The sequence below is a fragment of the Sandarakinorhabdus glacialis genome, from assembly GCF_014643455.1.
Lineage (GTDB): Bacteria > Pseudomonadota > Alphaproteobacteria > Sphingomonadales > Sphingomonadaceae > Sandarakinorhabdus > Sandarakinorhabdus glacialis.
In genome coordinates this window covers 1-55,599 of sequence record NZ_BMJM01000005.1, presented here as the reverse complement: position 1 = coordinate 55,599, position 55,599 = coordinate 1, and the positions used below count along the sequence as shown (strand labels likewise).

The 55,599-nt window shown below is 66.1% G+C and carries 57 protein-coding genes (1 of these 57 only partly in view); 24 read left to right on the top strand and 33 right to left on the bottom strand.

Translation table 11 applies throughout. The annotated features are described in order from the left end of the window. The 3 genes in view from IEW98_RS08385 to IEW98_RS08375 are tightly spaced (at most 3 nt apart) and all read right to left on the bottom strand, a layout consistent with a single transcriptional unit that may run on beyond the window. On the bottom strand, positions 1 to 518 hold the 5' portion of the coding sequence (locus IEW98_RS08385) for an LptA/OstA family protein (protein WP_188762494.1). Its footprint begins 25 nt before the window's first position; only the first 518 of its 543 coding nucleotides appear in the window; it begins with the start codon at positions 516 to 518; the stop codon falls past the left edge of the window. Further along, positions 515 to 1,153, bottom strand: a complete 639-nt coding sequence (gene lptC / locus IEW98_RS08380) for an LPS export ABC transporter periplasmic protein LptC (protein ID WP_188762493.1) — start codon at positions 1,151 to 1,153, stop codon at positions 515 to 517. Before lptC ends, IEW98_RS08385 begins: the two co-directional genes overlap by 4 nt. A gap of 3 nt (positions 1,154 to 1,156) precedes the next feature. Continuing rightward, a complete protein-coding gene (locus IEW98_RS08375) occupies positions 1,157 to 1,771 on the bottom strand; it encodes a ribonuclease D (RefSeq protein WP_188762492.1) in 615 nt (204 codons plus the stop codon). A 179-nt stretch (positions 1,772 to 1,950) separates the two neighbouring features. On the opposite strand from IEW98_RS08375, the gene IEW98_RS08370 reads away from it, so the two are divergent. Further along, the gene (locus IEW98_RS08370) at positions 1,951 to 2,217 is read left to right on the top strand and encodes a hypothetical protein (protein ID WP_188762491.1); all 267 of its coding nucleotides are present in this window, start codon (positions 1,951 to 1,953) and stop codon (positions 2,215 to 2,217) included. Between the two features lie 67 nt (positions 2,218 to 2,284). Here IEW98_RS08370 and radC read toward each other — a convergent pair whose 3' ends face one another. The 5 genes from radC to map all read right to left on the bottom strand — a co-directional run bounded on the left by radC (position 2,285) and on the right by map (position 4,461). Beyond that, positions 2,285 to 2,965: a RadC family protein gene (radC, locus tag IEW98_RS08365; protein WP_188762490.1), complete on the bottom strand. Its 681-nt coding sequence runs from the start codon at positions 2,963 to 2,965 to the stop codon at positions 2,285 to 2,287. Between the two features lie 31 nt (positions 2,966 to 2,996). After that, entirely contained in the window at positions 2,997 to 3,278 is a 282-nt protein-coding gene (locus IEW98_RS08360) for a BrnA antitoxin family protein (RefSeq protein ID WP_188762489.1), read from the bottom strand. Further along, on the bottom strand, positions 3,229 to 3,342 hold the full coding sequence (locus IEW98_RS16405) for a BrnT family toxin (protein ID WP_243450662.1): 114 nt from the start codon (positions 3,340 to 3,342) through the stop codon (positions 3,229 to 3,231). Before IEW98_RS16405 ends, IEW98_RS08360 begins: the two co-directional genes overlap by 50 nt. A gap of 42 nt (positions 3,343 to 3,384) precedes the next feature. Further along, positions 3,385 to 3,510 (bottom strand): BrnT family toxin, encoded by a 126-nt coding sequence (locus IEW98_RS16400; RefSeq protein WP_243450642.1) that lies wholly within the window; start codon positions 3,508 to 3,510, stop codon positions 3,385 to 3,387. 123 nt (positions 3,511 to 3,633) lie between these two features. Then, positions 3,634 to 4,461, bottom strand: coding sequence for a type I methionyl aminopeptidase (map, locus tag IEW98_RS08350; RefSeq protein WP_243450661.1), 828 nt, complete (start codon positions 4,459 to 4,461; stop codon positions 3,634 to 3,636). Between the two features lie 78 nt (positions 4,462 to 4,539). On the opposite strand from map, the gene IEW98_RS08345 reads away from it, so the two are divergent. The 9 genes from IEW98_RS08345 (at position 4,540) to IEW98_RS08305 (ending at position 12,519) form a co-directional block, all read left to right on the top strand. Further along, positions 4,540 to 5,292, top strand: coding sequence for a competence/damage-inducible protein A (locus tag IEW98_RS08345; protein WP_188762487.1), 753 nt, complete (start codon positions 4,540 to 4,542; stop codon positions 5,290 to 5,292). A 58-nt stretch (positions 5,293 to 5,350) separates the two neighbouring features. Then, positions 5,351 to 5,677 carry a hypothetical protein gene (locus tag IEW98_RS08340; protein WP_188762486.1) on the top strand — a complete coding sequence of 109 codons (327 nt, stop codon included), beginning with the start codon at positions 5,351 to 5,353 and terminating at the stop codon, positions 5,675 to 5,677. Beyond that, a complete protein-coding gene (gene pyrF / locus IEW98_RS08335; protein WP_188762485.1) occupies positions 5,674 to 6,357 on the top strand; it encodes an orotidine-5'-phosphate decarboxylase in 684 nt (227 codons plus the stop codon). Before IEW98_RS08340 ends, pyrF begins: the two co-directional genes overlap by 4 nt. A 108-nt stretch (positions 6,358 to 6,465) precedes the next feature. Continuing rightward, complete coding sequence (locus IEW98_RS08330) at positions 6,466 to 7,104, top strand: phosphoribosylanthranilate isomerase (RefSeq protein WP_188762484.1); 639 nt, start codon at positions 6,466 to 6,468, stop codon at positions 7,102 to 7,104. Next, positions 7,101 to 8,318 carry a tryptophan synthase subunit beta gene (gene trpB, locus IEW98_RS08325; RefSeq protein ID WP_188762483.1) on the top strand — a complete coding sequence of 406 codons (1,218 nt, stop codon included), beginning with the start codon at positions 7,101 to 7,103 and terminating at the stop codon, positions 8,316 to 8,318. Before IEW98_RS08330 ends, trpB begins: the two co-directional genes overlap by 4 nt. After that, positions 8,315 to 9,148, top strand: a complete 834-nt coding sequence (gene trpA, locus IEW98_RS08320) for a tryptophan synthase subunit alpha (protein ID WP_243450641.1) — start codon at positions 8,315 to 8,317, stop codon at positions 9,146 to 9,148. Before trpB ends, trpA begins: the two co-directional genes overlap by 4 nt. Further along, the gene (gene accD / locus IEW98_RS08315) at positions 9,145 to 10,008 is read left to right on the top strand and encodes an acetyl-CoA carboxylase, carboxyltransferase subunit beta (RefSeq protein WP_188762481.1); all 864 of its coding nucleotides are present in this window, start codon (positions 9,145 to 9,147) and stop codon (positions 10,006 to 10,008) included. Before trpA ends, accD begins: the two co-directional genes overlap by 4 nt. Positions 10,009 to 10,051: 43 nt before the next feature. Then, positions 10,052 to 11,395 carry a bifunctional folylpolyglutamate synthase/dihydrofolate synthase gene (locus IEW98_RS08310; protein WP_188762694.1) on the top strand — a complete coding sequence of 448 codons (1,344 nt, stop codon included), beginning with the start codon at positions 10,052 to 10,054 and terminating at the stop codon, positions 11,393 to 11,395. 53 nt (positions 11,396 to 11,448) lie between these two features. Further along, entirely contained in the window at positions 11,449 to 12,519 is a 1,071-nt protein-coding gene (locus tag IEW98_RS08305) for a lysozyme inhibitor LprI family protein (protein WP_188762480.1), read from the top strand. Positions 12,520 to 12,531: 12 nt separating this feature from the next. On the opposite strand, the gene IEW98_RS08300 is transcribed toward IEW98_RS08305, so the two are convergent. The 5 genes from IEW98_RS08300 to IEW98_RS08280 all read right to left on the bottom strand — a co-directional run bounded on the left by IEW98_RS08300 (position 12,532) and on the right by IEW98_RS08280 (position 16,853). Beyond that, the gene (locus IEW98_RS08300; RefSeq protein ID WP_188762479.1) at positions 12,532 to 13,179 is read right to left on the bottom strand and encodes a DsbA family oxidoreductase; all 648 of its coding nucleotides are present in this window, start codon (positions 13,177 to 13,179) and stop codon (positions 12,532 to 12,534) included. 76 nt (positions 13,180 to 13,255) lie between these two features. After that, the gene (gene olsB / locus IEW98_RS08295) at positions 13,256 to 14,098 is read right to left on the bottom strand and encodes a l-ornithine N(alpha)-acyltransferase (protein ID WP_188762478.1); all 843 of its coding nucleotides are present in this window, start codon (positions 14,096 to 14,098) and stop codon (positions 13,256 to 13,258) included. An 84-nt stretch (positions 14,099 to 14,182) separates the two neighbouring features. Then, positions 14,183 to 15,511 carry an AmpG family muropeptide MFS transporter gene (locus IEW98_RS08290; RefSeq protein ID WP_188762477.1) on the bottom strand — a complete coding sequence of 443 codons (1,329 nt, stop codon included), beginning with the start codon at positions 15,509 to 15,511 and terminating at the stop codon, positions 14,183 to 14,185. A gap of 62 nt (positions 15,512 to 15,573) precedes the next feature. Then, positions 15,574 to 15,810, bottom strand: coding sequence for a hypothetical protein (locus IEW98_RS08285; protein ID WP_188762476.1), 237 nt, complete (start codon positions 15,808 to 15,810; stop codon positions 15,574 to 15,576). Between the two features lie 35 nt (positions 15,811 to 15,845). Further along, positions 15,846 to 16,853 carry a sensor histidine kinase gene (locus tag IEW98_RS08280; RefSeq protein ID WP_188762475.1) on the bottom strand — a complete coding sequence of 336 codons (1,008 nt, stop codon included), beginning with the start codon at positions 16,851 to 16,853 and terminating at the stop codon, positions 15,846 to 15,848. Between the two features lie 228 nt (positions 16,854 to 17,081). Here IEW98_RS08280 and IEW98_RS08275 point away from each other — a divergent pair, with 228 nt between their 5' ends. From IEW98_RS08275 to IEW98_RS08255, 5 genes are all read left to right on the top strand, one after another. Continuing rightward, positions 17,082 to 18,224, top strand: coding sequence for an aromatic ring-hydroxylating oxygenase subunit alpha (locus IEW98_RS08275; RefSeq protein ID WP_243450639.1), 1,143 nt, complete (start codon positions 17,082 to 17,084; stop codon positions 18,222 to 18,224). A 130-nt stretch (positions 18,225 to 18,354) separates the two neighbouring features. After that, on the top strand, positions 18,355 to 19,191 hold the full coding sequence (locus IEW98_RS08270; protein WP_188762474.1) for a transglutaminase-like domain-containing protein: 837 nt from the start codon (positions 18,355 to 18,357) through the stop codon (positions 19,189 to 19,191). Between the two features lie 41 nt (positions 19,192 to 19,232). Next, entirely contained in the window at positions 19,233 to 20,435 is a 1,203-nt protein-coding gene (locus IEW98_RS08265) for a toxic anion resistance protein (protein ID WP_188762692.1), read from the top strand. A gap of 2 nt (positions 20,436 to 20,437) precedes the next feature. Continuing rightward, a complete protein-coding gene (locus IEW98_RS08260) occupies positions 20,438 to 21,154 on the top strand; it encodes a hypothetical protein (RefSeq protein ID WP_188762473.1) in 717 nt (238 codons plus the stop codon). Positions 21,155 to 21,216: 62 nt separating this feature from the next. Then, positions 21,217 to 21,726 (top strand): YciE/YciF ferroxidase family protein, encoded by a 510-nt coding sequence (locus IEW98_RS08255; protein ID WP_188762472.1) that lies wholly within the window; start codon positions 21,217 to 21,219, stop codon positions 21,724 to 21,726. Here IEW98_RS08255 and dapE read toward each other — a convergent pair whose 3' ends face one another. The 9 genes from dapE to IEW98_RS08210 form a co-directional block, all read right to left on the bottom strand. Beyond that, positions 21,727 to 22,866, bottom strand: coding sequence for a succinyl-diaminopimelate desuccinylase (gene dapE, locus IEW98_RS08250; protein ID WP_188762471.1), 1,140 nt, complete (start codon positions 22,864 to 22,866; stop codon positions 21,727 to 21,729). Next, positions 22,866 to 24,503 carry a M28 family metallopeptidase gene (locus tag IEW98_RS08245; RefSeq protein ID WP_188762470.1) on the bottom strand — a complete coding sequence of 546 codons (1,638 nt, stop codon included), beginning with the start codon at positions 24,501 to 24,503 and terminating at the stop codon, positions 22,866 to 22,868. The genes dapE and IEW98_RS08245 overlap by 1 nt, the downstream gene beginning before the upstream one ends. A 51-nt stretch (positions 24,504 to 24,554) precedes the next feature. Then, positions 24,555 to 25,226: a glutathione S-transferase family protein gene (locus IEW98_RS08240; protein ID WP_188762469.1), complete on the bottom strand. Its 672-nt coding sequence runs from the start codon at positions 25,224 to 25,226 to the stop codon at positions 24,555 to 24,557. Between the two features lie 25 nt (positions 25,227 to 25,251). Next, positions 25,252 to 25,947, bottom strand: coding sequence for a ribosome biogenesis GTP-binding protein YihA/YsxC (gene yihA / locus IEW98_RS08235; protein WP_188762468.1), 696 nt, complete (start codon positions 25,945 to 25,947; stop codon positions 25,252 to 25,254). Further along, positions 25,944 to 27,734 (bottom strand): membrane protein insertase YidC, encoded by a 1,791-nt coding sequence (gene yidC / locus IEW98_RS08230; protein WP_279380359.1) that lies wholly within the window; start codon positions 27,732 to 27,734, stop codon positions 25,944 to 25,946. The genes yihA and yidC overlap by 4 nt, the downstream gene beginning before the upstream one ends. A gap of 55 nt (positions 27,735 to 27,789) precedes the next feature. Continuing rightward, positions 27,790 to 28,008 carry a membrane protein insertion efficiency factor YidD gene (gene yidD, locus IEW98_RS08225; protein ID WP_188762467.1) on the bottom strand — a complete coding sequence of 73 codons (219 nt, stop codon included), beginning with the start codon at positions 28,006 to 28,008 and terminating at the stop codon, positions 27,790 to 27,792. Further along, entirely contained in the window at positions 28,005 to 28,334 is a 330-nt protein-coding gene (gene rnpA, locus IEW98_RS08220) for a ribonuclease P protein component (RefSeq protein ID WP_243450638.1), read from the bottom strand. Before rnpA ends, yidD begins: the two co-directional genes overlap by 4 nt. An 11-nt stretch (positions 28,335 to 28,345) precedes the next feature. Next, a complete protein-coding gene (gene rpmH, locus IEW98_RS08215; RefSeq protein ID WP_188762466.1) occupies positions 28,346 to 28,480 on the bottom strand; it encodes a 50S ribosomal protein L34 in 135 nt (44 codons plus the stop codon). 106 nt (positions 28,481 to 28,586) lie between these two features. After that, positions 28,587 to 29,651, bottom strand: a complete 1,065-nt coding sequence (locus IEW98_RS08210) for a L,D-transpeptidase family protein (RefSeq protein WP_188762465.1) — start codon at positions 29,649 to 29,651, stop codon at positions 28,587 to 28,589. A gap of 95 nt (positions 29,652 to 29,746) precedes the next feature. Between IEW98_RS08210 and IEW98_RS08205 the strand changes: the two genes are divergently transcribed. The 3 genes from IEW98_RS08205 to IEW98_RS08195 all read left to right on the top strand — a co-directional run bounded on the left by IEW98_RS08205 (position 29,747) and on the right by IEW98_RS08195 (position 32,794). Next, complete coding sequence (locus tag IEW98_RS08205; protein ID WP_188762464.1) at positions 29,747 to 30,586, top strand: M15 family metallopeptidase domain-containing protein; 840 nt, start codon at positions 29,747 to 29,749, stop codon at positions 30,584 to 30,586. Then, the gene (gene argJ / locus IEW98_RS08200; protein WP_188762463.1) at positions 30,583 to 31,806 is read left to right on the top strand and encodes a bifunctional glutamate N-acetyltransferase/amino-acid acetyltransferase ArgJ; all 1,224 of its coding nucleotides are present in this window, start codon (positions 30,583 to 30,585) and stop codon (positions 31,804 to 31,806) included. The genes IEW98_RS08205 and argJ overlap by 4 nt, the downstream gene beginning before the upstream one ends. 76 nt (positions 31,807 to 31,882) lie before the next feature. Continuing rightward, on the top strand, positions 31,883 to 32,794 hold the full coding sequence (locus tag IEW98_RS08195) for a glutathione S-transferase family protein (RefSeq protein WP_188762462.1): 912 nt from the start codon (positions 31,883 to 31,885) through the stop codon (positions 32,792 to 32,794). Positions 32,795 to 32,921: 127 nt separating this feature from the next. Here the strand turns inward: IEW98_RS08195 and trxA are convergent, their stop codons facing one another. Genes trxA through ahcY form a run of 9 tightly spaced genes read right to left on the bottom strand, consistent with a single transcriptional unit; the run spans position 32,922 to position 44,035 of the window. Continuing rightward, positions 32,922 to 33,242, bottom strand: coding sequence for a thioredoxin (gene trxA, locus IEW98_RS08190; protein WP_188762461.1), 321 nt, complete (start codon positions 33,240 to 33,242; stop codon positions 32,922 to 32,924). 16 nt (positions 33,243 to 33,258) lie between these two features. Then, complete coding sequence (gene addA / locus IEW98_RS08185; protein ID WP_188762460.1) at positions 33,259 to 36,702, bottom strand: double-strand break repair helicase AddA; 3,444 nt, start codon at positions 36,700 to 36,702, stop codon at positions 33,259 to 33,261. Beyond that, complete coding sequence (addB, locus tag IEW98_RS08180; protein WP_188762459.1) at positions 36,699 to 39,710, bottom strand: double-strand break repair protein AddB; 3,012 nt, start codon at positions 39,708 to 39,710, stop codon at positions 36,699 to 36,701. Before addB ends, addA begins: the two co-directional genes overlap by 4 nt. A gap of 15 nt (positions 39,711 to 39,725) precedes the next feature. Next, the gene (locus IEW98_RS08175; protein ID WP_188762458.1) at positions 39,726 to 40,478 is read right to left on the bottom strand and encodes a nucleotidyltransferase family protein; all 753 of its coding nucleotides are present in this window, start codon (positions 40,476 to 40,478) and stop codon (positions 39,726 to 39,728) included. Then, positions 40,475 to 41,449 (bottom strand): aminoglycoside phosphotransferase family protein, encoded by a 975-nt coding sequence (locus tag IEW98_RS08170; protein ID WP_188762457.1) that lies wholly within the window; start codon positions 41,447 to 41,449, stop codon positions 40,475 to 40,477. The genes IEW98_RS08175 and IEW98_RS08170 overlap by 4 nt, the downstream gene beginning before the upstream one ends. Continuing rightward, the gene (gene tsaE, locus IEW98_RS08165) at positions 41,446 to 41,892 is read right to left on the bottom strand and encodes a tRNA (adenosine(37)-N6)-threonylcarbamoyltransferase complex ATPase subunit type 1 TsaE (protein WP_188762456.1); all 447 of its coding nucleotides are present in this window, start codon (positions 41,890 to 41,892) and stop codon (positions 41,446 to 41,448) included. The genes IEW98_RS08170 and tsaE overlap by 4 nt, the downstream gene beginning before the upstream one ends. Then, positions 41,889 to 42,302 carry a type II toxin-antitoxin system VapC family toxin gene (locus IEW98_RS08160; RefSeq protein WP_279380358.1) on the bottom strand — a complete coding sequence of 138 codons (414 nt, stop codon included), beginning with the start codon at positions 42,300 to 42,302 and terminating at the stop codon, positions 41,889 to 41,891. The genes tsaE and IEW98_RS08160 overlap by 4 nt, the downstream gene beginning before the upstream one ends. After that, positions 42,299 to 42,577: a hypothetical protein gene (locus IEW98_RS08155; RefSeq protein WP_188762689.1), complete on the bottom strand. Its 279-nt coding sequence runs from the start codon at positions 42,575 to 42,577 to the stop codon at positions 42,299 to 42,301. Before IEW98_RS08155 ends, IEW98_RS08160 begins: the two co-directional genes overlap by 4 nt. A gap of 48 nt (positions 42,578 to 42,625) precedes the next feature. Next, a complete protein-coding gene (gene ahcY, locus IEW98_RS08150; RefSeq protein WP_371870763.1) occupies positions 42,626 to 44,035 on the bottom strand; it encodes an adenosylhomocysteinase in 1,410 nt (469 codons plus the stop codon). Between the two features lie 330 nt (positions 44,036 to 44,365). Here ahcY and IEW98_RS08145 point away from each other — a divergent pair, with 330 nt between their 5' ends. From IEW98_RS08145 to IEW98_RS08135, 3 genes are all read left to right on the top strand, one after another. Beyond that, positions 44,366 to 45,052 (top strand): mechanosensitive ion channel family protein, encoded by a 687-nt coding sequence (locus tag IEW98_RS08145; protein WP_207792534.1) that lies wholly within the window; start codon positions 44,366 to 44,368, stop codon positions 45,050 to 45,052. A 208-nt stretch (positions 45,053 to 45,260) separates the two neighbouring features. Further along, positions 45,261 to 47,324 (top strand): prolyl oligopeptidase family serine peptidase, encoded by a 2,064-nt coding sequence (locus IEW98_RS08140; RefSeq protein WP_188762687.1) that lies wholly within the window; start codon positions 45,261 to 45,263, stop codon positions 47,322 to 47,324. A gap of 8 nt (positions 47,325 to 47,332) precedes the next feature. After that, the gene (locus IEW98_RS08135) at positions 47,333 to 49,450 is read left to right on the top strand and encodes a prolyl oligopeptidase family serine peptidase (protein ID WP_188762454.1); all 2,118 of its coding nucleotides are present in this window, start codon (positions 47,333 to 47,335) and stop codon (positions 49,448 to 49,450) included. An 84-nt stretch (positions 49,451 to 49,534) separates the two neighbouring features. On the opposite strand, the gene IEW98_RS08130 is transcribed toward IEW98_RS08135, so the two are convergent. Next, positions 49,535 to 50,299: an inositol monophosphatase family protein gene (locus IEW98_RS08130; RefSeq protein WP_371870762.1), complete on the bottom strand. Its 765-nt coding sequence runs from the start codon at positions 50,297 to 50,299 to the stop codon at positions 49,535 to 49,537. A 199-nt stretch (positions 50,300 to 50,498) separates the two neighbouring features. Between IEW98_RS08130 and IEW98_RS08125 the strand changes: the two genes are divergently transcribed. Continuing rightward, positions 50,499 to 51,248: a DUF72 domain-containing protein gene (locus tag IEW98_RS08125; protein ID WP_188762452.1), complete on the top strand. Its 750-nt coding sequence runs from the start codon at positions 50,499 to 50,501 to the stop codon at positions 51,246 to 51,248. Between the two features lie 63 nt (positions 51,249 to 51,311). Then, positions 51,312 to 53,543: a transferrin receptor-like dimerization domain-containing protein gene (locus tag IEW98_RS08120; protein WP_188762451.1), complete on the top strand. Its 2,232-nt coding sequence runs from the start codon at positions 51,312 to 51,314 to the stop codon at positions 53,541 to 53,543. A gap of 451 nt (positions 53,544 to 53,994) precedes the next feature. Here the strand turns inward: IEW98_RS08120 and IEW98_RS08115 are convergent, their stop codons facing one another. Next, positions 53,995 to 54,171 (bottom strand): hypothetical protein, encoded by a 177-nt coding sequence (locus IEW98_RS08115; RefSeq protein WP_188762450.1) that lies wholly within the window; start codon positions 54,169 to 54,171, stop codon positions 53,995 to 53,997. Positions 54,172 to 54,700: 529 nt separating this feature from the next. Between IEW98_RS08115 and IEW98_RS08110 the strand changes: the two genes are divergently transcribed. After that, the gene (locus tag IEW98_RS08110) at positions 54,701 to 55,534 is read left to right on the top strand and encodes a hypothetical protein (protein WP_188762449.1); all 834 of its coding nucleotides are present in this window, start codon (positions 54,701 to 54,703) and stop codon (positions 55,532 to 55,534) included. The last annotated feature ends 65 nt before the right edge of the window (positions 55,535 to 55,599 follow it).

Here is a 55,599-nt window from a genome sequence, read left to right as displayed (position 1 = left end):
GGGACGATGAAGCGGCCGGAGACGCGGCCGGGGGTCGTGCCCGGCGTGGCTGCGGTGCCGCCGCCGCGACCGTCGAAACTGGTCTGGCCGGTGACGAGGTTGAGCACGAGGCGTTCGCCCTTCAATCGGTTGCCGCCGCGATCGAGCGCGACATTGCCGACCATGGTAATGATCTTCGCATTGACGTCGTAGATGCCGGTGTTGGCGGTGGCGCGCTCGCTGGGGCTGACCATCTTGACGTTGCCGCGGGCGTCGAGGCGTTTCATGGCGAGGTCGTTGCCGGCGGAGCGCGTGTAGAGCACCCGGACGGTGTCGGCGTTGAGGGTCATCTGGCCCTGGCGGATGACGACAGCGCCAGAGAACACTGCCTGATTGTCGGCATCGAGGATCTCGATTCGCGATGCATCGACGTCGATGGGGGCGCTGGTGTCGAGGCCCTTCAGCGCCGACGTCTGCGCCAGCAGGGGGGTTGCCGACGCGGTGAACAGCAGCGCTGCGATCAGGGGAGCGGACTTCATCGTGCCGCTCTGCCCGCGCGCCCGTAAATCCGCAAGTGGGCGCCGCCGCCCAGGACGACCTTGCGGCCCTGGATGTCGGCGCTGAGATTGCCGGCGCTGAACGATCCGATCGGCAGCGTGCCGGTGACGGGGGCGGCGGTGGCGACGCGGCGGGTGTTGAGATCGACGTTGACGGTCGCCGAATCGAGGCTGAAGCCCGAAGCCGATTCGACGGCAACCGGCCCGGCGATCTGCAGCTTCTGGGTGTCCATGAAATAGCGGCCCGAGGGCGCGGTGACGGTGGCGGGGCCGTCGGACATCGACAGTTTTGCGGTCAGGGTTTTCAGTTCGACGATCGGCACGGCGCTGCTGCGTTGAACGGCGCCGGCGGCGCTGATGACGAAGGCCTCGCCGCGACCGGTCTCACCGCGATATTGGGCCTGGTCGATACGCAGCCGCTCGCTGGCGACGCCGACCTTGTCCTTGGCGAGCAGAAAGCTGAATTCCTGAACCTTGGTCAGCGGCAGGATGACGATGACCGCGAGCAGCGCCAGCGCCAGAACGGGGAGCAGCCATTTGAGCACGCCGAACAGGACGTCGCGGCTGCTGCCGGGCAGCGCGGCACGCTGCCGCCGGGTCAGGACATCGGTGGTCACGGATTACATATGCGCGAAAATATCGGTCTCGTCCCAGCCGGCGAGATCGAGATCGGCGCGGGTCGGCAGGAAATCGAAGCAGGCGCGCGCCATTTCGGTGCGGCCCTCGCGCGCCAGGCGTTCGGCCAGCACGGCATGGGCACGGTGGAGATAGCGCACGTCGGACGCGGCATATTCCTTTTGCGCATCGGTCAGCTCGGCGGCGCCCCAGTCCGAGGACTGCTGGGCCTTGGAGATATCGACGCCGACGGTTTCGCGCAGCACGTCCTTGAGGCCGTGGCGATCGGTGTAGGTGCGGACCAGCTTGGAGGCGATCTTGGTGCAGAATACCGGCGTCGCATCGATGCCGAGGTAGCGCTTGATGACGGCGAGATCGAAGCGGGCGTAGTGGAACAGCTTGACCCGCGACGGGTCGGCGAGGACGGCGGTGAGCACCGGCGCGTCGTACTGGCCTTTGGTGAAACGGACGAGGTGCTCGTCGCCATTGCCGTCGGCAAGCTGCAGCAGGCACAGCCGGTCGCGGTGCGGGTGGAGGCCCATGGTTTCGCTGTCGACCGCAATGGGGCCGGGGGCGAAGACGTCGCGCGGCAGGTCGCCTTCGTGAAGATAGATGGTCATGCGCGGGGCGTAGCAGTCGGATGGCCCGGTGTCATCAGCCTGTCCTGCCGGCGTCACACCCTGTCCCGGATTAACCTGCTGTTGAGAGCATTCTTCAAGTTACGCTGTAATACAGGATCATCTGGTGCCCAGCGCCGGAAAGATAATATGCGTGTTGCAGGTTTATTCGGGAGAAAAACATGAATATCATCATGACAATTGCTGCCGCTGCGTTGTTGGCGACAGGAGCGGGCGCGCAGGTCTCCGGGCCGGCAGCGCCGGCGACCGAATCCATGCAGCCGGCACCGCCGATGGATTCGACGACCCCGGTGGATGCGGCCCCTGCCGGTGCGGCGATCGAGACGCTTGTCCAGCACGATGGCAAATGGTGGAACGGCGACCGCAAGGCCACCAAGGCTGAAATCTCCGAGTATAAAAAGGCGAAGAAGGCCGGTTCGCCAGGCTAGGGATTACTGTTTTATATCGGCAGGGCGGCTCCGAAAGGGGCCGCTTTTGCTTTGTCGACTGTTTTATCTAGATCAGGCCTTGCGCGCGCATCGAGACATGGCCGCCGCGGCCGATGATGACATGGTCGTGGACCGACAGTCCGAGATGGCGGCCCGCCTCGATGACGGCCTTGGTCATGACGATGTCGTCGCGGGATGGGGCGGGGTCGCCGCTGGGGTGGTTGTGAACGAGGACCAGACCGGACGCGGCGAGTTCGAGGGCGCGCTTGACGATCTCGCGCGGATAGACCGGCGCTGCGTTGACGGTGCCCTGCCCCATCACTTCGTCGCGGATCATGACGTTGCGATTGTTGAGGAAAATGACGCGGAATTCCTCGGTGACACGGTGTGCCATGGCGGCGTGGAGATAGTCGGTGAGCGCCTGCCAGCCGGATAGTACCGGACGATCGAGGGCCGCGGTTTTGAGTGATCGCAGCGAGACCGCCGCGACGAACTTGATTGCGGCGATGGCACCGTCACCGAGGCCGTCGACACGCTTGAGCTCGAGCGGGGTGGCGGCGAGCAGCACCGGCAGGCTGCCGAATTCGGCGAGGAGTTGCTTGGCCAGCGGCTTGGTGTCGCGGCGCGGGATGGCGAGGCCGAGGAGATATTCGAGGAGTTCGTAGTCGTGGAAAGCGTCGCCGCCGCCTTGTAAGAGACGCGCGCGCAGGCGTTCGCGGTGGCCGCGGCTGCTGAGTTCGTCGGTCATTCCCACGCTTGCGTATTGCGGGCGGGGACGATCAGGCGCCGACTTCCTTGCGAAGCAGGTCGTTGACGCGGCTCTGCCAACCCGGACCCTGCGCGCGCAAACGTTCGAGCACGACGCGATCCAACCGGAGGCTGACAAGTTGCTTGGGGTCGTCGGATTTAGGGCGGCCGCGCTTTGCGAATGTATCGGTTGCCTCGCGCAGAACCGTGTCACCGCGGCTGATCCTGCCGGTTTCAAAGAAATGTTCGTCAAGTTCGGGCGCATCATCCGGATCGATCCAGGGCGTCTCGGTATCGGGCTTCTTCCTCGGCATTGGCCTTCCTCATCGAAATAATGCGCCGGCTTCCCGGTCGCAGCGTCCAGACAACAACAACCACGAGATCGCCGACGGTGCCGATGGACAGCAATCGCGGCTCGCCCTAGTCAAAGCGGTCGTCAACGTGATCGACATTGAAACCGGCGAAGACTTTTGCAGCGTCGGCAAAATCAAGATTGCGCTTCCGCCACGTGACCTCGCGCTTATTTTCGTCCCAACTCAGCTCCATGCTCGCCGTTCCTGCAATGACGCGTTGACGCCAATACAAGGCTCAGCAAGCAAACTAGGTCCAGGACTTTTTATAGCTACAGAATATAGCGTGGTCAATATTTTTTGCAGCTGCAGATAATTGTCAGGCGTAGGGCGGTGCCTTCAGTCCGGTTGGCGAGGCGGTGAAGATTTCGGCACCGGTTTCGGTAATGCCGATGCTGTGTTCGAATTGCGCCGAGAGCGAGCGGTCGCGGGTCACGGCGGTCCAGCCGTCTTCGAGCAGCTTCACCTCGGGGCGGCCGAGGTTGATCATCGGCTCGATGGTGAAGAACATGCCAGGGCGGAGGAGGACGCCCTTGCCGGGTTTGCCCAGGTGGACGACGTTGGGGGCGTCGTGGAAAACACGCCCCAGGCCGTGACCGCAGAAATCGCGGACGACCGACATGCGGTGCTTTTCGGCGTGGCTCTGGATGGCGTGGCCGACGTCGCCCAGCGTATTGCCGGGCCTGGCCATCTCGATGCCGCGTTCGAGGCATTCATAGGTGACTTCGACGAGTTTGCGGGCCTTTAGCGATACGTCGCCGACGAGATACATGCGGCTGGTGTCGCCGTGCCAGCCGTCCACGACAACCGTCACATCGATATTGACGATATCGCCGTCCTTGAGCTTCCGCGCCGAGGGGATGCCATGGCAGACGACGTGATTGACGCTGATGCACAGGCTGTGGCTGTAGCCGCGATAGAAGATCGTCGCCGAATCGGCCCCGGCGGCGCGGACGAAATCATAAGCGAGCTTGTCGAGATCGAGGGTCACGGCATCGGGGACGACATGGTGCGTCAGCATGTCGAGCACCTGCGCGGCAAGGAGCCCGGCCTTTCGCATGCCTTCGAACGCCGCCGGCGTATGGAGCCGGATGGGACCTTCCGACTGGTCGGAGACGATTTCATAGTCGAGCGCGGTGACGGTCATTGCGATAAGATAAGCGCTGGGGGCATTCAAGTCCATGTTGCCCTTCCCGCACTGCCCGCACTGGTCTAGTCCAGCGTGATGAGCACAGATCGCATCTATACCGCCGCGCTTCTCGTCATCGGCGACGAGATCCTGTCGGGGCGAACCCAGGACGCCAACATCGCCTATCTCGCCAAATGGCTGGGGGTGCAGGGCATCCGGTTGAAGGAAGTGCGCGTCGTTGCCGACGAGATGGACGCGATCGGCGAGGCGGTGAATGCGCTGCGAGTGCAGAACGACTATCTGTTCACCACCGGCGGCATCGGGCCGACGCACGACGACATCACCGTCGACGCGATCGCGGCGGCGCTGGGCGTACCGGTCATCGTCCATCCCGATGCGCGCGCCATCCTGTCGGGCTATTACGGCGACAAATTGACCGATGCGCGGTTGCGGATGGCGCGGACGCCGGAAGGCGCCAGCCTGATCGAGAACCCGCGGACCAAGGCGCCGGGCATCCGCGTCGGCAACATCTTCATCATGGCGGGGGTGCCGATCATCACCCAGGGCATGCTGGCGGCGCTCGATGGCAAACTGCCGGGCGGCGCGCCGGTGCTGTCGCGCACGGTGGCGGCCTGGACACAGGAGAGCGCCGCGGCAGCGACGCTGGCGGCGGTGGAAAAGGCCCATGACGGGGTGCAGATCGGCAGCTATCCGTTCTGGCGCGAGGGCAAGACCGGCGCCAATTTCGTCATCCGCGCAGTCGACGAGGCATTGCTGGCCACCGTCGCCGCGGCATTGATGGCGGGGTTGCAGGAGGCCGGCATCGATCCGGTCGACGGCGAACTGTAGCGCGGCGGCAGTTGAATGTGTTAACCCAACGGCCGAAACAGCGATCGGCGGAGCAATCATGACAATCCTGCGCTGGATATTGGTGACCGCCTCGCTGGTCGCGTTCCTGCTACTGGCGGTGGCGAACTGGACGCCGGTGCCGTTCCGCCTGCCCGATGGCGTGATCGTCAGCATCCATCTGCCGATGTTGCTGGCGGCAGCATTTGCGGCGGGGTGGTTGCCGACCTGGCTGTTCCACCTGGGGGCCAAGGCGAACTGGAAGCGCAAGCTGGCGAAGTATGAGCGGGTGGGGGATTTTGTAGCCCCGCCGGGATTGCCGCCGCTATCACCCTCAGGCTTACCGTCGCAGGCACAGCCTGGCATCGTGCCGCCCGCCGGCGCATGACGGCGAACCCGGTTTTCGTGGCGCTCGACACGCCGGCGCTGGATGATGCGCGCGCCTTGCTGATGCAATTGGCGCCGCATGTTGGCGGGGTGAAGCTGGGGCTCGAGTTTTTCTGTGCCAATGGGCCGGCGGGGGTTGCAGCGATCGCGGCGCTGGGGATTCCGGTGTTTCTCGACCTGAAATTGCACGATATTCCCAATACGGTGGCGGGGGCGCTGCATTCGCTGGCGGGGTTGGCGCCGGCGATCGTCACCGTTCATGCGGCGGGTGGCCATGCGATGCTGGCGGCAGCGCGGGCGGCGGCTCCGGCGGCGACGAAAGTCGTTGCGGTGACGGTGCTGACCAGCCTCGATGATGAGGATTTGCTTGCGGCGGGGGTTGGCGGCGGTGCAGCGACGCAGGTGACGCGGCTGGCCGGGGTGGTACGCGGGGCGGGGCTCGACGGGGTTGTCGCCAGTCCGCATGAGACGGCGGCGCTGCGGGCGGCTTGGCCGGGCGGATTGCTGGTGATTCCGGGCGTGCGGCCGGCGGGGAGCGATGTCGGCGACCAGAAGCGCGTCATGACGCCGCGCGATGCGCTGGCGGCTGGGGCTTCGGTGCTGGTGATCGGGCGACCGATTACCGGGGCGAGTGATCCGGTTGCGGCGGCTGCGGCGATTGCGCGGGAACTCGCGGCGTGAAAATCGCGCGGGAAGTCGCATAGTGGTGGCTCGATACGGTAAGGGCCCCCTCACCCCGGGCCGCGGAGGCGCGTCTCTCGCCCTCTCCCGCGAGGGGAGAGGGGAGCGGTGACGACGGATTTCAAGGTTTGTGGGCTGTCGACGCCGGAGACTGTCGATGCGGCGATCAAGGCGGGGGCGCGCTACCTCGGGTTCGTGTTTTTCCCGCGGTCGCCGCGGCATTTGACGCCTGAGCGAGCGGCCGGGCTGATTGCGGCGGTGCCGGCGGGGATCGGCAAGGTCGCGGTGCTGGTCGATGCCGATGATGCGTTGATCGACGCGGTGCTGGCGGCGGGTATCGACACTTTGCAGCTGCATGGCCACGAGACGATCGACCGGGTCGGCGGCGTGCGGGCGCGGACCGGGCGGCCGGTGTGGCGGGCCAGCGGAGTCGCGACGCGTGCCGATATCGCGCAGGCGATTGCCTCTGCGGGACCGGTCGATCGATTGCTCCTCGATGCAAAGGCGCCCCGGGAGGCGGTATTGCCGGGCGGAAACGGCGTGGCATTCGACTGGCAACTGATGCTAGGCGTTTCCCCGCCGATGCCCTGGGGGCTTTCCGGCGGGTTGGATGCCGGCAATGTCGGCGCGGCGCTGGCGGCCCTGAAGCCGGCGTTCGTCGATGTTTCATCGGGTGTAGAGGATGCTCCGGGCGTGAAATCTGTTTCGAAGATCATGGCCTTTGCCAACGCGGTGCGCGGCGCATGAACGTGCACGCACCAAGCCTGCGCAGCGGCCCTGATGCCGACGGGCATTTCGGGGCGTTCGGCGGGCGCTATGTCGCCGAGACGCTGATGCCGCTGATCCTCGACCTCGAGAAAGCCTATCGCGCGGCGCAGGTCGACCCGGCGTTCAAGGCCGAATTCGATTATCTGATGACGCATTATGTCGGCCGCCCGAGCCCGATGTATTTCGCCGAGAGCCTGACGGATCATCTGGGCGGCGCAAAAATCTATCTGAAGCGCGACGAGCTCAATCATACCGGCGCGCACAAGATCAACAATTGCATCGGCCAGATTTTGCTCGCCAAGCGCATGGGCAAGACGCGGATCATCGCCGAGACGGGTGCCGGGCAGCACGGGGTCGCCACGGCGACCGTCGCGGCGCGGTTCGGGCTGCCGTGCGTCATCTATATGGGCGCGCGTGACATCGAGCGGCAGGCGCCGAACGTGTTCCGGATGAAGCTGCTCGGCGCCGAGGTGCGCGCGGTCGAATCGGGATCGCGGACATTGAAGGACGCGATGAACGACGCGCTGCGCGACTGGGTGACGAATGTGGACGACACGTTCTACATCATCGGTACTGCCGCCGGGCCGCACCCGTATCCCGAGCTGGTCCGTGATTTCCAGAGCGTCATCGGCCACGAGGCGCGCGAGCAGATCCAGGCCGCCGAGGGGCGCCTGCCCGATATGCTGGTCGCGGCGATCGGCGGCGGATCGAACGCCATCGGGCTGTTCCATCCGTTCCTCGACGATGCGTCGGTGCGGATCATCGGCGTCGAGGCGTCGGGACATGGCATCGACAGCGGCGCGCACGCGGCCTCACTGGCGGGCGGGCGCGCCGGGGTGCTCCACGGCAACAAGACGATGCTGTTGCAGGACGAAGATGGCCAGATTGCCGAGGCACACAGCATCTCGGCGGGGCTGGATTACCCGGGGATCGGGCCGGAACATGCGTGGCTGCATTCGATCGGCCGGGTCGAGTACCAGTCGGCGACCGACGCCGAGGCGCTGGAGGCGTTCAAGCTGTTGTGCAGCACCGAGGGCATTATCCCGGCACTCGAACCGGCGCATGCGCTGGCGGCGGTGATGCGAATTGCGCCGACGCTGGCAAAGGACCAGGTCATCGTGATGAATCTATGCGGGCGCGGCGACAAGGACATTTTCACGGTGGCGGACGCGCTTGGGGTGACGTTGAAGTGAGTGACCGTCTTTCCGCGCGGTTTGCTGCCTGTGCTGCCGAGGGGCGCGCGGCGCTGGTGACGTTCGTGACTGCCGGCGATCCGGACATGACGACGTCGGCGGAGATCCTGCGCGCGCTGACCGCCGCCGGGGCCGATATCGTCGAGCTTGGCATGCCGTTTACCGATCCGATGGCGGATGGCGCGTCGATCCAGCTCGGCAATATCCGCAGCCTGGGGTCGGGCACCAAGCTGCGCCATGTGCTGGCGATGGTCGCCGAATTCCGCAAGACCGACGATGCGACGCCGATCATCCTGATGGGTTATTTCAATCCGATCCTGGCTTATGGCTGCGCGCGCTTTGCCGTCGATGCCAAGGCTGCCGGGCTCGATGGCACGATCGTCGTCGATTTGCCGCCGGAGGAAGCGGCCGAGCTGGTTCCCGATCTGACGGCGCATGGCCTCCACCTGATCCGGTTGGCGACCCCGACGACAAGCGCGGCGCGGCTGCCGCGGGTTCTCGACGGTGCGTCGGGGTTCCTCTATTATGTCGCGGTGGCCGGCGTCACCGGTGCCAATGCGGCAACGCCGACCGATGTTGCCGACGCCGTCGCCCGGTTGAAGCGTTCGACCGACCTGCCGATCGCGGTCGGGTTCGGGGTGCGCACGCCCGAGCAGGCGGCCGCGATCGCAGCGACCGCCGATGCCGTCGTCGTCGGTTCGGCGATCGTCGATGTCATCGGGTCGGCGGCCGCCGAGCGCGCCAATGACATTCCGGCGCGCGTCGGTACGCTCGTCGCCGGGCTTGCCGCCGCGGTGCGCGGTGCCAGACAAAAGGACAAAGCGGCATGAGCTGGCTGACTCGCACCCGCCAACAATTGACCGGATTCATGTCGCGGCGCGAGACGCCCGACAATTTGTGGACCAAGTGCCGCAATTGCGGCGCGATGGTCTATACCAAGGAATTCGAGGAGAACCTGTCGGTCTGCCCGCGCTGCGACCATCACGAGCGCATTGGCCCGAAGGTGCGATTTGCCCAGGTCTTCGACGGCGACTATGCGCCCGTTGCCGTCGACAAGGTCGCCGAGGACCCGATCAAGTTCCGCGACCAGAAACGCTATGTCGATCGGCTGCGGGCGGCAAAGGTCGCGACCGGCGAGCCCGAGGCAATGACTGTCGGCGACGGCAGCATCGGCGGCGTTCGCGCCATCGTCGCCGTCCAGAATTTTGCCTTCATGGGCGGATCGATGGGCATGGGCGTCGGCGAGGCGTTCCTGGCCGGTGCACGCGCCGCCGTCGCGGCGGAGGTGCCGTTCGTCATTTTCACCGCAGCGGGCGGCGCGCGGATGCAGGAGGGCATCCTCAGCCTGATGCAGATGCCGCGCACCACCGTTGGCATCGCCGAACTGAAGGAGGCGCGGCTGCCCTATGTCGTCGTGCTGACCGATCCCACCACCGGCGGGGTCACCGCCAGCTATGCGATGCTCGGCGATATCCAGATCGCCGAGCCCAAGGCGCTGATCGGCTTTGCCGGGCAGCGGGTGATCGAGCAGACGATCCGGGAAAAGCTGCCCGAGGGCTTCCAGCGCGCCGAATATCTGCTGGCGCACGGCATGCTCGACATGGTCGTCCACCGGTCCGAGCTGAAGGACACGCTGGCCAGGCTGCTGGCCATGCTGACCGCGCGCCGCATCGCCGAACCGGCCCGATGACGACCGGCGTGATGACGACGCATTTTTCGTGACGACCGGAGCCATGATGGAACGCGCGCGCTCGACCAACGCGGTGCTCGATGCGCTGCTGCAGGCCGCCTATGCGCTGCATCCCGCCGAGATCGACCTGTCGCTGGGGCGGCTCGAGCGGCTGTTGTCGCGGCTGGGCAATCCGCACGAGAAGATGCCGCCGGTGTTCCATGTCGCGGGGACCAACGGCAAGGGCTCGACAGTGGCGTTCCTGCGGGCATGTCTCGAGGCGTCCGGGCGGCGCGTGCATGTCTATACCTCGCCGCATTTGATCAGGTTCAACGAGCGCATCCGCATTGCCGGCAAGATCGTCGAGGACGAGGCGCTGGCCGAATTGCTGCGCGAGATACTGAAGCGCAACGCCGGCCAGCCGATCACGTTCTTCGAGCTGACGACGGCGCTGGCGTTCCTGGCCTTTGCCCGCGAGCCCGCCGACGCCTGTGTCATAGAGGTCGGGCTGGGCGGGCGCATGGACGCCACCAACGTCATCGCCAGGCCGCTGGTGACCGGTATTGCGCAACTGGGCCTCGATCATCAGCAATGGCTGGGCGACACTATCCTCGACATCGCCCGTGAAAAGGCCGGCATCGCCAAGAAGGGCGTGCCGATGGTCATCGCGCGCTATCCCAAGGCGATCACTGCGCGCATCGGCGAAGTCGCGGGCGTGGCGGGCGCGTTGCTGCGGATTCGCGGCGACGACTGGGACGCCGCCGTTTACGAAGGCGCGCTGCACTACCGCGATACGGCGGGCCGCGTTGCCTTGCCGCTGCCGCGCCTGGCGGGGGCGCACCAGTACGACAATGCGGCGCTCGCGGTGGCCATGCTGCGCGCCCAGACGCTGTTGCCGATGCCCGACGGGGCGCTGCGTGCCGGCATGGGCTGGGCCGAATGGCCGGCGCGGTTGCAGCGTCTCGATGCGGGCGCCTTGCTGGCGCGGTTGCCGGCCGGCAGCGAGCTTTGGATCGACGGCGGTCATAATCCCGCCGCCGCGCGCGCCATCGCCGATCATTTCCGCACTGCCAGCGCCGGGGTCGGGGCGATCGCCGACCGGCCGTTTTACCTCGTGCTCGGCATGTTGTCGGTCAAGGATGCCGCCGGCTTCGTCAAGCCGTTCACCGGGCGCGCCACCGCCATCTACGCAGTCCCGATCGAAGGCCATGCCAGCCACGCACCCGAAGACCTGGCCCGGATTGCCCGCGAAGCCGGGTTGCCCGGGCAGGCCAGCGCCGACGTCGCCAGCGCATTGGCCGAGATCGCGCGTTCGGCCGACCGCGCCCGGCCGCCGATCGTGCTGGTCGCCGGTTCGCTCTACCTTGCTGGGGCGGCGCTCGCCGCAAACGGGCAGAACGCCGGCTGAGGCGTTCGCAACCGACAGGCTATGTTCACGTTTCGGGGCAGAGAGGGAAGCTCATGCCCGATAACGAGGATTGGCGCCGGCAGCGCGCCGAAGAACTTGGCCTGATCGATACGGGACCGTGGCTCGGCAAGCGCGAGCGCGTGGTGCCGGCCGGGGTCAAATCGCCGCCGGCTGCGGGGGAGCCGCCAAAGCCGTTGCCCGAGACCCTGCGCAGCCCGCCGAAAGCGGTGCCCGAGCCGCCGAAAGCGGTGCCCGAGCCGCCGAAGGCGGTGCCTGCATCGCCAAAAGCGGTGCCCGAACCACCCAAGGCCACACTTGCGCCGCCCCCGATACCCGAGCCTGTGGCGAGGCTGCCGGTGACGCCGCCGCCGGTGGCGCGCCCGCCTGCTACGGTCATGCCGCCCGCGGTGTCGGCTGCAACTGCGCCGATCTTGCCGCCGCGTAGCGTGTCACCGTCGCCGGCTCGCCTGGCAGTGCTCCGGCCGGGAGCGATCGTCCTGAAACCGTGGATGGGGCTGGTTGCCGGTGTTGCCTTGCTCACCGCGGCCGGGCTGGGCTGGCAGCTGCGCGAGGTCGCGGCACCCGAGATTTTCACGGCTCCACCACCGATCGCAGCGCCGCCGATCGATATGCGGGCCCGGAATGCACCGGCGCCGGTGTCGCCGCTTCCAATTACCGAGGACACGCGCGCTGTCGCCGCCGGGACGGCCGCCTCGGCAATGGCGATCCCCGAGCCGATGGCAGCCAAATCCTCGGCCGCACCGGCGCTCGCTGCGCCCGGCATGTCCTTGTCGGCCGCACCGGTGCCACCGCCCCTCCCGGCGCCGGCATTGCAGGAACCCGGTTCCCCCGCCCGGCCGGTACCGACGAGCACGCCAGGCCCCAGCTTCAGCTGCGAGCGCGTCGTAACCGATATCAGCCGGATGATCTGCGCCGACCCCGACCTTGCGGCGCTCGACCGCGTGATGGCCAGCCGTTACCGCGCGCGGGTCGGCCGGGTCGATGTCGAGACCGAGCGCCGGCTCGACCAGGACCAGTCGGACTTCCGTAACGCGCGCAGCCAGTGCGCGGACGCGCAATGCGTCGAATGGCTATACCGGCAGCGCATCGGCGAACTCGAATAGCCATTTCGGCGTTCAGCTTTCGGCAGCGATGCTGCGGATGGCCTTTTCAAATGCCGCGACCGGCTGGCCACCGCTGATCAGGTATTTTCCATCGATTATGACCGCTGGCACTGCGGTGATGCCCTGTTCGCGCCAGAAGCGTTCGTCGCGCCGGACATCGTCGATATAGGCGCCGCTGGTCAGGATCTCGCGCGCTGCATCGCCGCCCAACCCGGCCGCGACAGCCGCATCGACGAGGACTTCGCGGTCGCCGAGGTCGCGGCCCTCGGTGAAGTGCGCCGTGAACAGCGCCATCTTCAGCGCGTGCTGGCGGTCGTGCTCGCCGGCCCAATGCAGCAGGCGGTGACAGTCGAACGTGTTCCAGATGCGGCTGTCGGGTCCGGTCTGCATGGCAAAGCCAAGGCCCTCCGCGGTCGTCCGGATAAGGTCGCGCGTGCCCTTTGAGCGCTCCGGGTCGGTGCCGTATTTCTGGGCGATATGCTCGCCGATGTTCTGCCCCTCGCGCGGCATGTCGGGATTGAGCTCGAACGGCTGAAAATGGATCTCGGGGGTCACCACGTCGCTGGCGTTGGCGAGTGCGGTTTCGAGCGATTTCAGCCCGATGATGCACCACGGGCAGACGACGTCGGAAACGAAATCGATGCGCATCGGCTTGGTCATGGCTTGGCTCCTGTCGGCGCGATTTACGCCTTGGAGACCGCCGGGTGCAAGACTGGCCTTTCGGCCAGCGTCGCGGCTAGACGGCGTCGCCCGTACCGAAACGCGCGGCATAGCGGCTGGTGATGCGGTCGACGGGCATGACCACGAACACGTCGACGGTATTGAATTGCCGGTCGACGAAGCCGCCGTCGCCGATCATCGCGCCGACGCGAAGGTAGCCCTTGATCAGCGGCGGCAACGCGCGGGCGGCGGCGCGGGTGTCGATCGAGGCGGCGGGCAGGCGATCCATCGGGACGTGGTTTTCAGGGAGCGCCCGGGCGCGCAGTTCGGGCGGTGCGAGGTGGTGGTGATAGAGGTACGAAAGCTCGGCGGTATGGAGCACCGGGTCGGCGCCGTGGAGCGAGGCGCAGCCGAACATATGGCCGATGCCGTGGAGGTCGAGGTACGAGGCGATGCCGCGCCACAACAGCGTGATCGTCGCGTTGTTGCGCCACGCCGGGGCGACGCAGCTGCGGCCGAGCTCGAGCAATTTGCCGCCGAACGGGGACTGGGCGATCAGCGACGACAGGTCGTACTCGCTGGCGGAGTAGAAGCCGCGATGCGCCGCGGCGACGTCCTGGCGGAGCAGGCGATAGGTGCCGACGACATGCGGGCGGCCACCCGGGCCGTGGTCGATGACGAGCAGATGGTCGCAGATCGCGTCGTAATCGTCGATGTCGCGGCGCTCGCGCTGCATGGCGGCAGTCGGCCTGGCGCCCATCTCGTCGTAGAATATCTGGTAGCGCAGCGCCTGTGCCGCGGCGATTTCCTCGTCCGACACCGCCAGGCGCACATCGAGTTGGCCGGTGCGGTGGATGAAGGGCGCCTGCGACAGCAGATGCGGCGCGATGGCGGTCGGGAGGCTGAGGGCAAGACCCATGAACATCGACTCCGGGGGCAGCGCCGGGAAGCGCGCTGCGGCGGCTGTAGCCTGTGAATGTTACAATGAGGGTATGGTTGCGTGTCAGGCCGGATCAGGCTCGTCCGGCCGATCGGGGATGGTGTCGTCCACAAGCCCGGCGCGCATCATGTAGAGGAACAGGAATATGCCCGGCAACGCCAGCACTGTCGTCAGCAGGTAATAATTCACATAGCCCATGCCCTCGATCAGCGCGCCGGCGGTGGTGCCGCCGAGGAAACGCCCGGTGATCGAGGCGGCGGCCGACAGCAGGGCGAACTGCGTTGCGGTGAAGCGCAGGTCGCAGAGCGCCGACAGATAGGCGACGACCGCGACGCCGCCGATGCCGCTGGTGAAGTTTTCAAAGCCGATCGCCGCCGCCATGCCGGCGTTGGAATGGCCCATTGCCGCCAGCACGGCGAAGCTGAGGTTCGACACCGCCATCAGGACGAGGCTGATCAGCACCGCCTTTTTCATGCCGAAGCGCGCATAGACGATTCCGCCGACAAAGACGCCGACGAGATAGGCGATAAGCCCGAGTTGCACGTCGTAGAAGGCGATCTCCGACTTGGTGAAGCCGAGGTCGTTGAACAGCAGCCGGAAGGTCAGATTGGCCATCGTGTCGCCGACCTTGTGGAGCAGGATGAACGCCAGGGTCAGCACGGCGCCGCTGCGGCGCATGAAATCGGCGAGGGGCGCGACCACGGCGTCCTGGACCCCGGCCCAGCCGCGCAAGATCGGCCCGGTGATGGCCGGGCGCAGCGGTTCGCCGAGCGCGAAACCGGCGATGATCGCCGGCAGCGCGAACAGCGTCGCGGCGACATAGGCAAAGCTCCAGCCGCGGCTTTCGGCGAGCAGCAGCACGGCTGCGCCAGCGGCGCTCGCGCCGATGCGCCAGCCATATTGCGACATGCCCGAACCGGCGCCGAGCTGGTTGCGGGTCAGGCTCTCGATGCGGAACGCGTCGATGACGATGTCGTAGGTGGCGCCGAAAAACGCCACGGCGAGCGTTGCCGCAACCACCGGGCCAAGGCCGGCCGCGGGATCGCTGAGCCCAAGCCACGACACCGACGCCATCACGCAGATGCCAATGACCAGCAGCCAGGCCTTTCGCTGGCCGATGAGGTCGGCGAGGAATGGCAGGCGGACGCGGTCGATCAGCGGCGCCCAAAGGAATTTGATGTTGTAGAGGAGGAAGGCCAGCGTGAAGGCAGTCACCGCCTTCTTGTCGATGCCGGCTTCGGCCAGTCGCGTCGTCAGCGTCGATGCGATCATCGCGAACGGAAAGCCCGACGAGATGCCGAGGCCGAGGGCACCGAGCGGCCCAGCCTCGGTATAGGGCCGGATACCGGCGGGAACATAGGCGCGCCAGCCGGCGGCAGTCTGGGATGTCATCGGCGCACTCTAGCCGCGATTGCGCCGAGCGCGAGCCCCATTCAGCGCCCGCGAATCACAAATCAACGCTGGCGTGCGGCGGGGTTACCGGGCGCATTGACGATGACCGGCGCCAGGCAGGAATCGACTGTCCGGAAAACAGTCAGATATGTGCTGGCGGCGGGCTGTCTATCGAGGCGGTGCGGTTCGACAGCAGCACGCGCGTCGGCCGGGTGGACATGTTGGCGGGGATCGCAGCGAGCCGGAAGCAGCGGCGACGGTGCAGCGGCAATCGTGGCGGCGATCAACAACGACAACATGGCGGGCCTTTCGTGCAGGCTCGCATCATAGCGCCTTACGTCGGCAAATGCACCCGGGTTACGGCGCCGCCCTCGCTCGCCATGCTGATGTGGCCACCCATCTGCGCCGCGAGTCCGTCGACGATCCGCATGCCGAGGCCGCGGCTGGCGCCCGGATCATGCCCGGCCGGCAGGCCGATGCCATCGTCGCGTATGACCAGCACGCGGTCGCCCTCGGGGGCGGGTTCGACGGTCACCGTGATGGTTCCGCGGGCACCATCCGGAAACGCGTGCTTGAGCGAATTGGTGACGACCTCGGCGACGAGCAGCGACAGCGGCACCAGGCGTTCGAGGCCGAGCTGCATGTCGGGCACTTCGACCTTGCAGGTGATCCGGGTGTTGCCGGTGGCTTGCAGCAGTTCCTCGCAGACCGTCTGCAGATGCACCGCCAACGCCTTGCCGACGGCGGTCGGATCGTACAGCCGACGGTGGATGCGCCCCATCGTGTCGATACGGGTCACTGCTTCGTCGAACGCTTGCGCCGCCGATTCGGGCTCACGCGCGACGCGGCGCTTCTGCAGGCGCAAAAGTCCCGCGATGAAGGCCATGTTGTTCGCAACGCGGTGCTGGAGTTCGGCGAACAAATTGCGCTGCTGGTCGTACAGCCGCGCCGTCAGCTGGCGCTCCGCATCGAGGCGGTCGAGCGCCTGCTGCATGGCATGGATCAGGATGATGTCGACCGCCGAGACGGCAACGAAAAACAGCAATGGCGTGATGGTACCGGGCGCCAGCGCAAAGCTGTCGAGCCGCGGAATCAGGAAATACCACGCCGCCAGCAGCGACAGGAAGGCGCACAGCGATCCCGGCCGCGCGCCGGCGAAAAAGCTGGTGACGATGATCGCGGGGAAGAACGTCAGGAATGGAAACCCCGGCGGGAACACGCCGTCCAGCGACAGCCGGACCACGAGCGCCGCAGTGGCACTGCCGATCGCCAGCCCATAGGCCGATACCGGGTGCTCGCGCAGCCTGCCGGCAACCGAAAGCCGATGACCCGATTCCGCCATTCAGCGGCCCGACATGCCGGGCGCCGGACACCGGAGCGATACAATATTCATGCCCTGCCCGCCCCCGATGACCGGGCCAACGCCCAAAACCTGTTCTGCCTGTGTGACATGGGTCCTGTCCATATCATGAATTTCGCCGAAACATGGGACATGATGACGCCGTCTAGCGTTCCTGCCAGCTTTCAGCCATGTCGAAACGCGCGTAACGTGCTGAGCATGGACCTGCATATGCCCTTTCGGCGCCCGACACCCGGCCAGCTCGCCCTCGCCGAGGCGATCCCGGCGGCGGCTGGCAAGACGGTCCCGGCGAAGACCTCGACGATCGCGGCCGACGTCTATACCAGCCCGGCGCGGTATGAGCGCGAGCGCGAGCGGCTGTTCGATGCCTACCCCGTCATCCTTGGCCCGTCGGCGCTGCTGCCCGGGCCCAATACCAGCGTTACCCATGATGGCTTCGGCGTGCCGCTGTTGATCACCCGCGACGGAAAGGGCGTGTTGCGCGTCTTTCTCAACGTCTGCCGGCACCGCGGCACCCGGCTGGTCGAAGGCTGCACCGTCGCGCATGGCCCGGCACTGGTCTGCCCCTATCACGCCTGGACCTATGCGATGGATGGCCGGCTGAAGGGGCTGCCCCGTCCGGAGACGTTTCCCGGCCTCGACAAGTCGAACCGCGGTCTTGTCGAGATGCCGAGTGTCGAGGCGGGCGGGCTGATCTGGGCCGGGCTCGACCGGATGCGCAGCTATGATTTCAGCCTGGCTGCGGGACCGCTGGCGGCAGATTTCGACGCGCTCGATTTTGGCGGGCAGCATCTTTATGCCCGCGCGCTGCACGACGTCCCGGCGAACTGGAAGCTGATCATGGATGCTTTCAACGAAAGCTATCATGTCGTCCGCCTCCACGCCGCGACCATCGCGCCGTTCTTCCAGGACGGGGTTTCGACCGGCGACACCATCGGGCCGCATGCACGCTCCGCCGTGGGGCGGCTGGCGGCGCTCGAGGCGACCGATTTCGGCGACATGGTGCAGCTGCGCCGCGCCGTTACCTTTGCCTATCAGCTGGTGCCCGCCGTCATCGTCGTGGCGTCGCCCGACTACATCAACATCATGACGCTGATGCCGCAATCGGTGAACCGGACTTTGGTAGAGGACTTCATGCTGATCCCCACCGCGCCGGCGACCGAAAAGGCCGAGGCGCACTGGGCAAAAAGCTGGAGATTGCTCGACCAGGGGGTGTTCGGCGGCGAGGACTTCCGCGCCGCCGGGCTTGGCCAGCAGGGGCTCGAATCGGGGGCGGTCGACCATGTCCTGCTTGGCGGTCTCGAACAGGGCGTGAAGCGCTTTCACGACACCGTCGACGCGCTGATCGCCTGACGCGCGCGCCGGCCGGCCCGACGCTAATAATTCACTGCGCGAATCAGCCGGCGCGTGCGAAACGCGCGTCCGGCTCGCGCGTTCGCGTCGGCCTCCCGATTTCCGTCTTTGCCCCGCCAGGAGTCCGTCGTTGCGCGTTCAGGTCCAGTCTCGCCTTGCCTATAATTTTGCCGAACCCACCGAAACCATTGCGGTGGTCCTGGCTGCACACGCCTCGGGACAGACGATCGAAAGCGAAAAACTGGCCTACTCCAACGGCGTGCGGCTGTCGGAATCGGTCGATCCGGTCAGCGGCGGGCGCTTGCTGCGCGGCCGGCTCGATGGGCCGTTCTGGATCGAATATTCGGCCATCGTCCGCCTCGCACCGCGGCTCGAGCTGCCCGCCGCGCTCCAGGTCGCGCCGTGGTCGCAGCTGCCGGTCGGGGTCCTGCCGTATCTGCTGCCCAGCCGCTATTGCCCGGTCGACCAGTTCCTGCGCTTTGCCCAGCGCCAGTTCGGCCACATTGCGCCGGGCGGCGCGCGGGTTCTCGCCATCCTCGACTGGCTCCACGAGAACCTCGATTATTGCCACGGCGTCTCGACCGGAACGACCAGCGCGTCGGAAACCTTCATCGACCGCGCCGGCGTCTGCCGCGATTTCACGCATCTTGGCATCACGCTCTGCCGCGCCGCAGGGGTCCCGGCGCGCGCCGTGTCGGCCTATGCGCTGCACCTCGACCCGCCAGACTTTCATGCGGTTTTCGAGGTTTTCCTCGATGGCGGCTGGTGGCTGGTCGATCCGACGCGATTGGCGCCGATCGGCGGCATGGTCCGCATCGCGCACGGCCGCGACGCCGCCGACATCGCCTTCCTGACGACGGCCGGCCCCGTCCGCCAGACCGACATGCGCGTCACGGTGACGGAAATCGCGCCACCAAGCCTTGTCAAACCGTCCTACAATACTGACACAGTGGAGGAAGCCGCGTAGCTCTGCTATCAAGGCGACCAGACGTGACGGAAGGGATAAAGATGGCCAAGGTCGAGGCAACGGAAACCGCAATCAAGCTCGAGGCGCCGGTAGCGATCAGCGCGATTGCTCCGGCACAGGCCGCCGGGCTGGTGCCATTGAAGACTGAACAGGTGACCGAGCTCGAAGCGCGCGTCGACACCTTCATCGCCGACCTGGTCGCCAAGGACGCCGCCAGCCCCGAGTTCGGCAAGGAAGTCGAAAAGCTGGCCAATCTGGGCGCCACCGAGATCGCCAGCGCCGCCGGCCAGTCGAACCGTTTCCTCGATCGCCCGGTGCGCGCGATGGACAAGGAAACCGGCATCGGCGCCGACCTGACCCAATTGCGCGCCACCATCGAGGATCTCGACCCGAGCCGGCGCGGCGACCTGACGACCAAGAAAAAGCTGTTCGGGCTGATCCCGTTCGGCGGCGACAAGCTGCGCGGCTATTTTGACAGCTATAAATCGGCGCAGTCGCACATCTCGGCGATCCTGGGCCGGTTGAAGGACGGCAAGGACGAACTCCTCCACGACAACGCCGCCATCGATCAGGAACGCGCCAATCTGTGGACGGCGATGGGCAAGCTCGAGCAGATGGTCCACGTCTCGAAGACGCTCGACAAGCGGCTCGAGGAAAAGGCCATCGAGCTCGACTACACCGATCCCGCCAAGGCCAAGGCGATCCGCGAGACGGCGCTATTCTATGTCCGCCAGCGTTCGACCGACTTGCTGACCCAGCTGGCGGTATCGGTGCAGGGCTACCTGGCGCTCGATCTCGTCAAGAAGAACAACGTCGAACTGGTCAAGGGCGTCGACCGTGCCTCGACGACGACTGTGGCTGCGCTGCGGACCGCTGTGACCGTGGCACAGGCGCTGACCAACCAGCGGCTGGTGCTCGAATCGATCGGCGCGCTCAACACCACGACGGCGAACATGATCGATTCGACCGGGAACCTGCTCAAGACGCAGACCGCCGCCATCCACGAGCAGGCCGCCAGCAGCACGATCCCGATCGAGACGCTGCAGCGCGCCTTCCAGAACGTCTATCAGACGATGGACGCGATCGATGCGTTCAAACTGAAGGCGCTCGATTCGATGAAGACGACGGTCGACACACTGTCGACCGAAGTTGAAAAGAGCCGCGGCTATATCGCGCGCGCCGAGGGGGCCAGCCAGGCCCGGCTCGACAACAAGGGCGCGTCGCCGTTCGAGGCGCTGAACTGATCATGGCCGATCCGGGCACCGTCATCGACCGCAACGAGGAACGCCTGCAGCGGCTGGCGATGGGCGAGGCCGCCCAGCGCGCCCGCTCGCGGCGGCGGCAGCGGACAACGGCGAAGTTCGGCAAGCGCGTCGCTCGTGCTGGCATGACCGGTGCCGCGATCATCCTGGCGCTGATCCTGTGGGGGCTGATCATCGGCCCGGTCGGCACGACGGTCCTCGTGCTTGCCGTGCTGTTCGGGCTGTTTGCGACAATGGCGGCAGCAATCTCGGTGCGCGACGAGCCCGAGCCGCGCAACCTGGGTGAAGCGGCGCCTGCCGCCCTGCCCGCTGCGACCGATGCCTGGCTCGACCGCCGGCGCCGCGAACTGCCACGCCTCGCTGCGCCGCAGGTCGATGCGATCTCGGCCAAGCTGGCGACGCTCGAGACGCAACTGGCCGCGGCGTCGCCCGCCGATCCGGTGGCACAGGACCTGCAACGCCTGCTCGGCAAGCATCTGCCCGAACTGGTCGAACGCTATACCCGCGTGCCCGCCGAACAGCGGGCCCGGACGCTCGACGACGATGGCCGGACGATCGAGACGACGCTGATCGACGGGTTGAAGGTCGTCGATGCCGAACTTGCCCGCGCGTCGGACGCGCTGGCCGCCGCCGACCGCGATGCCATGGTCGTCCACGGCAAATTTCTCGAGAGCCGGTATAATGGAGACCCGTCGGTTTAGGTGGGAACGGGGCTGCGTCTCGGGCGTCTTTTCACGGACGCAACCTGAACTGGAGAGAGACGATGTCCGACGCCCCCGAATCGCTCGAAGACCTGTACATCGACGAATTGAAGGACCTGTGGTCCGCCAATGACCAGATGCAGCGCACAGTGAAGAAGATCGCCGGCAAGGCCAGCGAGCCCAAGCTGAAGGAAATGCTGGCGACGTCAATGGACGGCATCGCCAAGCACACCGACATCCTCAAGGGGCTGATCGTGGCGCAGGGCGAAAAGGCCCAGAAGGAACATTGCAAGGGCATGGAAGGGCTGGTCGCCGAGGCAGTCAAGCACACGCTCGAGGAAGGTCCGGAAAAGGGCCCGCTGCTCGATGCGCAGATCATCGCCCAGTATCAGCGCATGACGCATTACGGCATCGCCGGCTTCGGCACGGCAGCGGCCTTCGCCAACGCGCTCGGGCTGAAGGAAGACGTGAAGCAGTTGAAGCTTGCCACCAAGGAAATCTATGGCGGCGATCAGTATGCGACGATGCTGGCCGAGACGCTAGTCAACATCGACGCCGAGGAGGAAGCCTGATCAGCGGGTGAAAACCTGTTGTAGTACATGGTCGTAGATATCGGCGAGGGCGGCGAGGTCGGTGACCGCGACGCTCTCGTCGGCCTTGTGCATCGAGGCTCCAACGAGCCCGAACTCGACAACCGGGCACAGCCGGCGGATGAAACGCGCGTCGGACGTGCCGCCGCTGGTCGACAGCGCCGGCTTCGTCCCGGTCACCGCCAGCACGGCCTGGGTGACGATATCCGACAAGGGGCCGGGCTCGGTGAGGAATGCTTCACCGGAAATCCTGACGATGATTTCGGCGGAGGGCGCGTGGGCCGATACGGTTTCGCGCACCCAATCCGACAGGTCAGGCCCGCGGTGGAGATCGTTGAAGCGGATGTTGATCCGCGCGCGCGCCTGTGCCGGGATGACATTGGTCGCCGGGTTGCCCACGCCGATGTCGGTGATCTCGAGGTTCGAGGCGTCGAACCAGTCGCTGCCGCTGTCGAGCACGCGCGCCTTCAAGTCCGCCAGCGCCGCCACCAGCCGGGTCACCGGATTACCGGCGCGCTGTGGATAAGCGACGTGCCCCTGCGCACCGTTGACGGTGATCCAGGCGTTGAGCGAGCCGCGCCGGCCGATCTTGATGGTGTCGCCGAGCTGCTGCGCTGAGGTCGGTTCGCCGACAAGACACATATCCGGCACCAGTCCCTGCGCTTCGAGCCAGGTCAGCATCGGCTGGGTGCCGAAGGTCGCCGGCCCTTCCTCGTCGCCGGTAATGATGAGCGAAACGCGGCCCGGCGCACTGCGCTCGACATGCCGCGCGGCGGCAGCAACGAAGGCGGCGATCGCGCCCTTCATGTCGGCGGCACCGCGACCGATCAACTGGCCATCGGCGATTTCGGCAGCGAACGGATCGGCGCTCCACTGGGCGATATCGCCGGTCGGCACGACATCGGTATGCCCGGCAAAGGCGAAATGCGGTGATCCGCTGCCGTATGTGGCGAACAGATTGTCGATCGGCCCGTCGGGCGCTTCGCCGAAACGCAGCCGATGCACCTCGAAGCCCAGCGCCAACAGCGCGCCCGCCAGCACGTCTTGCGCGCCCGCATCGGCCGGCGTGACGCTGGGGCAGCGGATCAGCGCCTGCGCCAATGCGAGTGCGTCGTGCGTCATCAGCGCGCCACAGCCTTGGGCCGCGTCGCCTTGACCGCCTTGGGCGCAAAACTGTCGCCGAAATAATCGCCAGCGTACCAGTGCGGACGCTCGGCGCCATCGGCGATCTCACGCGCGATCAAATAGTTGACCCGTGCGTATTTGGCCCCGGCTGCCCAGTCGATCGGCTGCTTCATGTCGTCGCTCGGCTGGTGATAATCGGTCGACAGGAAACGCTCCCACGCCGCCTTGCCGCCATTCGCGAACCCGGTGGCGAGCAGCAACGCCGGCACGCCGCGCTTGACGAAGGTATAATGATCGGAGCGCACGAAGATCGTCTCGGCGGGCATCGGATCGGGCGAGAGTGTCACTCCGGCCTTGGCGACGGCGCGCGAAATCGCCTCGCCCATCGTCGAGTGATCGCCGCCGAACGTAATGACGTCGGTGAACGGATAGAGCAGCAACGGCTGATCGAGATCGACGACGCCGGCGATCGTGTCGATCGGTACCGGCGGGTTGTTGGCGACGGCCTCGGCCCCCAAAAGCCCCTTTTCCTCGGCGGTGCTGGCGACGAAGATCAGCGACCGCTTCGGCTTGACCGCATCGCCGCCGAAGGCATGCGCGGCCTCGAGCATCACCGCGGTGCCGGCGGCGTTGTCGAGCGCGCCGTTATAGATATTGTCGCCGGTTTTGTCGGCGCGGACGCCGAGATGGTCGAGATGCGCCATCATCACAACGCTCTCTGCCTTGAGCACCGGGTCGCTGCCCGGGATCATGCCGACGACATTCGCCGTCTCGACCTTGCGCTGGGTCGAAGTCGTCGCGATTCGCGCCCGCGTCGCCAGCGCGAAACCCCTGGGCTGGCCGCCTTCCTTGTCGGCCGCGGCGAGGATATCGGCCATCGGCTGCCTGGCGCCGGCGAACAGCGCTGCGGCGGCCACCGGGCTGAACGACGCCTGCGCCTTCAGGCCGGGGGCGGCCACGAACGGCGTGCCATCGGGCTTGACCCAGGTCATCGACGGAACGTTCGCCGTTTGCAGCGAGCGGTCCCAGGGCCGGAGCTTCATCGATTGCAGCGAGGGGATAGTGATGAAGCCGATGGCGCCGCGATCCGACGCCATGCGGGGCTTGAGCCGGCTGAGATGCGCGGTGATCTCGCTCGGCGGGCCCTTGGGAATGCCCGACAGTACGGCGACGATCTTGCCGCGCACGTCGAGCCCGGCATAATCGTCATGGCCCTGTTTGGGCGCGTCGAGGCCGAAGCCGGCGAACACCACCGGCGCCTCGACATCGGACGTCGCCGCGGTCTGGCTGGCGCTGATGATGACCTCGCCAGCGTGCGGGAATGTCGTAGGCGCGCCCTTTGTGGGGGTAATCGTGACCCGGCCCGGCGCCGCGATGCTGGCTTCGGACAGCGTCACCGGCTGGAGCCAGCTGCCGTCCTTGCCGGCCGGCAGCACGCCATAGCCGGCCAGTTGCGTCGCCACATAGCGCGCCGCGATCTCGTGGCCGCGCGTACCGGTGCCGCGGCCTTCGAGCAGGTCGTCGGACAGGAAAGCGACGTGCGACTTGACGCGATCGGCGGAAAAATCGGGCTCGGCGGCGAGCAGCGGCGCTGCATGAAGTCCAAGGGCAGCAGCGCACAGCAGCAGCTTCATCGAATTCTCCGGAAAAGTGATTGGATCAGGCGGGCACGCCGCCGGCAATTTTCAGGCGGGAACGCCGCCCGGGACGGGATAGCGGTCGAACGGATAGTCCTCCGCCTTGGCCGCGGCGACCCATTCGCTCATCCAGGGATGCGCCAGCACGGCGTCGACATAAGCGCGCGCGGTGGCGCTAACGGGCAGGCCATAGGTGTCGACCCGCGTCACCACTGGCGCGTACATGACATCGGCGGCGCTGAACGCCCCGAACAGCCACGGCAGGTCGGTATCGCCGCCGAATTTGTCGCGGGCTTCGCTCCACAGCGCGTCGATGCGGGCAACGTCGGCGGTGATCTCGGCGGTCGGGGCAAAGCTGGGGAAGCGCTCCTTGAGGTTCATCGGGCAGCCGCTGCGCAACGCTCCAAAGCCCGAATGCATTTCGGCGCTGATCGAATAGCAGAGCGCCCGCGCCGGCAGTTCGCGCGGGTAGAATCGGTCACGCCCGCCCTTGTCCGCCAGCCATTCGATGATCGCGGCGCTGTCCCATACGGGGGTCTTGCCGTCCCACAGCACCGGCACGCGGCCCGATGGCATGTCGTTCTTGGCCTCGCCGCTGGTCCAGGCCGGGGTATCCATCGGGATGATCACCGTTTCGAACGGCAGGCCCGAAAGCTTGGCCGCCAGCCAGCCGCGCATCGACCAGCTCGAATAGGCCCGGTTGCCGATGATGATCTTCATGCGATCGCCCCTTTGGTAATGCGTGTCAGCTTTGCGCCGCGGTCATCACCGCGAGCCGCAGTTCGGCCATGCCGGCACCGGTTTCGGCCGATGTCGCCAGGATTTCGGGAAAGGCGGCGACATGCGTGCGCGCGATCGCCTCGACGCCGGCCATGGTGGCCGTCAGCGCCGTCGGCTTGATTTTGTCGGACTTGGTCAGCACCAGCTGGTAGCTCACCGCCGCCTTGTCGAGCATCGTCATGATCTCGAGATCGACTGCCTTGAGCCCATGCCGCGCATCGACGAGGACGAGCACGCGCTTGAGCACGACGCGGCCGCGCAGATAATCGAGGATCAGCCGCTTCCACCGCGCGACCAGGTCCTTGGGCGCCTCGGCATAGCCATAGCCGGGCATGTCGATCAGCCGCAGCACGCGCGGCTCGCCGACGTCGAAGATGTTGAGCTCCTGCGTCCGGCCTGGCGTGTTCGACGCGCGCGCCAGCCCCTGCCGGCCGGTCAGCGCATTGAGCAGCGACGACTTGCCGACGTTGCTGCGCCCGGCGAAAGCGATCTCGGGCACGTCGGGATCGGGCAGGAACTGCAATTCGGGGGCTGACAGTTTGAACTCGACCGGCCCGGAGAACAGCCGGCGCGCGTCCTCGATCGCCCAGTCGCGCGCCTTGGCCGCCTTGGCGACGGCGACGGGATCGAACTGTTCGTCGTCGGCGAATTCGATGCTCATTTCACACTCGTAGGTTTGACCGTGCCCGGCTTGACGGTAATCGCCTCGGGCGGCGTCGCCGGCATCGGGTATTTGCGCAGCATGAACCATTGTTGCGCGATCGACACGAGATTGTTGACGATCCAGTACAGCTGCAGGCCGGCGGCGAACGGCGCCATGATGAACATGAACATCCACGGCATGATCGCGAAGACCTGCTTCTGCACCGGGTCGAGCGGCGTCGGGTTCATGCGCTGCTGAAGCCACATGGTGACGCCCAGGATGATCGGGAAGATACCGATGGCGATCATCGCCGGCGGCGTCCACGGGATCAGCCCGAACAGGTTGAGCGGGGTCATTGGATCGGGCGCCGACAGGTCGGTGATCCACAGCGCGAACGGCTGGTGGCGCATTTCGGTCGACAGCAGCAGCGTCTTGTAGAGCGCGTAGAAGATCGGGATCTGCAAAACCAGCGGCAGGCAGCCGGCGAGCGGATTGACCTTTTCGGTCTTGTACAGGACCATCATCTCCTGCTGGGCCTTCAGCTTGTCGCCCTTGTTGCGCTCCTGGATGGCCTTCATCTTGGGCGCGACGATGCGCATCTTGGCCATGGATTCATATTGCTTGTTGGCGATCGGGAACAGCGCGGCGCGGACGATCAGCGTCAGGCAGATGATCGCCAGGCCGAAGTTGCCGGTAAACGTGAACAGCCAGCTCAGCAGTTTGTAGATCGGCTGGGCGATGAAGCCGAACCAGCCCCAGCTGATCGCCAGGTCGAGATGCGGCACGTTGAGCGACGTCATGTAACCGTCGAGCAGCTTGATCTCCTTGGCGCCGGCATAGAAATGCGCCGTCGTCTGGGCGATCTTGCCGGGCTGGACGGCGATCGGCACGCCGAGGAAATCGGTCTGGAACTGGTCGCCCGGCGCGGATGCAAAGCGTGCGTCGATCTTTTCCTTCTGGTCGGGGATGACCGCCGCCAGCCAGTATTTTTCGGTAATGCCGAGCCAGCCGCCCGTGGTGGCGTAGGTCTTGGCGCCGCCTTCTTGCAGCTTCTTGTACTCGATCTCGCTATCCCGCAGCGTCCCGTCAATCACGCCGATCGGGCCGACGTGAAGGTTGAACGCGGTCTTTTCCACACCCTCGCCGTGACGCGAGACCAGCCCCCAGGGCTGGACGTTGACGGGCGCCGCGCTGCCGTTGGCGACGCGCTGGTTGACGGTGAACAGGAAATCCTTGTCGACGGCGATGACCTGCTCGAAGCGCACGCCGGCGGGCGAGGTCCAGGTCAGCGTTACCGGCGCGGCGGGGGTCAGGCGGGTCGAACTCGCCGTCCACAATGCGTCGACCGGTGGCACGCCCGGCCCGGCCCAACCGAACTGGCCGAACCACGCGTCGATGACTGGGCTTGGGCTGAGCAGGCGGACCGGCGGCGAGGTCTTGTCCTTGGTCTCGCGATACTGGGTCATCACCAGATCGTCGAAACGCGCGCCCTTGAGGTTGATCGAGCCCTGCAGCCGCGGCGTGTCGACGATGACGCGCGGGCTGGCGGCGAGCACGGCTTTGCGGTCACCGACCGGGGCGACCACGCCGGCAACTGGGATTGCACCGGGCACGGCAGCGGCGACGCCCGGGCTGGCTGTCGTCGTTGCCGAAGGAGTCGTTGCCGAAGGGGCTGCAATCGGTGCACTGGCCACCACGACAGGCTTGGCCGGTGGAAAATATTTCTCGCTGAAGAACGTCCAGCCGAGCAGCACGAGCGCCGACATCAGCACGGCAACGATCATGTTGCGGTTGTCTTGGGTCACAATCGACTCTTCTTCAAAACGGCTGCGCAGGCAGGAATGCCGCGCCTATAGCCTGTCACGGGACCGGGTCATAGCCCGACCCGCCCCATGGATGACAACGACCGATCCGGCGCAGCGCCAGCCACAAGCCCTTGACCGCGCCATGCTTCTGCAGCGCCCCGATCGCATAGGCCGAACATGAGGGCGCGAACCGGCAGCTCGGCGGCATAATCCGGGACAGCGTCAGCTGGTACAGCCGGATCGGCAGCACCAGCACACGGCCGGCAAGGCTCATCGCTGCGCTTTTGCCAGCGCGCGTTCGAGATCGCGGCGCAGCTCGGCAAAATCGCGTTCGATGCCGCCTTCGCGGCCGATCAGAACATGGTCGGCGCCCGGCGTTCCGGCCTGTGGCAGCAATTGGCGCGCCAATGCCCGCAGGCGGCGCTTCATGCGGTTGCGGACCACCGCACCGCCGATCTTCTTGGTGACGGTATAGCCGGCGCGGATCAGCTCGTCACTGTCGCCGCGCGGTTGTACCAACAGGATGAAGCCGGACGTTACCGCCCGGCGACCCTTGTTTGCAGCCAGGTAATCACGCCGCAACCGGATGGTTGCCAGCACCGGCACAGGATTTAGGCGGAAAGCTTCTTGCGGCCCTGGGCGCGGCGGTTGCGGATGACGGTGCGGCCACCCGGGGTCGCCATGCGCGAACGGAAGCCGTGGCGACGGGCGCGGACGAGCTTCGAAGGCTGGTAGGTACGCTTCATGTCAAAAATCCATCTCAGCCGGCGGGCACACGCCCCAACCGCAAATTCAAGAGGCGGCGCATAGGGGCAGGCGGCAAAAGAGTCAATCCGCCTGCCCTCCTTTGCCTTATGCCGAACGCCCGCGGAATACGACCTTGGTGCCCTGCTTGACCGCGCCCGCCAGATCCTTGGCGTCCCAGTTGGTCAGCCGCACGCAGCCATGACTCTCGGCCTTGCCGATGGTCTCGGGATGCGGCGTGCCATGGATGCCATAGGTGTCGCGGGTCAGGTCGATCCATGTCGATCCGACGGGGTTGTTCGGTCCCGGCTGGATGGTCAGCTTTTCGGACTTGCCGCCCTTGGCCTTGAACGTCAGCCGGCTCGGGTCGAACGTATAGTTCGGCGACGGCGCCACCGTGCGCACCGCCCAGGTTCCCGACGGCGCCGGCATGTCGCTGCTGCCGACCGTCGCCGGGTACGCGGCGACCAGCTTGCCGCCGGCATCCATCGCCCGCAGCGCGCCGCTTTTCTTGTCGACGCTGATCGACGCCACCGCCGGCAGTTCGCCGCGCACGGTATTGGCAACGAGCAATTCGGTGCCGACAGCGTCGAACTTCGCCCCCGGGTTCATCGCGATGAGCAATTTCTCGTCCATATGGGCCCGCTCGGCGATCGATTCGCTGACCGACATCCAGGTCATGTTGGGCCGCTTTGCCATCGCTGCATAATCGCCGGGTTCGACCGGTGCCGCGAACGGCCCCGCGACGTCCTCGACAACCAAGGTATAGCTGCGGATCACCGGCGCCGGATCGCCCGCCACCAGCCGCTGCCACGTCACCGCGTCGAGCTTGCCGTTGACCGGCAGGCCCTCGGCCTCCTGGAACGCCCGCAGCGCCAGCCGCAGGTTGCTGCCGGTGGTGCCGTCAACGACGCCGGGCGAGAAATGCCGCCTGTCGAGGAGCACCTGCGCGCGGATCAGCTGGCGGCGCAGCGCCGCCTTGTCGCCGACCGTCGCCATCCCTTGCGTATTGATGGCCTCGGCGAGCGGGCTTTTGGACACCGGGACTGCCGCCGCCGCCGGGGCGACCGGTACGGTGGGTGTGGGTGCTGCCGGCGCAACGGGAGCCTGGGACCAGGCCATCGTCGCCGGCGCGAGGGCGAGACCCATGGCGATAAAAAGCTTGCTCGACATCGAATTTGACCCCTGGACTGAAACACTGCGTTATCAATGATGTTGAAACCTTCGGAGCCCGTCGTGGTTCCGCTGCGTAACGAGAAGGTGTCCCGGTGCGACTGTTGCTTCTGCTCCTGTTTCTATTTGCGGCGCCGGTTGCCGCCCAGGCCGACTGCACCGCCGGCCCGGCACCCGCTGCCACCGCCAATGCCACTTCGTTCGAAACCCTTGCCTGGGCGCCGTACAAACGCCCCGAGACCGGCTGGGCGATCTATGCCAACAAGATCGCCGCCGAAATCGGCACGCGCTGCGCCGCCGACACGCCGGGATTCACTGCGGCGCTCGCTCGCTGGCAAGCCGCCAACAAGCTGGCTCCGACCGGCGTTTTCGACCTGCCGGGCTTTGCCGTGATGAAGACCAAATGGACCCTGGCCCGCCCGTTCGCGCGCCTGATGCGCGGCGGCGCCTGCCCCGAACCACCCGACGCGTCCCGTCTCGCCACTGCCAGCCCCGCCGAAAGCTATGGCGGCAAGTCGATCCAGCAACGCGCCGACGCACTGGCCGCCTACCGCCGGATGATCGCCTCGGCGCGGGCATCGTTGCCGCCCGGCGGCGATCCGAACTGGTTCACCATCTTCTCGGGCTTCCGCTTGCCGCTCGACGACGATGTCCGCTGCATCATCGACAATAATTGCTACGGCGTCGTCCGCGCCAATTGCTCGGCGCATCGCACCGGGCTGGCCTTCGACCTGCACGTCGGCGCCGCGGCGGGGTTTGGCCCCGATTCATCCGACAACAGCAACCGGCGCTTCATGACGCGCACGCTGGCCTATCGCTGGCTGGTCAGCAACGCCGCGCGCTTCGGCTTCGTCAATTATGTCTTCGAGCCATGGCATTGGGAATGGAGTCCACCCTCGACAAGTAAAGCCACCCCCGGCAAGACCCCGGCATGACCGTTTCCCCCCTCGCCCGCCCGTTCCCCGACATGGCGCCGATCGCCGGCGTCCGCCTCGGCACGGCGACGGCCGGCTACAAGGCCTGGGCCCGCGCCGATGTGACGCTCGTCGAGCTGGCCCCCGGCACCGCCGTCGCAGGGGTCCTGACGCGCTCGCGCTGCCCCTCCCCCGAGGTCGACCTGTGCCGCCAGCGCCTGCCCGGCGGCCGGGCCCGCGGGCTTGTGATCAACGCCGGCAACAGCAATGCCTTTACCGGCCTGACCGGCCGCGAAGCCGCCGAGGCGCAATCCGCCGCCGCCGCCGCGCTGCTCGGCTGCGGTTCCGGCGAAGTCTTCGCCGCCTCGACCGGCGTCATCGGCGTGCCGCTGCCGCGCGAGAAAGCCGTCGCCGGCGTCACCGCCGCGCACGCCGCGCTGGGCAGCGCCAGCTTCCACGATGCGACGGTCGCCATTGGCACCACCGACACGTTCGCCAAGGGGGCGGTAACGACGGCAATGATCGGCGAGGTGAAAATCACCCTCAGCGGCATCATCAAGGGCAGCGGCATGATCGCCCCCGACATGGCGACGATGCTCGGCTTCGTCTTCACCGATGCCGCGGTGTCGCCCGATTTCCTCCAGGCCGCGCTCGCCGCCGCCAACGCCAGAACCTTCTCCTGCATCACCGTCGACGGCGACACCTCGACGTCTGACACCATCCTCGCCTTTGCAACGGGCGCTGCGGGCAATTCGGAGCTGACCGGCTGGTCGTCGCCCGGCGCCGACGCCTTTGCCGCCGCGCTGGCGGACCTGTGCCGGCAGCTGGCACAGCTCGTGGTGCGTGACGGCGAAGGCGCGAGCAAGTTCATCGCCATCACCGTCACCGGCGCCGAGGACGACCGCGCCGCGCACCGCATCGCCATGAGCATCGCCAACTCGCCGCTGGTCAAGACCGCCATCGCCGGCGGCGACGCCAATTGGGGCCGCGTCGTCATGGCCGTCGGCAAGGCCGGCGAAGCTGCCGACCGCGACCGGCTGTCGATCCGCTTCGGCACCACCGAGGTCGCCGCCGGCGGCGCTGTCGTGCCCGGCTACGACGAAGCCCCCGTCACCGCGCATCTCGCCGGCGAGGACGTCGACATCCTCGTCGATATCGGGCCCGGGGATGGCCGCGCCACCGTCTGGACCTGCGATCTCACCCACGGCTACATCAGCATCAACGCCGATTATCGCAGCTGATCCTCCCTTCTAAGGGAGGGGCGGCGGGCGGGTGTCGCTGCGCTAAGACAGGTCCGACGCCAGCGAAGGACCGCAGATGATCCCGATTCTCCACCATTATGAAACATCGCCCTTTGCCGAGCTGGTCCGCGCCGCGATGGGCCTCAAGCAGCTCGAATGGCAGTCGGTGATCATCCCCAACATCCTGCCCAAGCCCGACCTGACCGAGCTGACCGGCGGCTATGCGCGCACGCCGGTGCTGCAGATCGGCGCCGACATCTACTGCGACACCGCCGCCATCCTGCACGCGCTCGACGAGTTCAAGCCCACGCCGAGCCTGTACCCGGCCCCGCTCGGCAGCCTTCACAAGGTCATCGCCAACTGGGCCGGCGGGGTGCAGTTCTTTGCCCATGTCGGTGCAGCGATGGGCACGATGCCCGCCGGCGCGATGCCGGACAGCTTCGTCGAGGATCGCAAGGGCCGCTTCGGGCTCGACATGGCGCAGCTAAGCAAGGCGACGCCGCACCTGACGTCACAGGCGCTGACCGCGGCGTACTGGCTCGACGCCAGCCTGGCGGACGGCCGCAGCTTCGTCGGCGGTGATGCGCCGGGCCACGCCGACCTCGCATTCTATTCAAATACTTGGTTCGTCCGCGGCATTCCGTTCGCCAAGGCAACATCGGACGCGATCTTCGCACTGCCCAATCTCGCCGCCTGGTTCGGCCGGGTGAAGGCCCTGGGCCATGGCACCCATTCCGAGATCAGTGCCGACGAAGCCATTGCCGTGGCTGCTGCGGCCGAGCCCGCCGCCATCAAGGGGCGTATCGACGCGCCGTTCACCGCGGGCCAGCAAGTGGCGGTCAAGACCGATGGCTCGGGCGATGCGACGCCGACCGGCAAGCTCGCGCAACTCGATCCCATTGGGATCATCATCCTGCGCAGCGGCGAACGCTGCGGCAACGTGGCGGTGCACTTTCCACGGCTGGGCCAGATGGTGATTTCGGCCTAACAACCCATCACTTCGTCATGCTGAACTTGTTTCAGCATCCATTGTGCCTCAGGCGAATGTTGGCCAGCCGCACGATGGATGCTGAAACAAGTTCAGCATGACGATCACGTTTTTATGCAAACCCGCTTTACGCGAGCTCGCCCTCGAGCCAGCTCTTGAGCTGCGACTTCGGCGCGGCGCCGACCTTGGTCGCCACGGCTTCGCCGTTCTTGAACAGGATCATCGTCGGGATGCCGCGGACGCCATAGCGAGTCGGTGCATCGGGGTTATCGTCGATGTTGATCTTGACGATATCGACACCGTCGAGCTCGTTGTTGAGCTCCTCGAGTGCCGGCCCGATCTGGCGGCAAGGCCCGCACCATTCCGCCCAGAAATCGACCAGCACCGGCTTGCCGCTGCTGATCACATCGGCGTGGAAGGAGGCGTCGGTAACGTGCTTGGCGGCCATCGGAGTTTCCTCGTTGCTATGCAGGAGAGATAGGCGTGTCAGCGCGCAGCTTCAACGATAGTTCCGCTTGGGGGACGTGAAGCGCGAGCAGGGCATCGGGCAGGTCGATGATCGCCGGGCCCTCGGTATACAGCAGCGCGGCGCGCACCGGCCGATCGGGGAAAACCTTCGCCAGCGCCGCGACATAGGCCGCCATCTGCTTGAGGTGATACGGCTCGACGGCATCCGCGTCGGCCGGCACCCGCCGCCCGGTCTTGAAATCGACGACCAGCACTTCGGCTGCAGCGACCAGCAGCCGGTCGACCTTGCCGGCGATGACGATCCCCTCCACCACGGCCGCCACCGGCGCCTCGACCAGCGCCCCCGGCGCGAATACCGCGGCAAAACGCGGATCATCGAGGATCCCCAGCACCGTCGCCGTGATCGCCCCCGCATCGAGGTCCGGCACGCTCATCCGGCACCACGCCTCGCCGACCTCGCGTCGCCGCGTCGGATCGATATCGGGCAGCCGCTCGAACAGCGCATGCAACGCCGATCCGCGTCGCGCCGCGAGCTTCGACGCCGCACTCGCCGGGGGAGCCGCAACATCGTCGGCTGCAATCGCGCTCGGCGACAGCGGCCGCGGTGGCCGCGCCTCCTCCGCTGGCATCTCGCGCGCCCAGGCCGGCAGCGTTACCGCAGCCTCAGGGCGTATTACCGCCTCCACAGGCTTGCGCTCCATCGGCACCCCGGTGGCAAAGCACATCGCGCCCTCGTCGTCGGTCTCGATGTCGAGTCCCTCCATCGCCGACTTGACGATCGCATACCAGCTGCCCTCGGGCGCCTCGGTCTTGCCCGGACCCAGCGCGCCGCCGATGAACAGCAGATCCTCGGCGCGCGTCAGCGCCACGTACAACAGCCGGCAATGCTCGCGCTCAGCATCCTCGTCGGCCTGCTGGATCGCATCGCCCAATCGCCCGCCGAGCGCCTTGCGACTGCCGACGAACACCGGCAGCGGCGGGCCGCCGTCGAACGCCATCATCACCGGCGCCTCGCGCTCGGCCCGCCGCGCCTTGGTCGCATCCGCCATGATCACCACCGGCGCCTGCAACCCCTTGGCACCGTGAACCGTCATCAACCGCACGGCGTCCAGCGGCGCGTCGGGATCACGCTTGATCTCGATATCATCGCCCTCGACCCACGCCAGGAATCCCTGCAGTGACGGCGCATTCGCCGCCTCGAAGGCCAGCGCCTGGTCGAGCACCGCGTCGATGGCGTCGCGCGCCTCCTCGCCGAGCCGCGCCAGCAATTTCGCCCTGCCCTGCAGCTTGCCCGACAGCACCCGCTCGAAAAACTCGTATGGCGCCGCGAAATCGGCAAAGCCCAGCATTTCGGTCAGCCATTCCCGCGCCGCTAGCACCAGCGGGTCGCCGCTATCCCGCACCCGTTGCCACAGGTTGCCCTCGCGTTCGTCGGCGAGCGCGAACAGCCGCTCGTGATCGAGGTTGATGAACGGCGACACCAGCAGCGCCGCCAGCGTCAGGTCGTCCGCCGGCTGCAAGGCGAACCGCGCCAATGCCAGCATGTCGGCGACCGCCAGTGGCTCGGTCAGCTTCAACCGATCGACACCCGCCACCGGCACGCCGTGGACGTGCAGCGCCGCCACCAGCGCCCCCGAAAATGCGCTCCGGCTGCGCACCAGCACGAGGATATCCTGCGGCCGCACCGGCACGCCGCGCGCCGGCAATATCATCGGCTTGCGCGGATCGAGCCAGCCGGCGATGCGCTCGGCGATCTGGTGCGCCAGCGCGATCTCCGCCTTGGGCGCGCGCACGCCCTCGCTGTCGTCGTCGCTTTCACTATCGCCGCCACCGTCGTCATCGCCGCCGCCGGCATCGGTCTCCATTGGTGGCCACAGCGTCACATAACCGGCGCCTTCCGCACGGTGCGCCTGATGCCTCGGCACATGCCCCAATGGGTCGAGCGCCGGGTGGCCCAGCACATCCGCCACCGCATCGACGACTTCGAGCACCGCCGGCACCGACCGGAAATTGGTCGCCAGGTCGATGTTTCGCCAAAGCTCGCGGCTATCGCTGGCAAGCGCTTCGAAATGCTCACGCTTGTCGCGATAGATTTTGGGGTCGGAGCCCTGGAAGCTGAAAATCGCCTGCTTGTAATCGCCGACCACGAACAACGTCCGCTGCACGTCGCGCGCGCCTTCGCCATCGAAAAACTCGGAGGACAGCGCCTCGACGATCCGCCACTGCCGGCCATTGGTGTCCTGCGCCTCGTCGACGAGCACATGGTCGATGCGCTGGTCGAGCTTGTAGCGCACCCATTCCGCCGCCCCCGGCGCGAGCAGCAACCGCTCCGCTGCCGCGATCATGTCGTCATAATCGACCACGCCCAGCCGCGCCTTGGCCAGCGCCCAATCCGCCGCCAGCCTTTTGCCGACGCGCAGATGACACGCGGCATGGGCAGCAACCGCATAAAGCCGCTGTTCCGCCGCCAGCTCGATCAGCATCAAGCCCGTCTGCGCGCAGAGATCCTTGAGCGACGGATCGCGCAAATCGGCCGCCTTGGGCACCATCGTCTTGCGCGGCGTGTCGTCGGCAGTGACGAACAGCTTGTAGATCGCCTCCACACCCGGTTCCGCCGTGCCCAGCCAATCGGTCAGCCCCGCCGCCAGCTTCACCGCATTGTCGTTCCCCGCCGCCGCCAGCGCCGCCGCAAGCCGCTGCAGCCCACCACGGTCGATCCGCGCCAACCCCGTCTTCGCTGCGCCCGCCGCATCGCTGTCCGACGCCAACCCGAAACCGCGCCGCAACATCGGCTCGATGCCCTCAAGACGCAGCCCAGCCAGCGCCTCGGCATGGCCACCCAGCCGCTGCGCGACGCTGCCCAACTGCATCTCGCCGCCGGCAATGCTGATCGCTGCCAGATCACCGAGGAACCCGCCGTCGCCCTCGGCATCGGCGCGCTCGATCGCCTCCGCCAGCAACCGCCGCCGCAGCACTGCGCCGCCGCGATCGTCGAGCGTCGCAAACCCCGGCGCCACCCCCGCTTCGACCGGGAAACTGGCAATCAGCCCCTGCGCAAACGCATGGATGGTCTGCACCGCCAGCCCCTGCGGCGCGTCGAGCACTTGGGCAAACAATCGCCTTGCCCGGCCGCCCATCTCGGCATCGTCGCCGGCGCGCAAGGCCGTCAGATCCGCCGCCAGTGCCTCGTCGCTGCACCGCGCCCATGACGCCAGCCGGTCGAACACCCGCGTCTGCATTTCGGCCGCCGCCAGCTTGGTAAAGGTCAGGCACAGGATCGCGTGCGGCGGCGTGCCTTGGAGCAGCAACCGCAACACCCGCGCCGACAGGACCTGGGTCTTGCCCGTTCCCGCCGAGGCCGCGACCCAGGCATGGACATCGGGCGCCGCCGCCGAGGCCTGCGCATCCATCAACGGCAGCAGCCGCTTGCCGGCGATCATGCGCTGCCCCCCCCGGTCCTATCACGCCGCGTCGGACGATCGAGCCATTCGGCGACGCGCGCCAGATGATCGTAATCGCCCCACGCCAGGCCCGGCTGCAATTTGGGCTCGAACGGCGTCAGCGTTTTCAAAAGCCATTCTGTCCGCCGCTCGGCCCGCGCCAGCACATCGTCGACATGATCGACCGCCGACAAAGGCGGCCGGCCCTTCAGCGGATCGAGGACCTTGCCCGGCTCACGCCCCCCTGCCAGCCGCCAATAGGCGATCGCCTCGGGCACCCCCGGCCGCACTGGGCCGGACTTCGTCCGCATGACGCCGGCCGACGCCATCGCCATCATCAATCCGAGTTGGTTGGCCAGCCCGGCCCGCACCTGCGCGCCCGATGGCGAGCGCCCGGTCTTGTAGTCGACCACCACGAGACGATCGCTGTCATCGCGGTCGATACGGTCGGCGCGGCCACGCAGCGTGATCCCGTTGCCCAGCAGCAACTCGCCGCCGGCCTCCGCCATCATCGTTGTCCAGCCCTCGGCCTGGCGCCGTTCGATCTCGGTGCCTGCCCAGGCGAGCGCCCGCCGTGCCCGCGGCGCCCACAACGCGCGCAGCAACGGAAACATCTTGCCTTCGGTACTCAGCATTTCCTCGGTAAACCGCGCCAGCAATGCCGTGCTGCCCGTCCCGGCATTGACCCAGCGTTCGAGCACACCGTGGATATGGTTGCCGCGCGACGCCGCCGTCGGATCCTGGTCGAGCGGATCGAGCGGCCGCAGCTTCAGCATCGACCTCGCATAAAACGCAAACGGGTCGGTCACCAGCGTGTCGACCTCGGTCACCGACAATATTTGCGGCCGCCGCGCCACCGCCGGCTTCGGCATCGGCTTGGCCACCGGATGCGCCCGCCCCGCACCGTCGAGCCGCCGCGCCAGCAACAGCAGCCCGTCATCATGGACGATGTCGCCGCTGAACGCCTGCAACCGCAACCAGAACCGCGACGGCACCAGCGGCGCGCTGGCATCGCGCCGCGCCCGCGTCAGCAGCACCCGCGGCGCCCCCAGCCCGCCGACGAAATCATGCGCCGCCAGCCCGGTCGCGCGCGCCAGCCCCGGCAAACCCAACTGCCCGCGGATCGCCGGCGCCAGCCACGGATCGGGCGCCGGCCGCCCCGGCCAGACGCCCTCGTTGAGCCCGCCGAGAATCATCAGATCGGCACGCTGCAATTGGGCCTCGAGGGGCCCTAAAATCGCCAATCGCGGATGCCCGCCATACGCCGGGCGCACCGCGATGTCGGAGAGAAGCGCCGCGAGCAACGCCGGCGCCTCGTCGATGGCAAAGCGCCCGAACACCCCGCCATCGGCCTCCAATCGCTCGATCAACCCGGCCAGCGCACGCCCATCGGTACCGCTCCACAACCGGTCGCCAGCCAGCGCACCGCCTACTTCGCGCAGCGCCGCCGCCAGCCGCGGCAAGTCGGTCTCGCCGCGCTCCTCAAGCTGCGAAAGCGGCTCGAGCATCGCCGCCGCGCCGTCCCACCACGCCTCGAGCCCGGCCGCCCGCGCGCGCCCTGCCGCCAGTGCCTCGGCATCGGCACCGCTGCGACGCAAGCGCGCGCCCGCATCGACATTCCAGCGTTCGAGCTGCTCCGAAATCGCTTCCAACCCCGGCGGTGGCCGCACCCCGCGCAGCACCAGATCCAGCCGCCGCACATGCCCCAGCCACGCCAACCGGCGTTCGCCCGACGCCGTCAGCGGATGCTTCAACGCCGCCAGCAGCGCCACCGGCGAAAATCCCTGCGCCATCGCCTCGACCAGCGCCAACGCCAGCGCCCCCGGCGGCGTCAACCGCAGCGGCACGCCCGCCGAATCATCGACCATCAACCCCCAGCGCCGGCACTGCCCCGCCACCCGCCGCGCCAACCCGCGATCGGGCGTCACCAGCGCCGCCGTCTGGCCGGGCACCGTCAACGCCTCGCGCAGCGCCAGCGCGATGACTTGCGCCTCCTCGGCCGGCGTCGCCGCCTCGACCGCGCGAACCCCCTCGAACGCCGTGGTTTCCGCCTCGGCATGCCAACCCGCCGCCGCCGGCGCCATCGCCGCCATCACCGCCTCGGTCCGCGCCGCCGGGCCATCGCGCCCGGTCGCCACGCCCCAATCGGCAACTTCGTCGCGGCCCCATTCCATCCGCGCCAGCAACGCCTTCATGGCAAATTGCGGATGCTCTTCCGAATCGCGGACAACGCTTTGCGCGTCCGCCGCCCGGCAGCCAATCGCCGCCCAGCGCGCCGAAGCGATTTCGCCGCGATCGGTATCGAGCCCCGGCAACACCACCAGCCCCTGCGGCAACACGGCCACCGCCTTCAGCAACCGTACGATCGGCGGCGAGCTGCCGCTGATCCCCGCCGCGACCACCAGCCCGGCCGGCGGCACCGCCCGCCAGCGCGCCGTCAGCGCATCGATCAACGCCGCCACCCGCGTGCCGCCATCGCTGCCGCCGATCGCATCGCGCGCCGGCGGCCAGTTGGTGATCACCAGGTCGAGAAAGCGCAAAGTCTCCTTCCAATGCTCGGCGAGGTCGGCATTCTCGACGACTGTCGCCAACCGATCCGGCGCGATCTCCTCGGCCAGCAATGCATCGAGCGCGCCGCCGAGTTCATCGCCCAGCCGCAGCGCTTCGACCGCGCTCCGCCCGACGTCGCGCGGCATGGCGCGGACCAGCCGTGCCAGCTCAAGCCGCCGCAACAATGCCGGCACAGCGGGTGGCAAAGCGCTCTCACCCGCCGCAAAACGGTCGAAACTATCGTCGCCGATATCACCCACGGGCGTCATCCGCGGCAACAAAAGCCCGCCATCGGCCAACCGCACGAACGCATCGGTCAACGCCCGCGTCGCACGCCGGTTGGGCAGCAGCACATGCGCCTGAGCAAGCGCCAGCGGATCCCCCGCACAGCGTTCAAGCAGGCCGGCGGCCAGCGCATCGACGAACGCAACATGCGCCGGGATCGAATAAAGGCTCATCCGGCGGACCGCCGGTCAGACGGTCGCAAGCAGGGCTTCGGTCTCACCGACGCTCGCCGGCGTGCCGACGTGGAACCACAGCCCCTGGTGAACCGCCCCGAACAAGCGGCCCTCGGCCAGCGCCTTGTGCCATTGCCGCCAGACCGAAAACGGCTCCACCGGCTCACCATCGAACAGGCGTTTTGAGATCAGCTGGATGCCCGAATAGACGAACGGCGCCACCCGCACCTCGCCGCGCGGCCGCACCAGCCCGCCCGGATCGAGATGGAAATCGCCGCGCCCGTCATAGCCCGCCGCGCGCGCCAGAGGCACCAGCAACAGCAGCACGTCCATCGTGTCCGGGTCCCAGCGCTGCGCCATCAGCCGCAGCGTATCGGCCGATCCATCGACCCACATATTATCGGCGTTGATGACAAAAAACGGGTCGGCGTCGATCAGCGGCATCGCCTTTACAACGCCGCCGCCGGTTTCGAGCAACTGCTCGCGCTCGTCCGAAACCCGGATATCGAGCAAGCCTTTCCGCGCCCGCACCGCCGCATCGATCTGGTCGGCAAAATAATGCGCGTTGACGACCGCCGTGCCGATTCCCGCCGCTTCGACCCGGTCGAGCGCGCGATCGAGCAACGTCCGCCCCGCCACCTCGACCAGCGGCTTGGGCCGCGTCGCCGTCAACGGCCGCATGCGCTTGCCAAGCCCTGCCGCCAGCACCATCGCCGTTTGCGGCATCGTCACGTCGATGCGCGGCCGGATCGCCAGCGGCGTACTCATGCCGTCACCTTTACACCGAACCGCGCAGCCGCCGGCACATTCGCCGCGAACCAGTCCGCCACCGGTGCGAGTGCCGGCTGCGCCAGGTTGCGCGTCACCAATTCCCACAGCCGCGGGTGGAACGCCGGATAAGCCGCCTTGCCATCACGCACATACAACCGTGTAAAGACGCCCAGGATCTTGATATTCCGCTGCGCCCCGAGAATGTCGTATGCCGTCCGGAAATTTACCGCATCGACCCCCGGCCGCGCCGCCAGGTATCGCTCGATCATCGTCGCCTCGAGCTCGGGCGAAACCACCCGCCGGATATCCTGCAACAACGACGCCAGGTCATACGCCGGGTGACCCGCAAGCGCGTCCTGGTAGTCGAGCAACCCCAGCCCGCGCAGCCCTGGCCGATCGATGATCATCAGATTATCGGCGTGATAGTCGCGCAACGTCAGCACCGGCGACGCATCTAGCACCGGCGCCCACAATGGCTGCCATGCGGCATCATAACCAGCCGCCTCGGTCACCCCCACAGCCGGCAAATACCAGTCCGGAAACAACCGCGCCTCGCGCAGCAATTCAGGCTTCGAGTATGGCGACACATCGCCCGCCGGATGGACGTGCAGCGCCGCAAGAATATCGACTGCCGTCTCGTAAACCGCCCGCTCGCGTTCGGGCGACTGCGACAGCACCGGGCCAACGCGATCATCGCCGAAATCCTCGAGCAGGATCAAGCCCTGTTCGAGATCCACCGCCAACGGTTGCGGAGCCGAAAACCCCAGCGAATCAAGCTGCTTGCCGATCGCCAGAAACGGCCGCGAATCCTCCTTTTCAGGCGGCGCATCCATCAGCACCGCAGTCCCGGCATCGCCATGCACCCGGAAATAGCGCCGAAACGAAGCATCCCCCGCCAGCGGCGCAATCCGCGCGCCGCCCCAGCCATTGCGTGCCAGAAAATCGGGGGCCGTAACCGGCGGGATCATTTGGAGAGGAGCGGAGGCCACCGACCCTCCCAAGCCTTGGGCGCTTCCCAAGTCAAGTGCCGAACCGCATCGCCGCTCCCCGAAATCGTCAGCCGCAGGGCATCGCGCGGCAACCGGTTGCCCAGCCGCTCCGGCCATTCGACGATCAACGCCGCATCGGTCTCGAACAATCCCAGCGCATCGGCGTCATCCGGCGCGTCCAGCCGGTACAAGTCGACATGCCAAACCGGCACCCGCACATCGGGTGCCTCATACGGCTGCACCAGAGTGTATGTCGGCGACGGCACCTCTCCCGCCCAACCCAGAGCCTGGATCACCGCCCGCGCAAACGTCGTCTTCCCCGCCCCGAGATCGCCAAACAACGCAAGGACATCGCCAGTGCGGATAACGTCAGCCAGCCGCCCGGCAACGTCCGCCATCGCCGCTTCGTCCACTACAATCATTCGCGCCGGCTCGCCGGGTGAAGCTTAGCGTCGGTGGAAGCGAAATCCTTACCTGTGCACAGGATCGGTAGGCCCTCGACCCTTGCAAACGCATAAACCATCAAATCGAGCATATTGAGCAATCCGCCGCGCCCGTTGCCGGTGCCGAAACGCTCATTCGCCGAGGTAGCAGCATTGGCGGACTCGATATCGAACGGCACGACCTGCAATCCAAACGCCTCGACAAGCGCCAGGACCCGAGGATCGGGATGGTTGCCTGCGGTCGCCATGACCCGCTGGAGTTCAACCAGGGCAGGCGCGGGCAGGGCCGCCGTCTGGCTGACCAAAGCCAACTGCATCTCGGCGTGGCCGGGCTCAGCCTTGATGATCGCAACCAATGCCGATGTGTCGACGACAAGCGATATGCTCAACGCGGGTTGCCACGCTCGTCGTACTCACGGGCATCGAACTCAGCCATGGAGGGAATGTCGGTGCGCTGACGCAACTGATCGAGTATCGCGTCGATCCGCGCCAACCGCTCGGCGCGCTCGTCCGGCAACGCCGGCACCGGCATCGCCTCAAGCGCTTCCTCGATCACCTGCGCCTGGCTGCGCCCGTCACGCGTCAGCAGCGCCAGCCGTGACGCCGCCCGGTCGGAGCGTATGGTGATCGGCTTCTGGGCGCGGCGCGTCTGCATCCCACCCATATAATGCAATGTGCTTGCACGCGCAAACCGCGTGCAAGCACAAAGATTTTAGTACCGGTAATGATCCGGCTTGAACGGGCCGCTGGTGGGCACGCCGATATACCCGGCCTGCTTTTCGCTCAGCTTGGTCAGCTTCACGCCCAGCTTTTCGAGGTGGAGCATCGCCACCTTCTCGTCGAGATGCTTTGGCAGGACGTATACTTCGTTCTTGTACTGCTCGGACTTGGTCCAGAGTTCGATCTGCGCCAGCACCTGGTTGGTGAAGCTGGCCGACATCACGAACGACGGATGGCCCGTCGCGCAGCCCAAATTCACCAGGCGCCCCTTGGCGAGGATGATGATCTGGTTGCCTTCCGGAAACTCGACGATGTCGGTGCCGGGCTTCACTTCGGTCCACTTGTAGTTCGACAGCGCCGCGATCTGGATCTCGCTGTCGAAATGCCCGATGTTGCAGACGATGGCGTTGGGCTTCATCGCCTTCATGTGCTCGGCGGTGATGACATCGGCATTGCCGGTCGCGGTGCAGAAGATGTCGGCGCGGGTCACGGCCTCTTCCATCGTCACGACTTCAAAGCCTTCCATCGCCGCCTGCAATGCGCATATCGGATCGATTTCGGTGACCATGACGCGCGCGCCGCCGTTGCGCAGCGACTGTGCCGAACCCTTGCCGACATCGCCGAAACCGGCAACCACGGCGACCTTGCCGGCCAGCATGACGTCGGTGGCGCGGCGGATGGCGTCGACCAGCGATTCCTTGCAGCCATAAAGATTGTCGAACTTCGACTTGGTCACGCTGTCATTGACGTTAATTGCCGGGAACGGCAGCTCGCCCTTTTTGGCGATCTCGTACAGGCGGTGAACGCCGGTGGTGGTCTCTTCCGAAACGCCCTTCAGATTCTTGACGGTTTCGGTCAGATAGCCGGGACGCAGCTTGATGAACGCCTTCAGCGCGCGCTGGAACTCGACTTCTTCCTCGTTCTCCGGCTCGCCCAAAACCTGGCCGGCCTCGAGCTTGGCGCCCCACAATGCAAACATCGTGGCGTCGCCGCCGTCATCGAGAATGATGTTCGACGTCGTGTCGCCCCAATCGAAGATGCGGCCGACATAATCCCAATAATCGGCGAGGCTCTCGCCCTTGATGGCGTAAACCGGGATGCCGGTCGCGGCGATCGCGGCGGCGGCATGGTCCTGCGTCGAGAAGATATTGCACGTCGCCCAGCGCAGCTCGGCGCCGAGTTCGGCGAGCGTTTCAATGAGCACGGCGGTCTGGATCGTCATGTGGAGCGAGCCAACGATGCGCGCACCCTTCAGCGGCTTCGACGCGCCGAACTCCTTGCGCAGCGCCATCAGGCCCGGCATCTCGGTCTCGGCGATGTTGATCTCGCGGCGACCGAAGTCGGCGAGGCCGATATCGGCAATCGCATAATCGTTGAGATCGGTCACGGGTTTAGTCGCCACGGCGAAATTCCTGTCTATGGGAGCAAGCTCGCGACATAGGCCGGAGGAGCCGTCGGAGCAAGCATAAAGATATCTTTATATGATTTGATGCGCCCGTGCGTTGCCGCGGCGACTGTCGCGGCGCTGCCACGGCAGGGCTATACATGATTGCCCAGATGGGCTTAAATCCGTCCCGGATCAGTAACGACACCGTGCAACGGACGACATGAACGACATCACTGCCTGGTCGGGATCGATCCTGCCACTTCTGTGGCGGTCGCCGTCAAGGTCCTCATGGGCATCGCGCTTTACGTCGTCGGCCGCTGACTGATCAGCTTCGCCATCAAGATCATGTCGCGCGTGCTGACCGCCCGCAATTTCGATCCGACGCTGCAACGCTATCTCGCCAACATCGTCGGCGTCGTCCTCAATATCGTCCTCGTCGTCGCCATCCTCGGCTATTTCGGCATGGAGACCACGTCGTTCGCCGCGCTCCTCGCCGGTGTCGGCCTTGCCGTCGGCGCGGCCTGGTCGGGCCTGCTCGGCAATTTCGCCGCGGGGGCCTTTCTCATCATCTTCCGCCCCTACAAGGTCGGCGACTATGTCATCGCCGGCGGCATCGAGGGCACCGTCACCGAGATCGGCCTGTTCAACACCGTCATCACCTCGCCCGACAACGTCCAGACCATCGTCGGCAACGGCAAGGTCTCGAACGACGTCATCAAGAATTTCTCGGCGCATGAATACCGCCGCGTCGATCGCACCGCCCAACTGGCGTTCGGCGTCGATCCGATCGACGCCATCGCCCGGCTGAAGACCGCCCTCGCCGCCATCCCCAACGTCGTCTCCCAACCCGCGCCGGACGTCGAGATCCTGGAATTCAACGAGCGCGGCACCGTCCTCGCCATCCGCCCCTATTGCCACACGGCGCATTGCTGGCAGGTCTGGTTCGACACCAACAAGCTCATTGCCAGCACCTTCGGCACCGCCGGCTATCCTGCCCCCTATTTGGTTCAGGAAAACAAGGCGCCCGCCTGACCCTCTTCTACCTCCCTCCCCCCTGAGGGGAGGGCGACTCGGCCCCAGCCGAGCGGGGTGGGGGTCCCCGCCCGCCGACAATCACGACGGCCAATCCCGACCCCCAGCAACCCCTAGCGCCGCCAGCCGCAACCTCTATGCTACCCACTCCCCGCTATCGACCCGGAGCCTCCCGCTTGTGCGCCTCACCCTGCTTGCCGTCCTGCTGATGTCCGCTCCCGCCGCCGCCGCCCCGATCACCTACCCGGCCACCGCCACCGTCGCCCAGACCGACATCCAGCACGGCGTCCCCGTTGCCGACCCCTATCGCTGGCTCGAAAACGACGTCCGTACCGATCCGAAGGTCGCCGCTTGGGTCGCCGCCCAGAACACCGCCACCGACGCCTTCCTGGCGACCTTGCCCGGCCGCGAGAAAATCCGCGCCCGCCTGACCCAACTGTGGAACTACGAACGTTTCGGCGTCCCGCGCCTGCGCGGCACCACGCAATTCTACACCCGCAATTCCGGCCTGCAGAATCAGGCCGTTCTTTATGTCGAGCAGCCCGGCACCCCGGCGCGCATCCTCCTCGATCCCAATCCCTGGGCCAAGGACGGCGCCACCGCCCTTGCCGAATGGGAGCCTTCCGAGGACGGCAAATGCCTCGCCTATGCCGTCCAGGACGGCGGTACCGACTGGCGCACCATAAAAGTCCGCGACGTCGCCACCGGTACCGATCTCACCGACACCATAGAATGGGCAAAATTCACCGGCATCGCCTGGACCAGGGACGGCGGCGGCTTCTATTATTCACGCTTCGCCGCCCCTGCGCCCGGCGAAAAGTTCCAGTCGACCAACCTTAACCAGCATTTGATGTTCCACCGCCTCGGCACCGCCCAAGCCGCCGACACGCTGGTTTACGCCACCCCCGATCGCCCCAAGCTCGGCCACGGCGCACAGGTCACCGACGACGGCCGCTGGCTGATCATCACCTCGTCGGCCGGCACCGACGCTCGCTACGAAGTCACCATCGCGGACTTGGCCAGGGCCGAGAAACCCCGCACCCTCATTCCCGGTCTCGACCATAGCTGGAACCTGGCGGGCACCCGCGGCACCACGCTCTATTTCGTCACCGACAAGGATGCCCCGCGCTATCGCCTCGTCGCCGTCGATGCCCTAACCGCCAAGCTCACTGAAGTCATCCCGCAGGGCCCCGCCACCATCACCGGCGCCGCAATGTCGGGCAACCGCTTCATTATCGAGACGCTGTCGGACGCCAAGTCGGTCGTCGATGTCCACGACCTCACGGGCAAGCTCGCCGGCACCGTTCCTCTCCCCGGCATCGGCAGCGCCTCGGGCTTCGAAGGCGGCGACACCCCGCTGACCTATTTCGCCTTTTCGAGCTTCGCCACCCCGGCGACGATCTGGTCGTACGACAGCGCCACCAACAAAGCCGCAGTCATCCGCACCCCTAAGGTCGATTTCGATCCCGCCGACTACACCGTCTCCCAAGTCTTCTTCACCTCGAAGGACGGCACCAAAGTGCCGATGTTCATCAGCCACAAGAAGTCGCTCGACCTGACCAAGACCCACCCGACGCTGCTCTACGGCTATGGCGGCTTCAACGTCTCGTTGCCCCCTGGCTTCTCGGCGTCGCGTCTCGCCTGGATGGAAATGGGCGGCATCTTCGTCCAGGCCAATCTGCGCGGCGGCGGCGAATACGGTGCCGAATGGCACGACGCCGGGCGGCTCGCCAAAAAGCAGAACGTTTTCGACGATTTCACCGGCGCCGCCGAAGCCCTTATCGCCAAGGGCCTGACGACGCCGCAACAACTCGCCATCCAGGGCGGTTCCAACGGCGGGCTGCTCGTCGGCGCCGCCGTCAACCAGCGCCCCGACCTCTTTGCGGCCGCCCTGCCCGCCGTCGGCGTCATGGACATGCTGCGCTTCAACCGCTTCACCGCCGGGCGCTACTGGGTCGATGACTACGGCGATCCCGCCAACGCCGCCGATTTCAAGACCTTGCTGGCCTATTCACCGTACCACAATATCCGCAGCGGCACGGACTACCCGGCCATCCTCGTCACCACCGCCGATACCGACGACCGGGTCGTCCCCGGCCACAGCTTCAAATACACCGCTGCGCTGCAGGCGGCGAAGCTCGGCGACAAGCCGCACTTCATCCGCATCGAAACCCGCGCCGGCCACGGTTCCGGCAAGCCCACCGACAAGATCATCGCCGAAGCCGCCGATCTCTGGGCCTTCGCCGGCCATTTCACCGGCCTGACCAAGTAGGAATCCCGATGTTTCGCAATCTCGCCGCCGCCTTGTTGCTGGGTCTCACACCTATGTTCTCTGGCATGACCATCGCCGCCCCCATCACCTACCCGGCCACCACCACGGTCCCCCAATCCGACACCAGCTTCGGCACGTCGGTAGAGGACCCGTATCGCTGGCTCGAAGGCGATGTCCGCACCCAAAAGCCCGTCGCCGACTGGGTCGCCGCCGAGAACAAGGTAACGCAAAGCTACCTCGCGACCCTGCCCGGCCGCGACGCCATCAAAGTCCGCCTGACCCAGCTTTTCGATTTCGAGCGCGTCACCGTCCCCGAAGTCCGCAGCGGTCGTATTTTCTTCCGCCGCAACACCGGCCTGCAGAACCAGTCGGTCCTAATGGTGCAGGACGGAACTGCCGCGCCGCGGGTCCTCATCGACCCCAACCTCTGGGCCAAGGACGGCGCCACCGCCCTCGCCGAATGGGCGCCCTCAGCCGACGGCAAGCGCATTGCCTATGCCATCCAGGACGGCGGCAGCGACTGGCGCACCATCAAGGTGCTCGACGTCGAGACCGGCCAGATCCTCGCCGACGACCTCGACTGGGTCAAATTCTCCAAGATCGCCTGGAACGCCGACAATTACGGCTTCTTCTACTCGCGCCATCCAGCCACCCCCAAGGGCAAGGATTTCGTCTCGGCGGTCTATGACCACAATGTCTTCTTCCACCGCGTCGGCACCCCGCAAACCGCCGACACCCAGATCTACGCCTCGACCGAACACCGCGGCTATTACAACGAGGCCGAGACCAGCCCCGACGGCCGCTGGCTGGTCATCCGCTCGAGCACCGGCTCCGACGACAGCTATGAAATCCGCGTCCAGGATCTCTCCGACCCGGCGTCCAAACTCACCACCCTGATCGCCAAACGTGCCGACGACTGGCGCTTCGCCGGCAATGTCGGCGGCTCCCTGTATTTCGCCACCAACGCCGGCGCACCGCGCTACAAGGTCGTCGCCTTCGACAAACTGACCGGCGCACCGCGCACCATCGTCGCCGAAGGCAAGGACACCATCACCGGTGCCCACATCCTCGGCGACCGCCTGGTCGTCACCGCGCTCAAGGACGCCAGCACGTCGGTCCGCCGCTACTCGCTCGCCGGCGCCCCGCAAGGCCAGGTCGCCCTCCCCGGCCTCGGCACCGCCGCCGGCTTCGAAGCGACCCCCGGCACCGCCGTCAGCTATTACAGCTTCGCCAGCTACAACACCCCGCCGACGCTCTACCGCTATGACGCCGCCACCAACACCAGCACCGCCTTCAACGCCCCCAAGGTCGCCTTCAGCCCCGCCGACTATGTCGTCACCCAGGTTTTCGCGACCTCGAAGGACGGCACCAAAGTCCCGATCTTCGTAACCCATAAAAAGGGCCTCGACCTGTCGAAAGGCGCCCCAACGCTGATGTACGGTTACGGCGGTTTCAACATCAACGTCCTGCCGAACTTCAAGGTCGGCGCGCTCGCCTGGATGGAAATGGGCGGCGTCTATGCCGAGGTCACCCTGCGCGGTGGCGGCGAATACGGCGCGGCCTGGCACGACGCCGGCACCCGCCTGCAGAAGCAAAACGTCTTCGACGATTTCATCGCCGCCGGCGAATATCTCATCAAGTCGGGCACCACCCCCGGGAACGGCCTCGCCATCCAGGGCGGCTCCAACGGCGGGCTTCTCGTCGGCGCCGTCGTCAACCAGCGCCCCGACCTCTTCGCCGCCGCGCTTCCGGCGGTCGGCGTCATGGACATGCTGCGTTTCCCGCTGTTCACCGAAGGCCGCACCTGGACCGACGACTACGGCGACCCCGCCGACGCCGCCCAGTTCAAGAACCTCTACGGCTATTCGCCCTACCACAACATCCGCGCCGGCCAGGATTACCCGGCCATCATGGTCACCACCGCCGACACCGATGACCGCGTCGTCCCCGGCCACAGCTTCAAATATGCCGCCGCGCTGCAGGCCGCCAAGATCGGCGACAAGCCGCATTTGATCCGAATCGAAACCCGCGCCGGCCACGGCAGCGGCAAGCCTACCTCGAAACAGATCGAAGAAATCGCCGACCTCTGGACCTTCATCGCCCACTGGACCGGTCTGAAAAAGTAGCATCTTTTCTTCTCCCCTCCCTTCTTCAGCCGTAAGGCGACGCCTTCGCGTCAACGGAGGGGTCGGGGGTGGGTGAGTCTGCCCCTACCCCAACAAAAACCCCCGCACCGCCTCCGCAACCCCCGCATCCCCAGCCGCGACAACCCGGCCATCACTCCCCAACCGCAGCGCCGCGCCGGCCCAATCCGTCATCACCCCGCCCGCCCCGGTAACCACCGGCACCAGCGCCGCCCAGTCGTGCACCTTCAGCTCAGCCTCGACCACGACATCGAGATGCCCCGAAGCCACCAGCCCATAATTATGGCAATCCCCCCCATAAAGCACATCGAGCGCCACCGCCTGCACCTTCGAAAACGCCCCAAAATCCTCGGCCGAAAACGCATGCGGAGACGTCGTCCCGACCCGCGCCTGCGCCACCCCCCCGCACCGCCGCACATGCGCCGGATGCCCGCCGAACAAGGTCGGCCGCCCAACCGCTCCTACCCAGCGATCGCCGATAATACACTGGTCGATCATCCCCAGCACCGGCACGCCATCCTCGAGCAACGCAATCAGCGTCCCGAAAATCGGCCTTCCGGCAACGAACGCCCGCGTCCCGTCGATCGGATCGAGCACCCAAACCCGCGCCGCATCCGCCCGGTCATCGCCATATTCCTCGCCGATCACCCCGTCATGCGGCCGATGCTCCGCCAGCAAAGCCCGGATCGCCGCTTCCGCCGCGCGATCCGCCACCGTCACCGGCGAAAAATCTTCCTTGGTCTCGACAAGGAACGGCCGCCGAAAATAAGGCCGTATCGCCGCCCCCGCCGCATCTGCCAGCACATGCGCCAGCGCAATATCCTCGTCCATCACCACTTCTTGTCCTCCCCCTCAGCCGTAGGCGACGCCTTCGCGTCAACGGGGGAGGCGAGAGACGCGTCTTCACGCGGCCCGGGTGGGGGTGTCCCCCCGTCCCGAAAATCACCAAATCCCACACCCAACTCCCAAATCCACATCCCCACCCGATACCCCCTGTCACGCCCCCCGCCAACCGCGCTAACCTCCCCCCATGACAAGCAACATCCACATCGGCGTCGGCGGCTGGGATTTCGATCCCTGGCGCGGCACCTTCTACCCCGACGGCCTCGCCAAGACGAAGCAACTCGCCTTCGCCGCCCAGCACCTCACAGCCACCGAGATCAACGCCACCTTCTACGGCCGCCAGAAACCCGCCACCTTCGCCAAATGGGCCGCCAGCGTGCCCGACGGCTTCCGTTTCGCCGTCAAGGCCTCCCGCTACAGCACCGCCCGAAAAATCCTCGCCGAGGGCGAAGAATCAATCCGCATGTTCCTCGAACAAGGCTTTACCGAACTCGGCGACCACCTCGGCCCGATCCTCTGGCAATTCACCCCCACCAAGCGCTTCGACCCTGACGACTTCGCCGCCTTCGTCGCCATGCTCCCGGCAAAGCAGGACGGCATCCCCCTCCAGCACGCCCTCGAAGTCCGCCACGACAGTTTCAAGGACCCCGCCTTCATCGCCCTTGCCAGGAAAGCCAACGCGGCCATCGTCTTCGCGGATTCAGACGATTACCCGATGATCGACGAACCCACCGCCGATTTCACCTACGCGCGCCTCCAGCGCGCCACCGAGGCCCACCCCACCGGCTACAGCCCCGCAGACCTCGACGCCTGGGCCGAAAAAACCCGCACCTGGGCCGCCAACAAGCGCCAGACCTACATCTACTTCATCTCCGGCGCCAAGGTCCGCAACCCCGCCGCCGCCACGGCCCTCATCGAACGCCTGGCGCAAAAATAACCGGTTTGAGCCCTCGCCCCGCCTGTGCCACGATGCCGGCACATCCACGGGGGTCCCTTTTCCATGAAGTTCCGCAGCATCACGCTCGCCATCCTGCTCGCCGGCACGGCACCCGCTCTCGCCCAACTCACGCCCCAACAAGCCGCCAACGAAAAGTCCCTCGACGCCAGCATCTCCGCCGCCGAACAAATGGCCTGGCTCAAGCAAATGGCCTCCGCCCCCAACCACGTCGGCTCGGCGCACAACAAGGCCAACGCCGAGTTCATCCTGTCGAAATTCAAGGAATGGGGCTGGGACGCCGCTATCGAGCGCTTCGACGTGCTCTACCCCACCCCGCTCACGGTCAGCCTCGAGCTCGTCGCCCCCACCGCCATCAAGCTCGGCGGCCAGGAACCCACCATCGCCGAGGACGCCAGCTCAGCCAACCTCGCCGACGCACTTCCCCCATACGTCGCCTTCCAGGGTGACGGCGATGTCACCGCCGACGTCGTCTATGTGAACTACGGCCTGCCCGCCGACTACGACGCCCTCGCCCGCCGCGGCGTCGATGTCCGCGGCAAGATCGCCCTCGCCCGCTACGGCGGCGGCTGGCGCGGCCTCAAGCCGAAACTCGCCCAGGAACACGGCGCCGTCGGCACCCTCATCTATTCCGATCCCGCCAACGACGGCTATGCCACCGCCGACACCTATCCCAGCGGCGGCGCCCGCCCCGAAAACGCCGTCCAGCGCGGCTCCGTCGCCGACATGACGGTCTATCCCGGCGACCCCACCACCCCCGGCTATGGCTCGGTCCCGGGCGCAAAACACCTCGCCCGCGACAAGGCGGCGACCATCCTCAAGATCCCCGTCCTGCCGATCTCCTACGGCGACGCCCAGAAAATCTTCGCCACCATGGGCGGACCCCGCGCGCCCGACGACTTCCGCGGCGCGCTCCCCCTCTCCTATCACCTCGGCGGCGACGGCAAGACCCAGGTCCGCCTCGCCGTCAAATCCGACTGGAGCCTGAAGCCCGCCTACAACGTCATCGCCAAGCTCAAGGGCAAGGACCGTCCCGACGAATGGGTCGTCCGCGGCAACCACCACGACGGCTGGGTCTTCGGCGCCTCCGATCCGCTCTCGGGCAACGTCGCCATGCTGTCCGAGGCCAAGGCCCTCGGCGCTATGGCCAAGGCCGGCTGGCAGCCCTCGCGCACCATCGTCTATGCCAGCTGGGACGCCGAGGAACCGATGCTCCTCGGCAGCACCGAATGGGTCGAAACCCACGCCGCCGAGCTCCAGAAAAAGGCCGTCATCTACATCAACACCGATGGCAACGGCCGCGGCTTCCAATATGCGGAGGGCAGCCACCAATGGCAGCACCTCGTCAACCAGGTCGCCCGCGACGTGAAGGACCCGCAAACCGGCGCCAGCGTCGGCGATCGCGCCCGCGCCCGGCTCCGCGCCAACGCTTATGATGGCCAGGCCGTCGCCGAAACCACGCTCGCTGCGGCCGAATCCGGCGGTGACCTGCCCATCGGCGCGCTCGGCTCGGGCTCGGACTATTCGTCATTCCTCCAGCATCTCGGCATCCCCGCCCTCAACATCGGCTATGGCGGCGAGGACGAATCCGGCGGCGCCTACCACTCGATCTACGACAGCTACGAACACTTCACCCGCTTCGACGACCCCGGCCTCGCCTATGGCGCCGCGCTCTCGCAAACCACCGGCCGCCTCGTCCTGCGCATCGCCGACGCCCCCACCCCGCCGGTCCGCTTCGCCGATTTCGCCACCACCGTGAAAACCTACCTCGCCGAGGTAAAAACCCTCGTCGAAACCCGCCGCAAGCAGGACACCAAACGCGAAGCCCTGCTCACCGCGGGCAGCTTCACCCTCGCCAGCGACCCCAAGGCCCCCGTCACCGCCGCCCTTCCCCTGCCGGCCACCCCCATCATCGAGCTCGCCGCCCTCGAAAACGCCGTCACCCGCCTCGAATCCAGTGCCAAGGCTTTCGACGCCGCCCTCACCGCAAAAGGCCCGGCTCTGACCACGGCCGCCCGCACCAAGCTCAACGCCCTGCTCCGCGACATCGACCAGCAACTCCTCATCCCGGAGGGCCTCCCCGGCCGCAGCTGGTACAAACACTCGATCTACGCCCCCGGCCGCTTCACCGGCTACGGCGCCAAAACCCTCCCCGGCGTCCGCGAAGCCATCGAAGAACGCCGCTTCACCGACGCCAACCGCTACGCCGCCCTAACCGCCGCCGCCCTCGACCGCTACGCCACCCGCCTCGACACCGCCCGCGCGGTGTTGGGGTAAGCGGCGACACAATCAGGTCATCCCCCCTCCTTCGTCGCAACACCGCTCTTCATCGTCACCCCGGCGAAGGCCGGGGCCCATCTCGCGAACTCGGCAGCATAAGGGCCTCCGGCGGCTGGGGCCTCGGCCCCAGACCCATTGCAATTTGCAAGGTTTAACGGGTTAGGGACCACTTGCAGACTGGCGGCGTCTGAGCCGGTGATAGGTAAAGCCGCGGCTCGCTTGGCCCTCAACGGTCACGACCGCCCTCGACCCAGTTCCGGATGATCCTGATGTCGCCACCGTTCGGCGTTTCCGACAGAAGTTGCCGTTTGCTCCCCGCCAAGCCCCCGGTCAGCAAGGTGTGGCCCTTTTCGCCGTGCGAGACAGTGTCTCCAATATCTGAAAGCGGTGATTCCCTTGCGGCACCAACGCTCGGCGCCGCCAAACCGGTTCGCTAATCTGGACATCGCTACTCGGCCAGTAAAAAAGGTTGAAACAGCGCCGCTCCCACTTCTCTGATTACCGCCTCGCCTAACTGTGCCAGAATATATTCGGTGGCTGCATGGGATGGTGCGAGTGATTCACGAGAGTTGGCCGTGGAAACAACGGCATTTAAAGGATGCGGATATTCTTGAGCGGTGGTCAACCAAGCCGGTCTCGGACCGCAGGAGCTACCTTTTAGAAAACAAGGTATTCAACTCCGCGTACGCTATGCGGAAGTTGGCTCATAGCTACAAGTTATCTAGCTCCTTTGACGACCGTAACGTCAATTGTAACCGCTATCTTTCAATCAAGCCGTTGACATGGCGTGAAAGATGGCAATACTGGGAACATTTCGACTTCGATAATTTTAAACCTATTAAAGTATCGGCGTTAGGCCTTATCGATACAATCATACATAGTTACATTTTCTGGGAATTTGCCACCGAGAAATCGTCGTTAGCAATAAAATTTGTTGTTACTTCCGATCGGAAACGCAACAGTTACCTTCTTGAGTTTAGCTTAGAGTCCTACCTCGCGTTAATGCGAGATGCTGGGCAGGATCATCCAAGTAATATCCAGATGGCTTACAGTGAGGAAGATGGCGATTGGCGTATGTGGCGAGGACGTGGTCAGCCACCCCAGCATATCGCTGCGAAGTTGTTCGGTCCTCGTAAGTCATTGGAGTAGCCCTATTGCCGCGTCTATCCGAGGGGCAGCGCCTGACCAAAACGCTGACGGCGCTGAAGGCATTGCAGCGCCGACCTAAAAGCGATGCCCACATTGGCTTAGATATTCAGGAAAATCTCATAATACTGATATCTCGCGCAGAAATGAGCATAACTCGCCAGAAGAGCGCGATCAGTTCAGTTCGTGCGAGCCTTAGTAAAAAAGGACTTGATAAGGAGGAGGCGAATTTTGCAAAAGCTAAACTCACTCAGCACAATGACTGCATTGAACAGCATAGGTCCACTATCGGCTTATGCAGAGATATCGGTGATAGTATTGCATTTTTGTACATTGACCGATGGGACATCAAGCCGCTCTTCCTGAAAGAGTCGGCAGGAAACATTACCGGCAAGCGAGGCAATAGGCTTGAGCGCGCAATTTTGCGCAGGCTATTCAAGGAAGGATGTCCATGTCTTCTCAACGACTTAACGGGTTCGCTCCGATTTGCTGATCTCACGCTGTTTGGCCCATATGGGACGTTCGGACTGATCGAAGCAAAAAGTGGAAATGGCGGAAACAAGAAGCGCGCGGGTCGGCAGCAGGCCAAAGCAAAAGCCGTCATGGAGTACCTGATAACCGATAAGCGCGAACTTGAAGGCGCGCCTATGTTAAGGAGGTCGTTACAGGAGAAGCCACGATATCACGTAGGGCATCTAAATCGACTTCTCTATACCTACATCAGCGAGAGTAGAAGGCAAGCGTTTCGGGAGGTAGAACCTGGGGTTTTCTACACGATCCTTGGAGAAGAACCCTCTGGGCCGGTAATTACTCACCCCCTTGCCAAACCGGGCTGTCCGTGATTCATCCTTTCCATGAATCGCGAGGATCTTGAGGGGCTTACGAAACCTGAGTTGATTGATCTGGT

Bases quoted from the DNA above. Each gene is read 5' to 3' on its own strand.
- IEW98_RS08375 (WP_188762492.1), bottom strand. From the start codon at position 1,771: ATGACCATCTATCTTCACGAAGGCGACCTGCCGCGCGACGTCTTCGCC.
- IEW98_RS08370 (WP_188762491.1), top strand. From the start codon at position 1,951: ATGAATATCATCATGACAATTGCTGCCGCTGCGTTGTTGGCGACAGGA.
- radC (WP_188762490.1), bottom strand. From the start codon at position 2,965: ATGACCGACGAACTCAGCAGCCGCGGCCACCGCGAACGCCTGCGCGCG.
- IEW98_RS08360 (WP_188762489.1), bottom strand. From the start codon at position 3,278: ATGCCGAGGAAGAAGCCCGATACCGAGACGCCCTGGATCGATCCGGAT.
- IEW98_RS16400 (WP_243450642.1), bottom strand. From the start codon at position 3,510: ATGGAGCTGAGTTGGGACGAAAATAAGCGCGAGGTCACGTGGCGGAAG.
- map (WP_243450661.1), bottom strand. From the start codon at position 4,461: ATGACCGTCACCGCGCTCGACTATGAAATCGTCTCCGACCAGTCGGAA.
- IEW98_RS08345 (WP_188762487.1), top strand. From the start codon at position 4,540: ATGAGCACAGATCGCATCTATACCGCCGCGCTTCTCGTCATCGGCGAC.
- IEW98_RS08340 (WP_188762486.1), top strand. From the start codon at position 5,351: ATGACAATCCTGCGCTGGATATTGGTGACCGCCTCGCTGGTCGCGTTC.
- pyrF (WP_188762485.1), top strand. From the start codon at position 5,674: ATGACGGCGAACCCGGTTTTCGTGGCGCTCGACACGCCGGCGCTGGAT.
- trpB (WP_188762483.1), top strand. From the start codon at position 7,101: ATGAACGTGCACGCACCAAGCCTGCGCAGCGGCCCTGATGCCGACGGG.
- accD (WP_188762481.1), top strand. From the start codon at position 9,145: ATGAGCTGGCTGACTCGCACCCGCCAACAATTGACCGGATTCATGTCG.
- IEW98_RS08310 (WP_188762694.1), top strand. From the start codon at position 10,052: ATGATGGAACGCGCGCGCTCGACCAACGCGGTGCTCGATGCGCTGCTG.
- IEW98_RS08305 (WP_188762480.1), top strand. From the start codon at position 11,449: ATGCCCGATAACGAGGATTGGCGCCGGCAGCGCGCCGAAGAACTTGGC.
- IEW98_RS08300 (WP_188762479.1), bottom strand. From the start codon at position 13,179: ATGACCAAGCCGATGCGCATCGATTTCGTTTCCGACGTCGTCTGCCCG.
- olsB (WP_188762478.1), bottom strand. From the start codon at position 14,098: ATGGGTCTTGCCCTCAGCCTCCCGACCGCCATCGCGCCGCATCTGCTG.
- IEW98_RS08290 (WP_188762477.1), bottom strand. From the start codon at position 15,511: ATGACATCCCAGACTGCCGCCGGCTGGCGCGCCTATGTTCCCGCCGGT.
- IEW98_RS08285 (WP_188762476.1), bottom strand. From the start codon at position 15,810: ATGTTGTCGTTGTTGATCGCCGCCACGATTGCCGCTGCACCGTCGCCG.
- IEW98_RS08280 (WP_188762475.1), bottom strand. From the start codon at position 16,853: ATGGCGGAATCGGGTCATCGGCTTTCGGTTGCCGGCAGGCTGCGCGAG.
- IEW98_RS08275 (WP_243450639.1), top strand. From the start codon at position 17,082: ATGCCCTTTCGGCGCCCGACACCCGGCCAGCTCGCCCTCGCCGAGGCG.
- IEW98_RS08265 (WP_188762692.1), top strand. From the start codon at position 19,233: ATGGCCAAGGTCGAGGCAACGGAAACCGCAATCAAGCTCGAGGCGCCG.
- IEW98_RS08260 (WP_188762473.1), top strand. From the start codon at position 20,438: ATGGCCGATCCGGGCACCGTCATCGACCGCAACGAGGAACGCCTGCAG.
- IEW98_RS08255 (WP_188762472.1), top strand. From the start codon at position 21,217: ATGTCCGACGCCCCCGAATCGCTCGAAGACCTGTACATCGACGAATTG.
- dapE (WP_188762471.1), bottom strand. From the start codon at position 22,866: ATGACGCACGACGCACTCGCATTGGCGCAGGCGCTGATCCGCTGCCCC.
- IEW98_RS08245 (WP_188762470.1), bottom strand. From the start codon at position 24,503: ATGAAGCTGCTGCTGTGCGCTGCTGCCCTTGGACTTCATGCAGCGCCG.
- IEW98_RS08240 (WP_188762469.1), bottom strand. From the start codon at position 25,226: ATGAAGATCATCATCGGCAACCGGGCCTATTCGAGCTGGTCGATGCGC.
- yihA (WP_188762468.1), bottom strand. From the start codon at position 25,947: ATGAGCATCGAATTCGCCGACGACGAACAGTTCGATCCCGTCGCCGTC.
- yidD (WP_188762467.1), bottom strand. From the start codon at position 28,008: ATGAGCCTTGCCGGCCGTGTGCTGGTGCTGCCGATCCGGCTGTACCAG.
- rpmH (WP_188762466.1), bottom strand. From the start codon at position 28,480: ATGAAGCGTACCTACCAGCCTTCGAAGCTCGTCCGCGCCCGTCGCCAC.
- IEW98_RS08210 (WP_188762465.1), bottom strand. From the start codon at position 29,651: ATGTCGAGCAAGCTTTTTATCGCCATGGGTCTCGCCCTCGCGCCGGCG.
- argJ (WP_188762463.1), top strand. From the start codon at position 30,583: ATGACCGTTTCCCCCCTCGCCCGCCCGTTCCCCGACATGGCGCCGATC.
- IEW98_RS08195 (WP_188762462.1), top strand. From the start codon at position 31,883: ATGATCCCGATTCTCCACCATTATGAAACATCGCCCTTTGCCGAGCTG.
- trxA (WP_188762461.1), bottom strand. From the start codon at position 33,242: ATGGCCGCCAAGCACGTTACCGACGCCTCCTTCCACGCCGATGTGATC.
- addA (WP_188762460.1), bottom strand. From the start codon at position 36,702: ATGATCGCCGGCAAGCGGCTGCTGCCGTTGATGGATGCGCAGGCCTCG.
- addB (WP_188762459.1), bottom strand. From the start codon at position 39,710: ATGAGCCTTTATTCGATCCCGGCGCATGTTGCGTTCGTCGATGCGCTG.
- IEW98_RS08175 (WP_188762458.1), bottom strand. From the start codon at position 40,478: ATGAGTACGCCGCTGGCGATCCGGCCGCGCATCGACGTGACGATGCCG.
- IEW98_RS08170 (WP_188762457.1), bottom strand. From the start codon at position 41,449: ATGATCCCGCCGGTTACGGCCCCCGATTTTCTGGCACGCAATGGCTGG.
- tsaE (WP_188762456.1), bottom strand. From the start codon at position 41,892: ATGATTGTAGTGGACGAAGCGGCGATGGCGGACGTTGCCGGGCGGCTG.
- IEW98_RS08155 (WP_188762689.1), bottom strand. From the start codon at position 42,577: ATGGGTGGGATGCAGACGCGCCGCGCCCAGAAGCCGATCACCATACGC.
- IEW98_RS08145 (WP_207792534.1), top strand. From the start codon at position 44,366: ATGTCGCGCGTGCTGACCGCCCGCAATTTCGATCCGACGCTGCAACGC.
- IEW98_RS08140 (WP_188762687.1), top strand. From the start codon at position 45,261: ATGTCCGCTCCCGCCGCCGCCGCCCCGATCACCTACCCGGCCACCGCC.
- IEW98_RS08135 (WP_188762454.1), top strand. From the start codon at position 47,333: ATGTTTCGCAATCTCGCCGCCGCCTTGTTGCTGGGTCTCACACCTATG.
- IEW98_RS08130 (WP_371870762.1), bottom strand. From the start codon at position 50,299: ATGGACGAGGATATTGCGCTGGCGCATGTGCTGGCAGATGCGGCGGGG.
- IEW98_RS08125 (WP_188762452.1), top strand. From the start codon at position 50,499: ATGACAAGCAACATCCACATCGGCGTCGGCGGCTGGGATTTCGATCCC.
- IEW98_RS08120 (WP_188762451.1), top strand. From the start codon at position 51,312: ATGAAGTTCCGCAGCATCACGCTCGCCATCCTGCTCGCCGGCACGGCA.